Genomic DNA, 57,442 nt, shown 5'->3' with positions numbered 1-57,442 from the left:
GCGCCTCGGGAGTCATGCGAAAGCACCTGCAAGAGCGTCGTCCGGTCGAGAGAGCAGGCGCAAGCCTAACCGCTGGCCGAGTGGGATACGTATGGTGAGGCCTGGGCGTCAAGCGCTACCCTGCAACCTCCGCGTCTCTCGCGTTCGCCTATGTCCCGACTAAGCTCCACGTCTTTCGCGCTCTGCTCTCTGTGGCTTGCGGCAGTGCTGCTCTGGCTGGTGCTCGATGACGCGCACGAGACAGACTCAAGCACTTCGATTCCGCCTCAGGTCTCGCCGGCGTCCGCCGAACGCCCGCAGCACGGGGCAGTATCGACATCCGTTGTTGCGGTGCCACCTGAGCCAATGCCCGAGATCGCCGACGATTCCCGCGTTGCAACTCCGGCACTCCCGCTCGCGACCTTGCCGTTCGCCGAGCAGTACGAGGCCCTGCTCACCGCCCACCGCGCCGGAGACACCGTCGCCTCATGCCGCCTGGCCGTGGGGGTTACCGAGTGCCTGCAGTACCAGCGCAGCCTTGAGTTCACCCGCATCATGGAGCGCAATGCGCGTATGCGAATTGAGCGGGGCGCAGCGGAGAACGATGACGCTGCGTGGGTGTCAGCAGCTGCCAGCTCGCTGGAGTTTCTGGAGAGCAGGGCCGCGACCTGCGGCGCGGGCAGCGCCGGCGCGGGGCCGAGCCCGTCCGAGATCATCGAGTTCGCTGGACCACGGTTGAGCGTATCCCAGAAGACCGTTCTGGCCATGCTGCGCGCAGACGGTCAGCTGCGCCGGGTCAACCCACCGAATCGCTCCCATTCGCAGTCGCAGCAGTATGTCTATCCCCAGTATCTGGCCGACCGTGCACTCGAGTTTCTTGAAACCGGATTTCGCGCAGGACACCCGCTGGCGCTCGAAGGGCTGGCCATCGTGCATGCGCCGGGTACTGGAATCCCCTTCCAAGGCATGGGGCCGTCGTTGCCGAACCCTCGTTTGTACGCGCGCTACGCGCTGCTGCTGCGGGATCTCTATGGCCCGGAGGTGCTGGGTGCCCTCGCCCAGCAACTGATCGAACTCTCCTTGGCCTCGCTTCCGCCGTACGAAGTCCAGCAGGTGCATCAGTGGGTGGTGTCCGAACGCAAGCGCTGGGAGTCTCTCGGAGCATCCGCCACGGACAAGTCGGCCCTGACGGCTTGGGCGAAGCGTTCGGCTGAGGGCGACATGGACGGGCTCTGCAAGCGGTGACCCATGGCGACTGTGCGCGTCGCGATCTCCGGCTGACTCTGCTTCGCCCCCTTGCTCCGCACGGCGTCGGGCGCGCCTGTGGCGCACGCCGCCCATGTCCCCGCAAGACCTTGGGCACGGAGCGGTGCGCGACACGCGCACCCTACAGCCCTGCCGTGCACTTCGCCCAGGCGGCGTCAATGCCGAGGCGAGGCGGTGCCCCATAGGGTGCGCGTGCCGCGCACCATCCACCTACGCAAGGCGCTTCGAATCCAGAAGCGACCAGAATCAGGTCGTCGGTATGTGCCGGAGGCGCGGGCGGTGGCGCAGGGGAAGCCCGAGGCGGCCAGCGAATCCGCAGATGGATGTCGCTGGCTGCCCGAATCAACGGCAGCCGGTGCGCGAGGAAGTCGCGCCGCGACTCAGGATGCAGGGCATTACAAGGGCGATTCGACGCAGCGCATCACTGAACATCGTGCTGCCGCAGCCATCGCCACAGCGTACTGCGCGACACGCCCAAGGCTTCCGCTACGGCATTGCGCGCGCCGCCGTGCCGATCGAGCAGAGCGTGCAGTTCCGTGGCGGACGGTCTGGGTGAGGCCGATCCTGCTGGCAGAATGCCGGCCGCGCCTGACGCGACGTGCGATCGCTCAAACGAAGCGATTGACGCATGTCCCCCTAGCTCCGGCGCCAGCCGAATCAACACCGCCGCCTCGATCTCCACCACCGCCGGATCGACCTGCGCATGCAGCCGCTCCAGCAGGTTGCGCAGCTCGCGCACATTGCCGGGCCACGCGTAGGCGGACAGAAGGCCAATCGCTTCGGCGCTGAACTTCAGCTCGCGCTGGGCCAGGCCGCGGCGGCGCAGGCTGTCCTGCAGGCTGGTGATCAGCGCGGGCAGGTCATCTCGACGCTCCCGCAGCGGCGGCAGGCGCAGGCGCAGCACGTCGAGGCGGTAGAACAGGTCGGCGCGGAAGCGGCCTTCGGCGACGGCCGCGCGCAGGTCGACGTGGCTGGCGGCGACCACCCGCAGGTCGACGGACACTGGCGTGGACGCGCCGACGCGCAGCACCTCGCGTTCCTCCAGCACGCGCAAGAGGCGCGTCTGCAGGCCCAGCGGCATCTCGCCGATCTCGTCCAGGAACAGGCTGCCGCCGCTGGCGGCTTCGATCAGGCCGGCGCGGCCGCCTCTTCGCGCGCCGGTGAAGGCGCCTTCCTCGTGGCCGAACAGCTCGCCTTCGAGCAGGGACTCCGGCACCGCGCCGCAGTTGATCGCCACGAAGGCCCCGCGTCGCCGCGGGCTGACGCCGTGCAGGGCCTGGGCGACCAGCTCCTTGCCGCTGCCGGTCTCGCCCTGGATCAGCACGGTGGCCGGGCTCATCGCCGCGCGGCGGATCTGCTCGCGCAGTTCGACCATTGCGGCGCTGGCGCCGACCAGGTCTTCCAGCGCATGCCGCGGCGCCCCGGGCTTCTTCGCGCGCGGGCTGGGCGCGTGCTCTTCCTGTGCAATGAGCGGCCGTGCGACGTCGAGCGCGCTCTCGAAGGCCTGGCGGATCGAGTCGGCCGAGTACATCAGCACGCCGGCCACGCCGGCCTGTTCGGCCAGCTCGGTGACGAGCCCGGTGCCGACGATGGCGCGCACGCCCTGGCTGACGAGATCGCCCACCGCCGAGCGCGCTTCTTCCGCGGTGGTGAAGCTGCGCTGGGCGATGTCGAGACCGAAGTGGCGCTGGAATTCGGCGAACACCGGCAGATCGGTCTCATGGGTGATCACGCCGATGCGATCGGCGATGCGCCGCGCGCGCGACAACGCCTGCATCAGGTCGAAGCCGGAGGCGCGCACCAGCACCAGCGGACGGCTGATGCGGTTGCGCAGGTAGGCGCCATTGCTGCCGGCCGAGATCAGCACGTCGACGCGCTCGCGCGGCAGCCGGGTGCGGATGTGCCGTACGGCGTCCTCGAAGCCGAGGTTCAGATTTTCGATGCGCGCGCGGCCGTCGAATTCGGGCGTGACCTCGCGCAGCAGCTGCGAGAGGCGCGAGACCGAGGCTGTCCAGATCACGGGCAGGCGGGCGCTGGCGGGGCTGTCGCTCATGTTTCATTGCCATGTTTCGCGGTGTCGCATTGAAACACAGTGCTGCGACGTTCAGGCGCTCTTCTGTTGCCCATGCTCAAAGGAATCAGTGGTTTGCAGATCTCCACGATGCATGCCGGCACTGGCACGGGTCTTGATGCAGCAGGCTCAAGCCCCGCGCGTTGCGACGTGCGTTCTGCCCCGATCCTTCGACCAGGAGTTCCCATGAGCCACGTTTCCGCCGGTGCCAAGTTCCGCGCCGCCGTCGCCAGCGAGAAGCCGCTGCAGCTGCCGGGCGCGATCAATGCCAACCATGCCCTGCTGGCGAAGCGCGCCGGCTTCAAGGCGATCTATCTGTCGGGCGGCGGCGTGGCCGCGGGTTCGCTGGGCCTGCCCGATCTCGGCATCAGCACGCTGGATGACGTGCTCACCGACGTCCGCCGCATCACCGACGTCTGCGACCTGCCGCTGCTGGTCGACGTCGACACCGGCTTCGGGCCCTCGGCCTTCAACGTGGCGCGCACGGTGAAGTCGCTGATCAAGTTCGGCGCGGGTGCGATGCACATCGAGGACCAGGTCGGCGCCAAGCGCTGCGGCCATCGTCCGGGCAAGGAGATCGTCAGCCAGGCCGAGATGGTCGACCGCATCAAGGCCGCGGTGGATGCGCGCACCGATCCCGACTTCGTGATCATGGCGCGCACCGATGCGCTGGCGGTGGAAGGTTTGGACAAGGCCATCGAGCGCGCCGTGGCCTGCGTCGAGGCCGGCGCCGACATGATCTTTCCCGAGGCCATGACCGAGCTGGCGATGTACCGGCAGTTCGCCGCCGCGGTGAAGGTGCCGATCCTCGCCAACATCACCGAGTTCGGGTCGACCCCGCTGTTCACCGTCGACGAGCTGGCCGGCGCCGACGTCGGCATCGTGCTGTATCCGCTGTCGGCCTTCCGCGCCATGAACAAGGCCGCCGAGAACGTCTACACCGCGATCCGCCGCGACGGCACGCAGAAGAACGTGGTCGACACCATGCAGACGCGCATGGAGCTGTATGAAGCGATCGGCTACCACGCCTTCGAGCAGCGTCTGGATGCGCTGTTCGCCAAGGCCAGGCAGTAAGCCGATCCCGACGCCTGCGCGGCGAGCCTCGGCCGCAGCGCACACTCTTTCCCGTCAACGGAGCATGACCGTGACCGAATCCACCGCCCCCGCCACCCCCGGCTTCAAGCCCAAGAAGTCCGTCGCCCTGTCCGGCACCGCCGCCGGCAACACCGCGCTCTGCACCGTGGGCCGCAGCGGCAATGACCTGCACTACCGCGGCTACGACATCCTCGACGTCGCGCGCAGCTGCGAGTTCGAAGAGATCGCCCACCTGCTGGTGCACGGCAAGCTGCCGAACCGCGCCGAACTCAAGGCCTACAAGGCGAAGCTGCGGAGTCTGCGCGGCCTGCCGGCAGCGTTGAAGACGGCGCTGGAGCAGCTGCCTCCCTCGGCGCATCCGATGGACGTGATGCGCACCGGCGTGTCGGTGCTCGGCTGCCTGACGCCCGAGAAGGACGACCACAACCATCCCGACGCGCGCGGCATCGCCGACAAGCTCATGGCCTCGCTGGGTTCGATGCTGCTGTACTGGTACCACTACAGCCACAACGGCAAGCGCATCGAAGTCGAGACCGATGATGACTCGATTGGCGGCCACTTCCTGCACCTGCTGCACGGCGAGAAGCCCAAGCAGAGCTGGGTCGCCGCCATGCACACCTCGCTGGTGCTGTACGCCGAGCACGAGTTCAACGCCAGCACCTTCACCGGCCGCGTGATCGCTGGCACCGGCTCGGACATGTACAGCTGCATCGCCGGTGCGATCGGCGCGCTGCGCGGCCCCAAGCACGGCGGCGCCAACGAGGTCGCCTTCGAAGTTCAGAAGCGTTACGACACGCCGGACGAGGCCGAGGCCGACATCCGCGCCCGCGTCGAGCGCAAGGAAGTCATCATCGGCTTCGGCCACCCGGTCTACACCGTTTCCGACCCGCGCAACGTGGTAATCAAGCGCGTGGCCGAAGAGCTGTCGGAGGAGGCCGGCTCGATGAAGATGTACAACATCGCCGAGCGCCTGGAGTCGGTGATGTGGGACATCAAGAAGATGTTCCCCAACCTCGACTGGTTCAGTGCGGTGAGCTACCACATGATGGGCGTGCCCACCGCCATGTTCACCCCGCTGTTCGTGATCGCCCGCACCAGCGGCTGGAGCGCGCACGTGATCGAGCAGCGCATCGACGGCAAGATCATCCGGCCCAGCGCGAACTACGTGGGGCCTGAGGATCTGAAGTTTGTGCCGATTGATCAGCGGAGCTGAGCGAAAGCTGGGATTGGTGATTGGGGATTCGGGATTCGATTGAAGCGATCCGTTTCGTCACCACCCTTCGGCCAGTCCCATCGTCCTGTGCATTCAAGCCCCTCTCCCGGTGGAGCGATCCCAGCCGCTTATGGACTGCCGGTGGCAGTCCATGGCTGGAGGAGCCCAAGCGAAGCGAAGGTGGGGTTGGGGAGAGGGTCCGGTCGAAGCGACCAACTTCTCCAAGCCGCGGCATTCCTGCTCGGAGTGTTCCGATGAGTCCCACCTGCACTGCAGACGTGCGTCAATCCGAGCCCCTGAGTCCAGTCTTCAGGCCTGCGCACGTTGGCGATCTCGGCGCACTGCTCGCCCTGATCGCAGACGACACGCTTGGCAAGAACCGCGAGCTCGACGCTGCAAACCCCAGCTACCTCAAGGCCTTCGACGCGATCAGCGCAGACCCGAACCAGCAGCTTCTGGTGGCCGAGCTCGATGGCCGCATCATCGGCATGGCCCAGCTCAGCTTCATCCCCGGCCTGAGCCGCGGCGGTGCCTGGCGCTGCAACGTCGAAGCGGTACGTATCGCTTCCGATGTGCGTGGCCAAGGCTTCGGCGCGCAGCTGATGCGTGCCTGCGAGGCGCGTGCACGGGAGCGTGGCTGCAGCCTGCTGCAGCTGACTTCCGACGCGAGTCGCGTCGATGCGCATCGGTTCTACCGCGGCCTGGGCTATGTCGATAGCCACATTGGCTTCAAAAAGCAGGTGTCGTACTAGATGCCAAACCTGACGACCCTGCCATCTGCCTGTCCCTGCGGAGCGATCCCAGCCCGCTTTGGACGGCCGGTGGAAGTCCATGGCTGGAGAGCGCTGGCGAAGCGAAGGTGGACCCGGGGTGAGGAGCGTTACAGAGCGCACTTCCACAATCTCGCAGCCAGGTTTGCTCGGCTCCGCACAGCCCCTCACCCCCGACCCCTCTCCCGTGGGGAGAGGGGAGCAGAGCGTGAAGCTCCGGCGGCCTTGAGGCGGCATGATTTCCTCAGTTTCCCGGTCCGCCGGCTTCAACGAATCCCAAATCCCAAATCCCCAATCCCGGCTCTCAAATGAACACTCAGCACCGCAAACCGCTGCCCGGCACCGCCCTCGACTGGTTCGACGCCCGCGAGGCGGTCGATGCGATCCAGCCGGGCACCTGGGCGACCCTGTCCTACACCGCGCGCGTGCACGCCGAGAACATCGTGCGTCGCTGCGAGCCTTCGATCCTGCGCGAGTGCCTGGAGCAGATCGTCCATCGCAAGCGCGAGCGCGATTTCCCGTGGTTTCCGGCGCGGGTGGTCTGCCACGACATCCTCGGCCAGACCGCGCTGGTCGATCTTGCCGGCCTGCGCGACGCCATCGCGGATCAGGGCGGCGATCCGGCGAAAGTGAATCCGGTGGTGCCGGTGCAGCTCATCGTCGACCACTCGCTGGCGGTCGAGTGCGGCGGCTATGTGCCGGACGCCTTCGAGCGCAACCGCGCCATCGAGGACCGTCGCAACGAGGACCGCTTCCACTTCATCGACTGGACCAAGCGCGCCTTCCGAAACGTCGATGTGATTCCGCCGGGTAACGGCATCATGCACCAGATAAATCTGGAGAAGATGTCGCCGGTGATCTACGTCCAGGACGGCGTGGCCTTTCCTGACACCTGTGTCGGTACCGACAGCCACACCCCGCACGTGGATGCGCTGGGCGTGATCGCAGTCGGCGTCGGCGGGCTCGAAGCCGAGAACGTGATGCTGGGTCGCGCTTCGTGGATGCGCCTGCCGGAGATCGTCGGCGTCGAGCTGAGCGGCAAGCCGCAGCCGGGCATTACCGCCACCGACATCGTGCTGGCGCTGACCGAATTCCTGCGCAAATCGAAAGTGGTCGGCGCCTATCTTGAGTTCCGCGGTGAGGGGGCTTCGGCGCTGACGCTGGGCGACCGCGCGACGATCTCCAATATGGCGCCGGAGTACGGCGCGACCGCTGCGATGTTCTTCATCGACGGCCAGACGCTGGACTACCTGCGCCTGACCGGCCGCAGCGACGAGCAGGTCGCCCTGGTCGAGACCTATGCCAAGACCGCCGGCCTGTGGGCCGATGACCTCGCCACCGCCACCTACGAGCGCACCCTGCACTTCGATCTGTCGAGCGTGGTGCGCAACATGGCCGGGCCGTCCAACCCGCACGCGCGCGTGGCGACGGCCGATCTCGCCGCCAAGGGCATCGCGGTCAACCTGGACGCTGCGCGTGCGCAGGAAGCGCAGGGCCTGATGCCCGACGGCGCGGTGATCATCGCCGCCATCACCAGCTGCACCAACACCTCGAACCCGCGCAACGTCATCGCCGCGGCGCTGCTGGCGAAGAAGGCCAACGCGCTGGGCCTGTCGCGCAAGCCCTGGGTGAAGAGCTCGCTGGCGCCGGGCTCGAAGGCGGTGGCGCTGTACCTCGAAGAAGCCGGGCTCAAGTCCGAGCTGGAGAAGCTCGGCTTCGGCATCGTGGCGTTTGCCTGCACCACCTGTAACGGCATGAGCGGCGCGCTCGATCCGGCCATCCAGCAGGAGATCATCGAGCGCGACCTGTATGCCACCGCCGTGCTCAGCGGCAACCGCAACTTCGATGGCCGCATCCATCCCTACGCCAAGCAGGCCTTCCTTGCCTCGCCGCCGCTGGTGGTGGCCTATGCCATCGCCGGCACCATCCGCTTCGACATCGAGCGCGATGCGCTGGGCCACCGCGAGGACGGCACGCCGATCCTGCTGAAGGACCTGTGGCCGAGCGATGCCGAGATCGACGCGATCGTGAAGCAGGCGGTCAGGCCCGAGCAGTTCCGTGCCGTCTACGAGCCGATGTTCAAGCTGCAGGTCGACAGCGGCGAGAAGGTCAGCCCGCTCTACGACTGGCGGCCGATGAGCACCTACATCCGCCGTCCGCCCTACTGGGAGGGCGCCCTGGCCAAGCCGCGCACGCTCAGTGGCCTGCGCCCGCTGGCGGTGCTGGGTGACAACATCACCACCGACCACCTGTCGCCGTCCAACGCGATCCTGCTCGACAGCGCGGCCGGCGAATACCTCGCCAAGATGGGCCTGCCGGAAGAGGACTTCAATTCGTATGCGACCCACCGCGGCGACCACCTGACCGCGCAGCGCGCCACCTTCGCCAACCCGACCCTGCAGAACGAGATGGTCCGCGATGCCGAAGGCAAGGTGCGCCGCGGTTCGCTGGCCCGCGTCGAGCCCGAAGGCCAGGTCATGCGCATGTGGGAGGCGATCGAGACCTATATGGAGCGCGGCCAGCCGCTGATCATCATCGCCGGCGCCGATTACGGCCAGGGCAGCTCGCGTGACTGGGCGGCCAAGGGCGTGCGCCTGGCCGGCGTCGAGGCCATCGTCGCCGAGGGCTTCGAGCGCATCCATCGCACCAACCTGATCGGCATGGGCGTGCTGCCCTGCGAGTTCCTGCCGGGTACCACGCGGCTGACGCTGGGCTTGGACGGCACCGAAACCTACGACGTGATCGGCGAGCACACGCCCGGCGCCACGCTCACGCTGGTGGTCCACCGCCGCAACGGCGAGCGCGTCGAGGTGCCGGTCCGCTGTCGCCTGGATACGGCGGAAGAGGTGTCCATCTACGAGGCGGGTGGCGTGCTGCAGCGGTTTGCGCAGGATTTTCTGGCGGGGGTGGGGTGAGCGAGGCGGATGCAGTTGTCGCGAGTTGAGCTTAGGTAGTGCTGGGATGCTGAGTGCATCTGGTCCGAGCTTGCGCTGCATGCTCGACGCTTTCGCACTTTGCCCCCTCTTCCCCAACCCCTCTCCCTCAAGGGGAGAGGGGAGTGATGCGGCAGTTCGAAATGTTGCGGTGAATGCATGTGCGACGACTGGTCTGCTGGGGCGCGCCAAAGTTGGTTGTCGTCAAGAGCGTCGATGGGGTTTGGCGGGCGCAGTTTTTTTCGTTGTGATGCCCGTCGTTGGCAACGCGGGCCAGTTATCTGAGCCCCTCCCCCCTGGAGGGGGAGGGGTTGGGGAGAGGGGGATGGAATCTCGCGACTTTGCCAAGCGCTTGCGCAACAACATGACGGATGCGGAGCACTTTCTCTGGCGCAGGCTCCGGGCGAACCGGCTCTGTGGTCAGAAGTTCAGACGCCAGCACCCTATCGGACCCTACATCGTCGACTTCGTACATCTGGGTGCGAAGCTCGTTGTCGAAGCGGATGGAGGTCAGCACGCCGACTCCGCGCCTGACCGAGAGCGCGATGCATGGCTCGCCGATCGCGGCTATCGGGTGATGCGTTTCTGGAACGACCAGATCTTGTGGGAGCCTGAGGCAGTTCTGAAGCAGATCTTGAGCGTGCTGCAAGTGTCTTCCCCCTCTCCCCCGACCCCTCTCCCTCCAGGGGAGAGGGGCGCAACGCCTACACGAGTCGAGGATTGACCATGCCCCACCACCCCCACGCCCCCCAGCTCCGCATCCCCGCCACCTACTACCGCGGCGGCACCTCCAAAGGCGTGTTCTTCCGTCTGGAAGACCTGCCGGAATCGGCACAGGTGCCCGGCCGCGCGCGTGATCGGCTGTTCCAGCGGGTGATCGGCAGCCCCGACCCCTATGCCAAGCATACCGACGGCATGGGCGGGGCGACCTCGTCGACCAGCAAGTGCGTGATCCTGTCGAAGAGCGCCAGGCCCGAGCACGACGTCGACTACCTCTACGGCCAGGTCTCGATCGACAGCGACTTCGTCGACTGGTCCGGTAACTGCGGCAACCTCTCCACCGCCGCGGGTGCCTTCGCGCTGCAGGCGGGCTATGTCGATGCCGGTCGCGTGCCGGAGGACGGCATCTGCGTGGTGCGGATCTGGCAGGCCAATATCGGCAAGACGATTCTGGCGCATGTGCCGGTGACCAACGGGCAGGTGCAGGAGACCGGCGACTTCGAGCTGGACGGCGTGACCTTTCCGGCCGCCGAGATCGTGCTGGAGTTCATCGACCCGGCTGACGAGGGCGAAGGCGAGGGCGGCGGCGCGCTGTTCCCCACCGGCAATCTCGTGGACACCCTGGACGTGCCCGGCATCGGCCGGCTGCAGGCGACGATGATCACCGCCGGCATTCCGACCGTGTTCGTCCATGCCGCCGACATCGGCTGCAGCGGCAGTGAGCTGCAGGGCGAGATCAATGGCGATGCCGCAGCACTCGCACGCTTCGAGGCCATCCGCACGGCCGGTGCGCTGCGCATGGGTCTGATCAAGACGCCGGAAGAGGCCGCAAAGCGCCAGCACACGCCCAAGGTGGCCTTCGTCGCACCCGCCGCCGACTACCTCAGCTCCAGTGGCAAGACCGTGCGCGCCGACGAGATCGACCTGCGCGTGCGCGCGCTGTCGATGGGCAAGCTGCATCACGCGATGATGGGAACGGCCGCGGTCGCGATCGCCACTGCGGCTTCGATTCCCGGCACCGTGGTCAATGCCGCGGCCGGTGGCGGTGAGCGCAGCGTGGTGCGCTTCGGGCATCCGTCCGGCACCCTGCGCGTCGGCGCCGAGGCGCGCTGCGAGAACGGCGAGTGGAGCGTCACCAAGGCGATCATGAGCCGCAGCGCGCGCATCCTGATGGAAGGCTTTGTGCGGGTGCCTGCCGACAGCTTCTGAGTTCTCTCCCGTTCGAAACGCGACAGGCCCGGGCATGCCCGGGCCTGTCGCGTTCTGCGGCCGATCAGCGCTGCGTCAGACCTGGCGACGGATGCGGTCGGCGCGCCGCTTCGGGTCGGGATGCGTGCTCAGCCAGGACGGGTTGCCGCCCATCGCCGCCAGCTTGTCGAGCGCGCTGACCGCGGCCTTGCGGTCGTAGCGCTTGCGCGCCATGAACTCCAGGCCGTAGTCGTCGGCATCGCGCTCGTTGCCCTGCGAGTGCTGGGCGGTGATCACCGCCTCCAGCAGGCCGCCGAGCTGGCTCGACGCCAGCTGGGCGACATTGCCATTGCCGGACGAGGCCGCGGCGTCGCGGGCGGCGCTGGCCGCCAGAGCGGTCTGCATGCGCTTCTTCTGGTGATTGTGGGCGACGTGGCCGATCTCGTGGCCGATCACGAAGCGGATCTCGTCGTCGGTGAAGGCGTCCATCAGGCCGCTGTAGAAGCGCACGCTGCCGTCGGGAGTGACGAAGGCATTGATGGTGTCCTCCAGGTGCACCTTGTAGTTCAGGCGCAGGCCATTGTCTTCCTCAAGGCCGCGGGTGATGACGGCGAGGCGCTGCGCATAGGGGTTGTTGGCGGGTGCCACGCGCGCCTGGCTGTCGGCGTGGGCGGCCATCTGCGCGCCATAGGCGCGGATTTCCTCGTCGCTGAGGGTGGCGGCGGCCACGCCCTTGCGGGCGGCACCGAACAGGCCGCCGAGGTTGCGCTCGCTGGCGAGCGCAAGCCCGCTGGCGGAAACAAGGCCGATTCCCGTAATGAACTGTCTGCGATCCATGTGGCTGGCTCCATGCGGGCTCAGATCCCGCTGCGTGCTGGAAGAAAGGGTCATCCCGGAAGTCCCGGCGGCATCCGTCCGCGCGGGAGGCCGAATGATTCACGCGCACAACCAGAAACGCAAGCGCGCAGAGCAGTCCTGGAACGCGAAAGGCCCGGGCATGCCCGGGCCTTTCTTTCCTGCCGCACGAGCCCTCTGCAGGCCCGGGCGATCAGCGCTCCGGCTGCGCGCCGCGCGGCGCGCTGACGATCGACACCGTGTAGGCGCCTTCGCCGCCACCCAGGCTGGTGACCACCAGCCGGCCTTCGCCGTCGGCATCCAGGGTGATGTTCAGCTGGGCGCTGGTGCCGCCGCCGCTGTCGTCATCGCTGGCTTCTTCCAGCAGCACATCGCCCTCGATGATGCCCCACTTCAGGTAGGCGTCGAAGGCATCGGACTGCAGGCGCGCGACCACGCGCTGGCCCGGGCGACCCTCGATGCGGAACACGTCGAAGCGCACCTCTTCGTCATCGAAGGGGTCGGTGTCGTCGATGCTGCCGCGCACCGAATCGCCCACGGCAATCGTCTGCACTTCGATCGGGCGCTTGGCCGGCGGCTGGCCGACGAACACGGTGTACTCGCCTTCGCCATCGCCCGAGGGCGTGGTGACCTTGACGACGCCGCGACCGTTGTTGTCGAGGGTGACGAACAGGCGGGCATTGAGGCCGGCGCCACTGTCGTCGTCGCTGGCGCTGCTGACGAACTGGTTGTTCTGCATCTGGCCGAATTCGACATAGGGGTCGAAGGCGTCGGCATTGACACGCACCACGACTTCCTGGCCGCGGCGGCCGGAGACCGTCCACAGGTCGTGCGGACGGTCGCTGTCGTCGCGCGAGGACGACTCGCCGAGCGTGCCCTTGGTTTCGGTGTCGAGGCGCAGCGCCTGCGGGCGCGCCGGCGGCGGCGTCGGCACCGAGGTCACGGTCAGGGTGAAGGCGCCACTGGCATCGCCGCTGATGCTGTTGGCGCGGATCTGCACCTTGCCCGAGGCCGGCACGGTGTAGCTCAGCTGCGGATTGAGATCGCCGCCGCTGTCGTCGTCGAACTTGCAGTCGTCCGAACAGCCCGGCGCGGCCGTGCTGCCGACCGCGAGGAAGCCGTCGAAGGCGCCGGATTCCATTTTCACGCGGATGCGCTCGCCGGCGCGGCCGCTGTACTCGTACAGCGCGTAGGGCGTGCCGTCGTCGGCCTTGGGCGAGTCACTGCCGAGGCTGCCGCTGACGGGAGCGCCGGCGCGGATGGCGGTCTGCGCCGAGGCGGTCATGGGCAGGCTGGCGGCCAGCAGCAGCATCGGCAGCAGCTGCGCCAGGCGCTTGCGGGCCGGCGCGCGGGGGATTCGGATCATGGGTTCACCTGCGATCAGTGGGTGCAGCGGAAGGGGAGGCGCCGCATCCCCTGCATGCGGCGACGGCGCGCATCGCGCGTCGTCGCGCATTCTCGCAGAACCTTCACGCTTGGATGCAATCGTTGCGGGCGCGGCGCCGGCAGCCGGGGGCAAAGCGCGGGCAGTGGGACGGGCCGGCGATGCCTGTGCCGCGGCTGCCTGTCGTCGAGCAGGCGCCTCACATCGTGCTCGTCAGCCAAGCCCTTGGGCGTCAGCCGAATGCGTGCAGGGGCAGGCGGGGCGGCTGGGAGCGCGGCTGCCAGGGCGACCAGGCCAAGCCGGCCACGTCGCCACGGCGTGCGCGGGGCGCTGGCCCGGCGAGGTCGAGGAAGCGGCCGAACACGGCTTCGGCGCGTGCCTGCTGGGCGTGCACCAGGCGCCGCGTTTCCGCTTCGATGTGCGCGGCGCCGTGGCCCAGCCCGGCCTGCTCCAGCTCGGTGCGGTAGGCGGGCGTCTGCAGCCAGCGGCGGATCAGGCAGCTGTTGGCTTCCAGATGGAACTGCAGGCCGTAGGCGCGCTCGCCGTAGCGGAAGGCCTGCTGCTCGCAGTCGCGCGAGCGCGCCAGCTGCAGGGCGCCCGAAGGCAGCTCGAAGCTGCGGCTGTGCCACTGGAACACGGGCGCGCCGGCGCCCATCGGCGCGAACACCGGGTCGGTGCGGCCGGCCTCGGTGCTGTCGATGCGGTACCAGCCGATCTCGGGGCGGGCATGTTTCTGGACCTGCGCGCCGAGGGCATGCGCCAGCAGCTGGGCGCCGAGGCAGATGCCCAGCACCGGCAGCCCGCGCTGCAGGGCCGACTCGATGCAGCGCAGCTCGATGCGCAGATGCGGGCGCTGGGCCTGCTCCTCGACGTTCATCGCGCCGCCCAGCACGATCAGGCCGTCATAGCGCTCGACCGCGGGCGTGGCCTGGGGATCACGCTCGAAGTTGACGAAGCGCAGCCGATGGCCGCGCCGACGCAGCAGGGCGTCGAGGGTGCCGGCGGGTTCGGCGGCGACATGCTGGAAGACGAGAAAGCGCGCCACGGTGCGGAGTCCTGATTCGCGGATGGACGGGTGCCCGCATCCTCTCCGTGGCGGCGGTCGGCGACAAAGGAGCTTCCGGGATATGACATGACCGCATGCTTGCGCAACCGTGGTCATGCTTGCCCGCAACACCGGGTTCGCGGCCGCGATGCGCGGCGTGTCGTGGAAGGGCAGTTCGCCGCACGCGCCCAGGCCCTTCAAGGCTTTCAGCGCACCAGCGCGCGCAGCTGCGCCAGTCGCGGGCTGTTCGGGCCGAGCACGCCCTCCAGCGCCGCCAGCGCCGGCGGCCGTGGGCCGGCGGCGCCGCGCGCCAGCGCCAGCAGCAGCTCGGCTTCAAGGCGCTCGTAGTGACCGGCGCCGAGGCTTTGCGCATGCGCCTCACAGGCCGCGAGGTCGCCGCTGTCGAGGCTCGGCAGGCGCCTTGCGAGTGAGTCCTGCAGGCGCAGGCAGTGGCCGCCGCCGCGCAGGCGCGCAGGCATGGCCCCTGGCAGGGCGGCCAGCGCCGCCAGGCTGTCCCGATAGGCCACGGCCGCTTCGCGCGCCTGGCCGCTGCGCGAGAATGCGGGGGCGAGGGCGAGCCGCGCCCGCGCGGTGAACAGGTGCTCCGGCCCGAACCGGCCCTCGAACAGCGCCGCCGCCAGTCGGTACGAATCGAGCGCCGCTGCCGTCTCGCCGCGCGCCAGCTGCAGGTCGCCCAGGCTGAGATGGGTGAAGCCGGCATCGGCCGAGTCGGCGCCGACGAAGCGGGTCTGCAGCGCCAGCGACTCCTGCAGAAGGCGCTCGGCGCGCTGCAGGTCGCCGCGCAGGGTCAGCAGCTTGCCGAAGTTGTTGGTCAGCGCACCCAGCGCGGCGGAGTCGCCGAGCACCTCGCGCTGGATGTCGAGCGCGCGCTCGAAGTAGGCGTCCGCCGCCGGCAGCCGGCCTTCCGAGAAGGCGATGGCGGCCAGATTGTTCAGCACATTGCCTGCATGGCTGCTGCGGCCCTGGCCGTTGCGCTCGAAGCCGCTCAAGGCCAGCTCCAGGCGCTGCCGCGCCTCCGCCAGACGCCCGCTCTGGTAGTAGGCGGTCCCGAGGTTGTTGTCGGCGCCGGCGGTGAGCGGGCTGTTGGCGCCCGACACCGCATAGCGCAGCGCGGCCGCCCGCTCGTAGGCGGCCAGCGACTCCGGCACGCGTCCGAGCAGGCGCAGGCACTGGCCGTAGTTGCCGAGCACGCCGCTGAGCGCGCCGCGCTGGTCGGAGGGTTCGGCTTCCAGCAGGCGGATCGCTTCCTCGGCGCGCTCGCAGGCGCGCGCGGCCTCGCCGCGGCGTACGTCGACCAGGGCGAGGTCGCCCAGCACCTGGGCGCGCATGCGGGTCGGCGCGCTGCCGTCGTCGATTTCCAGGAAGCGCTCCAGCAGGGTGCCGGCCGCGCTGAAGTCCTGCAGGTAGATGTAGAGCTCGCCGACCGTGGCCAGCACCAGCTGGCCGGCGGCGGGGTCGCCTTCAAAGGCCTGTTCGAGCTGGCGCGTGCTGTTCACCAGCAGGTCGCGCGCCGACAGTCGCGAGACGTCGCCAGACTCCGCCGCGGCCTCGCGGAACATCAGGCCGAGATGGTCGAGCACGGCCAGGTAGCGCTGCGCCTGGGTTTCGGCGGCATCGCGCTCGGCCGCGGTGGTGCGGGCCTGCCAGACCACGCCGCCGAGACCGGCAGCCAGCGCCAGGGTCGCGGCCGCGCCGAGGCCGGCGGCAAGCCGGTGCCGGCGCAGCCACTTGCCCAGGCGGTAGCCCAGCTTGGGCGCGTGCGCGCGCACCGGCCGGCCATCGAGATAGCGGCGCAGGTCGTCGGCCAGCGCTTCGACCGAGGCATAGCGGCGCGCGGGATCGCGCTGCAGCGCCATCTGCACGATGGCATCGAGATCGCCGCGCAGCCGCGCCCGCGGGATCTCGCGGGTGTCGTGCCGGCTGGGCGGCTCGGCGTCCTCTTCGCAGACCCGGCTGATGAAGCCGGCCCAGTTGCCGTCGAAGCCCGGATGCGGCGTGCGGCCGGTCAGCAGCTGGTACAGCAGGGCACCGAGCGCGTACACGTCGGTGCGGGTGCTGACCGGCTCGCCGCGCAGCTGTTCCGGCGCGGCGTACTCGGGCGTCATCGCCAGCCCGCGGGTTTCCCCACGGGCGGCCTCGCGGTCGAGCAGCTTGGCGATGCCGAAGTCGAGCAGCTTGACCTGGCCCTCGCGGTTGATGCGCACGTTCGAGGGCTTCAAGTCGCGGTGCACGATCAGCTGTGCATGTGCTTCGCTGACCGCGCCGCAGATGTCGAGGAAGACGCGCAGGCGGGTGTCGAGATCGGGTTTCTCCTGCGCGGCCCACTTGTCGAGGTCCAGGCCTTCGGCCAGCTCCATCACCAGATAGGGCTGGCCGTCGGGCAGCACGCCGCCGTCGAGCAGGCGCGCGATCGCCGGGTGCTCCAGCCGCGCCAGCACCTGGCGCTCGCGCTCCAGCGCCTGCTTGAAGCGCAGGTCGGAGTTGCGCAGCAGCTTGATCGCCGCCCGCTTCTCGAAGGCGCCGTCGGCGCGTCGGGCGAGATAGACCGTGCCCATGCCGCCGCGGCCGATCTTCTCCAGCAGCTGCCACGGCCCCGCGTTCAGGCCGCGACGGTCGGTGGTGCGCTCTTCGGTGACGCGTGCCGCCAGCCCGCCCAGCTTCGGCAGGTCGCGGTCGTCGGCGCCGAGGCCCTTCAGCAGGTCGGCGTACAGATCGGGGTGGATCTCGGCGCAGGCGCGCAGGAAGTTGTCGCGCTCCGCGCCTTCGAGATCGAGTGCACGGTCGAGCAGGGGCTCCAGCCGGCGGAAACGCTCCGACAGCGAATCGCTCACGGCGCTGCGAGCCCGTCGGCGTCCTCGCCCATCGGCTGGTCGAGCGCGATGCTCAAGAAAGCCCGCGCCTTCTGCCAGTCGCGGTTGATGGTGCGTTCGGTGACCTCCAGCAGCTCGGCGGTTTCGGTCGCCGAGTAGCCGGCGAAGTAGCGGTACAGAACGACCTGGGCCAGGCGCGGCTGCACTTTCTCGAGTTCGCTGAGCGCGGAGTCGACCTCCAGCAGGCGCGCCAGCTCGCGCGCGTCCTCGCCGGGTTTTTCGTCGAGCTCGCGCTGCACATGCTGCATGCGCTTGGCCTCGGCCAGCCGCGAGCGCGCGTGGTCGATCAGGATCTGCCGCATCGCGCGCGCCACCAGCGAGAAGAAGTGCGCGCGGTTGGCGAGGTTCGGATAGTCGGCGCGGCGCAGTTTGAGGTAGGCCTCGTTGACCAGCGCCGTGGTCGACAGCGTCTCGCCCGGCTCCATCTGCCGGCGCTGCGCGCGCGCCAGCCGACGCAGATCGGCATGCACCAGCGGCAGCAGGCTGTCGAGCGGATTCGGATCCCCGGCCGCGGCCAGGATGGCGGTGATCTGCCCCAGCGGGCTGTCGTCTGCGATGCGCTCCATTCCACTCCCCGCGTGCGGCCGGCCCGGAGCCGGCGACCCTGGCGTCCCCACGCCGATCCTGCCGGGCTGATTGTGCCCGGGCGGCAGGCACAGCGGCAAAGGCGCACGGCAGTGACGTGAAGGCTGGGGAACGGAGCGCGGCCACGAAAGGCGACAGCCATGCGTGCGGCCGCTACTCGAAGCCGTTCGCAAAGATCGAGTCGCCGCCGCCTTCATCATCGACGATGGTCACTTGGACTTCCATGAACTGCCCGGGGGCGGCGAAGGCGCTGATTGGCGTCATGCGCACGGTGAACTGGCGGTTGCCGTCGGCGAGCGCGTTGTCGATCAGGCTGAAGCCGACGCTGCCGTCGGTGATGCCAGCATGGTCGAACTGCACCAGCTGCGGCGGTGCGAACGCGAAGTCAACGCCGGCACGTGCGCTTCCATCGACCAGTACGACCGAGTAACGAATGAAGCCTTGCGCATTCTGGTGGGCCTGGCCGGACGCGAAGATGCGCCGGACCGGCAGGCTGACGCTGCCGGCGTTCTCCGCCACCGTCAGAGTGTCGGCGTTGAACGAAGCGCGGCCGCCGTTCTGGGTGCCCAGACCGGCGAGGCCAACGGAGCGCCAGGACGGATCGATCGAAGCGAAATCGAACACGCGGTCGACGCGGTGGAAGAACGCGTTCTGCAGCGCGACCTGCCCAGGGCCCACGACCAGACCGCCGCCACTCGAACGCGACCAGCGGGTCGGCGCCAGGCCGCGCACGGTCCCGCCTCCCCAGTGCACGCTGTGGTCGGCGAAGCCGGTGGCGCGATCCAGGCCGTAGTCGGAGTCCGCGAGGACCTCCAGTGGCGCTGCCCCGCTGTTCTGCGCAAACCGGTAGAGACGCTGCGGTCGCAGCACCTGCTGGCCGATCCTGAAGGTCTGGTCGAAGGCGAGCGCGAGCTGTGAGGTGCCTCCGGACTGCGGATTGGCGAGGAAGTACTGATCGAGCCCGATCACGTTGACGTGGGTCGGTATACCCCGCGCGGCGGAATCGAAAACGCGCGTGCAGTCGTTGCCGGGACTGGAGCCACCGACCCGGCAGCGCAGCACGTCCGCTGGCCGGAAGTTGCCGATCTGGCGGTCGAAGGACACCAGCACGCTGTCGCCGTTCGGGTCGGTGCGATCCGGCGCCAGGGCGTCGATGCTGGCTCCTGCCGCAGCGGCCGCGGCCAAGGGCAGCAGGATGTCGGGTTCGGGGCAGGCGACATAGATCTCGTGCGGCTGTACCACTCCGCCCGGAACGCGCGCCGGTGCGGCGGGCGCAGCCAGCACCCAGGTGGGATCATCGCTGCCACAGGCGCCGCCGGCCCATGTCTCCGCAGGCGTGAGCCCGAGCAGCGTGGCGCTTGCCCACATCAGCGCCGGATACAAGCTGCGCCCCGCCATCTCAGTTCAACCCGCAGCGCGCGCTGCCGCACAGGTTGGAGCCGATCTCGGTGCAGCTGCCGAGGTTGAGATTGGTGCTGCGGTTGTTGGCAGCGATCACATTGCCGCGGCAGGCGGAGCCGGCGGCCACGCCAAGCAGCGGAATCTGTCGGGCCGTCACCGAGCTCGGCCGGACATCGACGAAGACGTTGTTCTCGATCAGCACGGATTGCCCGGTGTAGGAGAGGATGCCGGCGTTGTTGCTGTCGAAGCGGCTGTCGCGCACCGCGCCGAACTGCAGGCGCACGCCGTCACTGCTCATGCCGGTCAGCTGCATGTTCTCGACCGTCACCACGGCTCCGGGCTCGCCGCGAATGCCGGCGTGGAACTGGCTGATGGCGCCGTTGCGGATGGTCGCGCGGCGATCGGCTTCGACCAGCACGCCGCTGCCGCCGTTCTGGCTGCAGCCCACGCCGGGCTCGCAGAAGATCTGGTGGCCCTGCAGGTCCAGAGTCACGCTGTCGGCACTGATGCGGATGGTGGGCGTGGCGCCGTTGAAGTTCACCAGCCGCCCGCTCAGGCGGAAGCTGTGGATGCCGGCGGTGGTGGCGGCACTGGTGATCTCCACCGTCTCGGTGGCCGGATCGTCGCCCGGGAAACAACCTACCGAACGGCAGGCCTCGTTGATCTCGTAGAAGCCGCCGGCGGCCTGGGTGGCGGTGGCGAAGAGCCCGAGCAGCAGGCCCGGCAGCAGTGCGGAACGCGTGCGACGCATGGATGTGACCTCGTGGCGGAGTCGCCGCAGGGCGCGGCTTGGCTACGAGGTCGGAATCCGGCGCCAAGGACGGACAGGGTCCCATCCCTTGGGGGGGCCCTGGCCCACCGCAGCCACCCCGCTGGCCTCAATCAGCGATGCCCGTGTCCTGCTGCTGCCGTGGGCCATCGAGCCGCACTGCGCTCGCGTCCGGACTGGCCGGGCGCCATCCGCTCCTCAGGGAGACGCCTCGGTGTCGGTAGCTGCCGACTCTGGCTGGGCACGCGATATCGACGACGCTGCGGTGCCCGCGCACTCGCGGCACAGCGTCGCCAGCGGTGCCACGTGCAGCCACACCGGGTCGATGCCCTCCGGCCTCGCCATACCCTCGCGCAGGCTCGCGATATCGCGCTCGCGCGCGCTGCCTTCGCCAAGCTGTGCCAGCCACAGTCGCGCCAGCGCCAGGGCTGGATCGTCCGGACTCTTCGCCCCCAGAGCGTCCAGCCCGGCCTGTGCTTCGACAGCCTCGCCCAGCGCGAGCGCGCTGAACACAGCACCGAGCCGTGCGGACTGCGCAATCGAATCCCGCAGTCCGTTGGTGGCGAGAAGCTGGATGAAGTCCTCGCGCGCGGCCGAGGGTTCGCCCAGCGCAAGCCGCGCGCGCGCGACGCCAAGCTGCAGCTCCGGCAGCAGCGCCACCCTGAACGTTTCGGGCGTGTCGGCGATCAGCACCCGGTATTCGGACAGCGCCTCGGCATACGCGCCTTCGTGGATCCTCAGCCCCGCCAGGCTGGTGCGCAGCGACAGCAGGTTGTTGTGCTGCGGCGGCAGGCCGGACTGAAGACTGAGCGCCACGGCCGACTCGAAGGCCTCGCGGCTGCCCGCCAGATCGCCCGCGGCGCGGCGGGTGATGCCGATCTCGCGCAGAGTGCGCGCCTGCAGACGCAGATTGTCGGGCAGGTGCAGGGCGAGCAGATCGAGGCTTTCCTGCAGCGCCTGCTCGGCCAGGGCGAACTCGCCCAGCAGGCGCTGCTGCTCGGCGCGGGTTTCGAGCAGGCGGATGCGGTGCTTGCCCTGCGAGCCCTGCACGCGCAGCAGGATCGCGTCGGCGCCCTGGAGATGCGCGGACGCCGCCGCCTGCTCACCAAGCGCCAGCGCCAGTCGGGCCTGCTGCACGTCGAGATGGGCCCGCGCCAGCTGATCGGCCTCGGTCAGCGCCTCCACCGGCGCATCGCCGGCGTACAGCGCCAGCGCTTCGGCGAGCAGCGCTTCGGCGGCCTGAAGTTCGCCCGCCACGCGCCGGGTGTTGGCGGCACGTTCGATCACTGCAACGAGCTCGGCCCGCGGCACATCGCCGGGTGCCGCCATCAGCCTCGCCAGATCGCTCCACGCTTGGGCGGGCGGCTGTGCGCGCTGCAGCTGCTGCTTGAGCAGCCCGGCCAGCAGGCGCGGGTTGTCGGGCTGCAGCGCGAGGCCAGCGCGGAACTGGGCCATGGCCGCGTCAGGATCAGTCAGGCCGGCGTAGACCTCGCCGAAGGCTGCATGCAGGGGCACGCGGATCGCCGGGTCCAGCTGCGGCAGCCGCTGTTCACTGGCGAGATCGATGATCTCGCGCAGGCCAAGGCGGGTGCCCGGCGGCATGTCCTCAGCGACCAGGGCCCGCGCCTGCCAGCTGCCGGAGAGATTGCCCGAAGCGGCGCTGACGAACAGGTCGGACAGCAGTCCCACGGTCTGCTCGGCGCGGCGCTGTGAGACTTCGGCCTGCCGGCGGGCGCGCTCGGATTCAGCGGCCTGCTGCAGGGCCACGCCGGTGGTGCCGGCCAGCATCAGCACAGCCGCCGTCGAGGCGCCAACCGCCAACGTGTGCCGGCGCAGGAACTTGCCGAGCACATAGCGGCGCCCACCGCGGCGCGCGCGCACCGGGCGGCCATCCAGCCAGGCCAGCAGATCCTGCCGCAGCGCTTCCGCCGAGGCGTAGCGCTGGTCGGGCAGCGGCCGCAGGCAGGTGGAGAGGATCGCGGTGAGATCCGGGTCCAATGTGGCCGGCAGCGGAGGATCGCCGGCCAGCACGGCCTGCACCTGGGCCGAAGTCTCCAGACCCTCGAAGGGCGCGCGGCCGCAGCAGAGTTTCAGCGCCAGCGCGCCCAAGCCATAGAGGTCGGTGGCGACCGTGCCGCGTTCGCCGCGCACCTGTTCGGGCGCGGCATAGCTCAGCGTGTAGCCGGCGGCGGTGCGACTGGCCTCTTCGTCCAGCGACTGGGCGACGCCGAAGTCGAGCAGCACCACGCGGCCGCTGGCGGATTCCACCAGCACGTTGCCGGGCTTGACGTCGCGATGCAGCACAAGCTGTGCATGCGCATGGGCGAGGATCGCCGCGACTTCGGCGAGCAGGCGCACGCGCCCGCGCAGGCCGAGGCCGGCGCGCTCGCAGTGGCGGTCGATCGGCTCGCCCTCGATGCGTTCGATCACCAGCAGCGGGCTGCCGTCGTCGAGCACGCCGCCGTCGTAGACCGCCGGCAGCCCGGGATGCTTGAGTCGCGCCAGCACCTGGCGCTCGCGCAGCAGGCGGCGCGCGGCCTCGCGTTCGAAGCCGCTGCCGCGCGGCAGCTTCATCACCGCCTGCTGCTCGAAGCCGCCTTCGCTGCGATGCACCGCCAGCACCAGCGACTGCCCGCCGCTGCCCAGTCGACCCTGCACCGTCCAACGCCCCAGACGCGTGCCGGGCGCCACCTCGCGCTCCAGCGCCAGGCGGCTGACGGCGGGCGCATCCAGCAGGTCGGGCTGGGCCGCAAGACGCTGCAGCAGGCTGCGCAGATGCGCCGCCGCAGCGGCGGGCATGGCCGCGGTCAGGGTTTCGATCGCCTCCGGCCAGGCGCCTTCCGGCAGCTCGGCCAGGTGATCGAAGGCCGCGTCCAGCGCCGCCCAGTGCGCGGAGTCCAGGCGCGGCTCAGTCATCGTCGAGCGCCTCGGCGAGCAGGGCGCGCGCCTGCAGCCAGTCGCGCCGCACCGTCTTCTCGTTGACCTCCAGCAGGGCGGCGATCTCCTGATTGTCGTAGCCGGCGAAGAAGCGCATCTCGACCACCTGGACCAGCCGCGGATGGGTCGTGCGCAGGCCATCAAGGGCGGAATCCACGGCCAGCAGACGCTGCGCCTGCGCGTCCTCGATCGCCAATGGCAGCGCATGCGAAAGCGTGGTGTGCTGGCCGCGGCGCTTGTCGGCCGAGCGCGCACGCAGCTGGTCGATCAGGGTGTTGCGGACCACGCTGGCGAACAGCGCGAAGAAGCCGGCGCGATCCAGCCCGGCGTCGGTGTCGCTGCGCAGGCTGGACTCTGCCAGCCGCAGATAGGCTTCACTGACCAGTGCGGTGGTGTTGAGCGTCTCGCTCGGCAGACGCCGCCGGGCACCCGCGGCAATCGCCCGAAGGCGTGCGTAGGCGGCGGGACGCAGTGCCGTCTGGGGGTCTTCGGCCCTGATGTCCGCATCGGCGGGGGCGGTAGGGTGTCCGGTCGGTGCTGGCATGGGCGCGTGCTCGTGCACTGGGCTCTGGTGGGAGGCTACGGCCTTGCCGGCTTCGGTCGGACACCAGAGTTGTGAAGACGACAGCGAGGCGGGCCTCTCAGACCCCGCCGTCCGGGCTCTTGCCGCGCGACGGCGTGGCTGTCTCGTCCTGTGCCGTATGGCGCTCTTCCAGCCGAGCCTGGGACTCGGGCATCAGCCGCCGGCCGAGTTCGAACACCGCTGAACAGGCGCCAAGGAAGCCGAGGAAGCCCCAGACGCCAGCCTCCTGGATCGCCCGCGCCGGCCAGATCGCCGCCGTAATCAGATTGCGCAGCGACTCCGCGCTGAAGCCGATCAGCCAGTCGCGCAGCAGGCCGCGCAGCCAGTCGCCGCCGCCGTCGAACTCGCGCAGGCTTGCGACCAGGCTGCGCAGCTCCAGCGGCAGAAAGACCGAAAGCGCGATCAGGCCATAGACGCCTGCGCCCCACTGGCTCAGGTGACGGTCGAGCGCGCTGTCGACGGCCTTGCCCAACGGTGCCGGCAGCAGGCTGATGCTGGCCGCGCCGACATAGGTGAGCACGAAGGCGCACCACCAGGACAGCAGTGGGTGGTCGAGCAGGGGCAGCTCCGGCAGCCAGCGCCGCGCCAGCAGCAGGCCCACCGCGAGGGCCGCCAGGGCGGGCAGCAGGAGCAGCGCGGTGCGCTCGGATGGACGCTGGGACATGCGGCGTGGCTCCGGGGCCGGGGTTCAAGGGCAAGGCTGGGCAATTCGGCGTGGTCGCGCGCGATCGACGGTGCGACCGCGGCTCACGGCCAGGCGGGTCATGCTCCGAGTTTCTCGAACGGATGCGCGGGCGACGTCCCGCCAGACCCGAGCGTGACGCGCGGCGATGGGCGGGACGCGCCGCGGGGCCGCTGGCGCCCGCGGCGCGGGCGCGCTCACTTGACCAGGAAGTTCACCCGCATGTTGATGCGCCACTCGGTGATGCGGCCGTCGTCCTCGGTGAGGACCTTGATGTCGTTCACCCAGGCGCCCTTGATGTGCTTGACCGTCTCGGCGACCTTGAGCAGGCCGGACTGCACAGCGTCCTCCATGCTGCTGCTGGACGACGAAGAAACCTCGATGACTTTGGTGACCGTACCCATGGTCGGACTCCTTCGGATCGAATCGGGCAGAAGTGCCCGCGCCGACCATAGCACCGCCCGCGATGGAGGCTGCAGCGACCCGCGGCGAACGCACTGCTGCTGAACGTGCGCAGTCCGCGCTGCGGCGGCTTCAGTTCCGCGGCGATGCCGGCAGCCAGTGTTGCAGCAGGGTCTCCGCGGAGCGCCGGCAGCGCTGCAGATCGCTGTCGCCGCCTCCGCCGGCGAAGGCATCGCCGCAGACCGCGAGCTGCAGCGCATCGTCCAGCAGCAGCGGTTCGTGCAGCGGCTCGACGATGCGCGCATAGCGCCAGCGGTGTGCGGCGGCGTGCAGCCAGTGCGAGGGCTTGCTGCCGAGCTGCGACAGCAGGGCCTGCAGCAGGGCCTGCGGGCTGTCCTCCAGGCGCTCGCGGCTGGCGGCTTCCGAGAGCTGCAGCACCCAGCGGCGTGCGTCCTCTCCAGGCAGGGCGTCCTGCGCCTGCACCTGCGCAAGCGCGGGCGCGAGGGCTTGCCAGTCCGGCTCGGGTTGATCGGCGGGCTGGGCCAGCAGCACGCACCAGGCCGGCGCGCAGGGCAGGGCGCGCAGGCGGCTGGACCAGTCGGGCCGCACATCTTCCAGCAGCGCTGCGCTCTGCGGTGCCGGCGCGGTCAGTACCAGCCGCCGTGCCTCGGCGATTACGCCGCCGCTGGCATCGAACAGGCGCCAGCCGGAGTCGCCGCGCTCGATGCGCGCGACCTGTGCTTCATAGCGCGTGCGCAGATCGGCCAACAGATGCCGCGGCAGCGCCTGCAGGCGTGGATCGCGGATGTCCATCGCCGGCGCCAGCCCACGCGCCTGCAGTGCATCCGCCGGCAGCGTGCCGGCCCAGGTGGCGATCGCCTCCAGCGGGCAGCCGTGGGCGAAGCTGCCGCAGTCGCTGCGGCGCAGGCTCAGCCGACCGCCGGGGCCGCGGCCCTTGTCCAGCACCAGCACATCAATGCCGGCCGACCTCAGTGCCGACGCGATCCAGGCACCGGTCAGGCCGGCGCCGATGACGGCGGTGTCCGCCGAACGTTCGTGATTCTCCATGCGTGCAGCTTGGCCGCGGCGGCGTGCAGCGGCGGTGGATGGACCCTGGCCCATCCGCGCATCGCTTGATGTCTGCGGTGCTACTGCACGCGGGAACCGGCGATCGCAAAGTCCTGTGCAAGCCCGAAGTCGAGCGTCCAGACCGTGGCCGTGTTGGTGCTCGGCCGCACCTGGAAGCCGATCGGCCCGGGGCTGGCCGTGGCTCGGAAGAAGGCATGATCGGCGATACCGTCACCATCGTAGTCGCCGCCAACGCGCTGGTCGCCGGTGACGCTGAACACCACGGTCGGCGCCACCGCGCCGGTCTGGGCATCGCGCGAAATCCACTCGCGATTGCCGCCGACGGTGCGACTGACGGTGTAGTCGGCGCGCGGCGTGCCGACATAGTTGCCGGGGATCAGGAAGTCGCTGGCGTTGCCGTGGGTGAACGTGTTCTGCAGGCCGCCGGTGAGCGAGTCGTAGACGCGAAACCGACCCGTCGAAGGGGCGCCGCTATCGGGCGACTGGGTGACCACGTCGGCACGCCCGTCGCCGCTGTAGTCGAAGCCGGAGATGGAGAACTGGTCGCCCTGGGTGCCGCTGCCGGTTCCGACGCTCCGTGGGGTCTCGTTCTGAGAGGACAGGTAGATCAGCTGGATCGGACCCGCGCTGCCGCCGAAGGGCGGCAGACGGAACACAGCGGGATCGTCGATGCCATCGCCGTCGTAGTCGCCCGACTGGTTGGGCGTGTCCCCGGTCTGCCCGAATATGACTTCGCGCACCGCGCCGTCGCGCGAGGAAAGCCTGACAAGGAAGCGTGCGGTGCCGGCCGGGCCTGGCCGCCACGCCGCAGGATCAGCGATGCGGTCGCCGTCAAGGTCAAAGCTGTCGAACAGGTCGCCGTCGACGCCGTGGCTGAAGCGGATCTCCGCTGCCGAGGCCGACCCGTTGCCGGTGTTCTCGCGGATCACCCAGTCGCGAGCGCTGCCGTTGGCACGAACCAGGGCGTAGTCGGTCACGCCGTCACCCGTAAAGTCGCCGATCACCTTGTTGATGCAGTGCGCCGGGGCCTCTGCTCCGCGCATGTCTTCGAGCGGTCCGGGCGCGCCGAGCCCCGTTCCCTCGAAGCCGTTGGCGAACAGCAGGACGGTGTCGAGGGTGAGCGTGGCGGCCGACACCGTGCCCGCGTCCGGTGAAGTTGAATCCGTCAGCACCAGGGTCCAGATGCCATTGGCTTGCTGCGGCGTAAGTCCGCCGAATACGCCGCGCAGCGAGGTGGGGCAGCCGCCGGCATTCGAGCGCAGCGGCGCGCCGCGCGAGACCGTGCGGAAGCTGCCGGGAGGGAGCACTTCGGTATCGGTCAGCGCCTGCAGCAGGGGCACGAAGTCCGGAAAGCCGGTGTCGGTGAAGGTGTACACACCGCCGAAGTTCGTGCTGTCGCCGAAGCTGCTGCTGCGGCCCGTGCCCGGGCGCCCGAACAGCACCAGCCGCGCCGCGCCGCCCGGAGCGATCAGCGTCGCCGTGAGGTCACCCGCGAAGCTATGGGTGAGATTGAGCGAAACCGACACCGACCGGAGGGGGCTGCTGACGCCGGACACCGCAAAGCTGAGGGTGCGACCGGCCGGGTCACCGTCCGGAATGGGGCCGGTATTGCTCGCGCCCACCACGATCGGCGCAGCCTGCGCTGCAGCCGCCGCGAGCAGTGCCGAGGCCAAGAGAAAGGCGACGATCTTGCGCATCTGCGGGTCCTCCGGAGAGGTGGGATGGGGGCTCCAGCCGGTGCCTGTCCGATGCGCTGGCCGATGACATGCCGCAGCCCCGGCAGGACGTTGCTGCGCGCAGTCTACGCCGCGGACTGGCAGGCTGTTGATAGACAGCCTGCGAGAGCAGCCATGCATGGCCGCAGCGACGAATCGAGCGCGTAGGCGCTTGATTCGTCGTGAGGCGGTACCGACCTGCGCCTGACCGCCGACGAGAGAAACGCCCGGGAAGGGCGTCTTTCAGCAGGCTGCTGGCGCGGTCGATTGCCCTGGCGCCGGCCTGCGGTGCGCTGGACGGAGCCCTGTTTCCCCAGCATCGGATGCGCGGGAAAGGCCCCTGCCTCCGCGGCGGAGCGCCCGATGGCGAACGCCGCGCACGGCGGCCCCGCGCGCGCCATCAGCCCTCGGCGCGCAGCGACTCGGCGGGGTCGATGCGGGCACTGGCGCGCGCCGGCAGGTAGGCCGCCAGCGCCGCCAGCAGGGCCAGCAGCAGGGGCACGCCAAGGAAGGCCAGCGGATCGAACAGGGTGATGCGATCGGTCAGCTGGGCCAGCAGGCGCGTCAGCACGAAGGCCAGCGGCAGGCCGATGGCGAGGCCCAGCGCGATCTGCCGGCGCGCGTCGCGCAGCACGGTGGCGATCAGGCGACCGCGGGAGGCGCCCAGCGCCAGCCGCAGGCCGAGCTCGCGCCGGCGCTGCTGCACGCCATAGGCGACCAGCCCGTACAGCCCGAAGCAGCTGATCGCCAGCGCCACCGCGCCGAGCCCGCTGGCGATCTCGGCGGCGACGATCACCGGCAGTCGCTGGATGCGCAGCGCATCGGTGAGCGGCGTCGGTGCGCAGTCCTCATTGGGTGTCAGCGCGATGCAGGCCTGGTAGACCGCTGCCCGCGTCCGGGGTCGCGTGTCGCGCAGCCGCAGCAGCAGGCTGCCGAGCCCGGCCTCGCCGATGCGTGCCGGCAGATAGACCACCGGCCCATCGGCGCCGCTGATCAGGAATCCAGTGGCGATGTCGGGGACGACGCCAACGATCTCGACGCGCCGGCGCAGCGCGCCGCTGGCCGCGACCGGCGCGCGATCGCCGGCAAGGCGCAGCCGCGCCTGGGCGCTGTCCGGCTCTTCGACCAGATCCAGGCTGCGACCCAGTGGATCGGCGCCTGGCCACAGGCGTTCGGCAGCGCTGCGCGAGAGCACCGCGACCGGCGCCTGACTGTCTTCGTGCGCGCGCAGCAGGCGGCCGCGCAGCGGCGCCAGGCCGAGCAGCTCGAACCAGGCCGCATCCGCCGGCCGCAGCTGGGCGGCCAGACTGCGCGCGCTGCCGTCATCGAGCACGGCACGCGCGGCGACGCGCTCGGGCTCGCCCATCAGCGGCATCAGGTTGCTGGCGCCGATGCCCTCGACTTCGGCGAGCTCGCGCAGGCGCGCGACCAGGCGTTCGGGGGCGCTGCCGGCGCTCAGGCCCACCAGGCGTTCGGGCGCATAGCCGAGCGGCGTCTCCAGCGTGCGTCGCGCGTTGGCTGCGATCAGCCCGGCGACCACCAGCAGGAAGCAGCTGGCGGCGATCTGGGTGACCATCAAGGCGCCGCGCAGGCGCGGCGCGTCGCCGCCGCGCATGGCTTGGCCAAGCTGCTGGGCATTGCCGCTGGCGCGGCTGCGGCGGGTCACTACCAGCGCCGGCAGCAGGCCGAAGGCGAGGGTGCAGAGCAAGGCCAGCATCAGTACCGGCAGGACGCTGTGTCCGCTCAGCCGCACCTCGATCAGACGGATGCCCATCTCCGCGATCAGGCTGAACACCCGCGCGTGGATCGGCTCCAGCAGCAGGGCGCCGAGCGCCAGCGCCAGTGCACTGGCGGCAAGCCCGAGCAGACCGCACTCCAGCCACAGCTGCAGCAGCAGCCGCGCCCGCGATGCGCCAAGCGCGGCGCGCACGCCGAGCTCGGCCGCGCGCGACGAGAAGCGCGCCAGCACCAGGTTGGCGAGGTTTGCGGAGGCCACCAGCAGCATGAGCAGGATCGCGATCGCCGCCGGCGTCGAGGCCAGCACCATCTCCTCGCGGTCGCCCGCGTTCAAGCGGCCCTCGGCGCGGTGTACGCGGATCCCGGCCAGCGCCAGATCCGCCGGCCGGCGTGCCGCCAGTGGCTGGACCCGCGCCTGCAGCTGCTGTTCGGCCAGCCCGATATCGGCATCGGCGGCGAGGAAACCGCCGACTTCGTGGCTGAGCTCGGCGGCGTCCGACGGCTGCGGAAACACCGCGCGGTAGTCGCGTTGGCGCACGAACAGCAGCTGCGCGATCGGATGGCTGCCGTCGTAGCCGCGATCCGCTACGCCGATCACCGCGAAACGCTGGCCGCCGATGTCGAGCGGCTGGCCGACCACGTCCGGCGCGCGGTCGAACAGCTGCGCCCAGCCAGCCTCGCTCAGCACCACGCCCATTTCGTCCTCGGCATCAGGCACGAACACGCGACCCAGGCGTGCGCCGACGCCGATCTGCTGGAAGTAGTCGGCCGACACCGCCACGCCCATCCCCCGCTGCACCTGCCCGCCCAGCAGCGGCTGGCTGAAGTGAGTCTGGCTGTAGAGACCGGCCAGCGCTGGCGGCGGCGACGCCAGCAGGGTATCGGCCTCCTCGGCGGTGAAGCGCGAATAGGCGCGGTTCTCCGGGCTGTGGCCCTGCAGCTGGACCCAGCGCTCGACCCGCTCGATCGGCGGCGACTGGTAGGCATAGACGGCGTAGATCGCGTGCAGCAGCAGGGCTGCGGCGAGCGGCAGCGCCAGCACCACGGTGGCGGTGAGTGCATACAACGGGCTGCGCCGCAGCCCGCGCAGGGCGTACAGCAGGTCGCCGCGCAGATGTTCGAGGGCGCGCAGCCCGCGCGCGCCGCGCACATCGTCGCGATGCAGCTCCAGCATGCCGAGCTCGATGCGCGCGCGCCGCAGGGCCTCTGCGCGCGCGAGGCCCTCGGCCTCAAGCTGGTCGGCGCGGGTCTGCAGATGGAAATCCAGTTCGGCGTCCAGCTCGCGCTCGACGCGCCGGCGATCGAGCAGGTCGCGCAGCCAGCGCAGCAGTCGGAGCGGGCTCATGCGCGCAGGCTGCCGGCATCGGCGCCGAGCACGGCATCCATGGCCTCGACCAGCTGCCGCCACTGCCGCGTGTCCTCGCCCAGGCGCCGGCGGCCGGCGGCGGTGATCGCGTAGTACTTGGCGCGACGGTTGTTGTCCGACACGCCCCATTCGCAGCGCACCAGGCCCTGCGCCTCCAGCCGATGCAGGGCTGGATAGAGGGCGCCCTGCTCGACCAGCAATACGTCGCCGGAGCTGCGCTGGATCCGCTGCAGCAGGCCGAGGCCATGCTCCGCGCCCAGCGACACGGCTTTCAGCGCCAGCAACTCCAGGGTGCCGGGCAGGACGGGCTGGGCCATGGTCTCACCAAAGTGGTTTAGGTGAGTCCCAGCCTACTCGCCTAAATTGCTGAGGGGAAGGGGGTGAGTCAGCAGCGGCCCGGGCGCATGTGCAGGATCCCGCCCATCGGGCCCTCGACCAGGATCACGCCCTCGCGTCGGCCCACCACTGTCCACTCGGACTCGACGCCGCCGAACATGGGGTCGTCAACCACGAAGGCGGCACCCTTGCGCTGCAGTGGATACTTGGGCGGCGTCATGCCGGCGGGCTTCCAGGCGCGCGAATGCACATAGGTCAGGTAGTCGGGGCCGAAGTACCAGTGGATGCCATCGAGCGCGATCTCGCTGTCGATCGTGGTCGACACGCCGATTTCGCACCAGTCGCCGACCAGGGCACTCGCGTCCGCTGCTTCCGGTTCCGCCGCCGCGGCCGCGCGCGTCGAAACAGTGGGATCGTCGATCTGCACTTCGCCGCTGCCGGCGTTGTCGCAGGGAATCTGCCGGTACTCGTGGCCACCGCCTGGCACTGGGCACTTGTAGACCTTGGCGTGGGCGCATGGCGCCATGCAGGCAAGGACCAGGGTGAGGGCGGGCAGCAGCAGGGTGCGCATCGGTCGATCTCGGAAAAGGGGGGCGCGGAGGATACGCCTGCACAGCAGCCCGAGCGCGCCCGTCGCGCTGCGCGCCGCCAGCGAGGCCTCGCCCCTGCCAGCGCTGCACATCGGCTTGACAGGTGTGATGGAGCGCACAAAACACTTGCTGGGTGACGTGCTGCTGAGCACACTCCGTCCGCTCGTGCGCGCTGCGAATCAGCGCACGAGGTTCATCAATCCAAAGGGGGAAGGCATGAAGAATCGATCCACGTGGGGTGTGCTGTGCGGCACCGTGTGTGCGCTGGCCATGGCCCAGGCCGCGCAGGCGGAGATCACGGTGGTGCAGAGCGTGGCCGAGTTCGATGCAGTGGTCAGCGGCATCGCCGTCGACGACTACGCCGGATTCTCGGTGACCGGCTCGACGCCGAGCCCGCTGACCCGCGGCATTCCGCCCTACGCGTACACCGCGAATGCAACGACGCCGGAGGGCGCACAAACCAACTTCTTCGGCGCTGGTACCACTGCGGATCCATTCCTGTCCCTGAACACCGCCACCGACCTCATCCGGTTCGACGGTTTCGCCCCGGCCATCAATGCCATCGGCGGCCAGTTCTTCGGCTCCAACATCTCGGGTCTTTACACCGCCGGCGACATCATTATTGAAGTTGTCGACAGCCTGGGCGACACCGAAACCCTGACCCTGCTCGGGCCCCAACAGACCACCTTCCGCGGTTTCGTCAGCAACGGAACCATTACCTCTCTCACGGTGCGGTCCGTACAGCCGGCCGGCGGATTCCTCTGGCCGACGGTCGACAATCTGCGCGCCGGCGTGGTCAACCTGGCGCCGGAAATCTTCCTCGACGGCTTCGAGACTCCGCCACCGCCGACGCGCTGATTGGCACGGCAAGCAGGGTGTCTCGGGCAAGCCATGCTTCGGGCAGCGCCTCCGCGAGGCGCTGCCGTCGGACACGTGTTCGACGCTTCGCTCCGAGGGTCGCCACGCTGCCGGTCCTGGCTTGAAGCATTGGCGGATGGTCCGGGCGGCGCCACCCACCTCCACTGGCTTCCGACCTTCGCGAGGTCGGGTGCCTGACGCCCTGGCAGCGAGCGATGCTCCGCATTCATCAGCGCTGTCCGGCGCGCAGTCCGGCTACTCCCGCCGCAGCCGCTCAAGCAGCCAGTCGCCGCCATCCGATCTGATATCGAGCACGCGCCAGCCCTGCGCGGTCTGCACCAGGCGATAGTCGATGCCAACCCGCTGGCCGTTGCCCGGGTAGATGAACTCGACGCGTACTTCGGTCGGCTGCGCACCGGCCTCGACCCGCAGCTCGCTGGCCCCCGGGTCCTGCGACGCCCACATCGGCGCGTAATCCAGCACGCCGATGTCGCCGCTCTCCGCGCTGCGCTGACGGTCGGCGAGCACGCCTTCGACGAGTTCGGGCGCGAGGAAGCGCGCCATTACCTCACGCGGCTCACCGAACAGCCCGGAGCCCTGCAAGGGCTCGGCGATGACCACCTCCCAGGCATAGGCGCGGTAGAGCTCCGCGACCAGGGCCATCGCGTTGGCGCCACTCGTGCGGAGGTTGGTCGCCCGTTTGACGACAGCGCCCGGCTGAAGCCTCGGCCACAGAGCGATGTGGAATCGCCCGAGGCCCATCAACGCGCCGTCGCTCGGCCCAGGGCGGAGTGGCAACGCTGCCTTGGCCTGCAACCGGACGCTCGCCCAACGTATCCAACGGCCTTGAAGCGCTGCCGCCCGGTGGTGCATGGAGGATCAACCGATGAGCACAGGGACGAGCATTGGACGCGGCCTGCGAGCCTGGACTTCGGGAAGCCGCAGTCACCCGCGCGCAAAGGCGCTAAGGGCGAGTTGCACGGCGGGGCCGCTATGCGCCCTGCTGATGGCCCTGAGCTTCTGCGCCAGCGCCGTGTTCGCGCAGCCCGGCCCGCCCCCGGACCCCGCCGCAGTCAGCCTCAGCCCGGCCGAAACGCGCGACGTGGTGCTGTCCCTGGCGCAGGTGCTGCGCGAACGTTTCGCTTTCCGCGCGCGCGGCCGCGTGGCCGCGGCGGAGATCGAGGCGCTGGAACAGCAGGGCGCATTTCGCGAGGCCCGCACCGCAGCCGAACTGCTGGCGCTGATCGAGCAGAAGATCACCCCGATCGTTGATGACGGCCACTTCCGCGCGCGCTACTTCGGGCCCGAGGTGGTGGCCGGCTTCAGCGAGGCGCCGCCCTCGGCCGAGGACGTCGCCGCCTTCCATGAAGAGGTGCGCCTGCGCGGCGGCGAGGTGCCTGAAGTGCGCTGGCTGCCGGGCAATGTCGGCTACCTGCGCATCCGCATGTTCCTCGATGCCGCACCCAGCGCCGAGCAGCTGGCGCTGGCGATGGGCATGCTCGCGCATACCGGCGCCCTGATCGTCGACGTGCGCGGCGCACCGGGCGGTGAACCCGCCGGCGTGGCCAACGTGATCGGCCATTTCGTCAGCGCGCGCACGCCCACGGTGCGCGTGCAGGGCAGCGACGAGGCGGCACCCGACCGCACCTACTACGCCGAGCCGCGCACGCCCGCCTACACCGACCGACCCGTGTTCGTGCTGGTCGACAAGGACACCGGCTCGGGCGCTGAAGAGTTCGCCTACGACCTGCAGGCGATGCGGCGCGCCACCCTGGTCGGCGAGACCACCGCGGGTGCGGCGACACCCGGCGGCTACCGACCGCTGGCCCACGGCTTCGTCGCCTTCATCCCCATGCAGATCGTCGCCAACACCCTCACCGGCACCCACTGGGAGGGCGTCGGCGTGGTTCCGGATGTCGCCGTGCCAGCCGCCGAGGCCTTGCCCAAGGCGCACCGGCTGGCGCTGGAAGCGATCCTGCAGGACGCGCAGGGGGTGCGCCGCGCGATCGCCGAGGAAGGCCTGGCATCGCTCGAAGCCGCAGCCGCGCGGTAGGCCGAGGCTGCGCGCAGGGCTTGCGGATCTTCCGCATCTCCTTCTGCGCTGCGCGGGGCTGGCAGCAGGGGCGAAATCCGGTCCCCCACGCGAACAAACCCTCCGCGAGGTGCCATAGGGTGGGCCCTGGCCCACCATGAACTTCACCGTGGCCCCCGGTCAGCGCCGGCGAGCACCGCCCGCGCCAAGCGGCGAGCTCGAACGCGCTGCACACCGAGTGAGCCCAAGCCCTGGTGGGCCAGGGCCCACCCTATCGCTGCTGCCGGCCTGCCCGCTCACTCGAAGCCGTTGCGGAACACCAGCTCGTTGCGCCGGAAGTACAGGGTGCCGAAGAACTGGCGCCCCTGGAACAGCTGGCCCCCGGTCGTGAATGGCTGGGTGCGAGCCTCGCCAGTGGTGACCTCGACGCCGCTTGTCGAATAGGTCGCCACGGAGCCACTGCCAACGCCACGATAGTCAGGGCCTGCCCCGGTGATCACCACGCCGATGCCCCGAATCTGTCCGGCCACCAGCGGGATTTCCGGAATGATGAAGGGCTGCGACAGGCGGCCCGTGGCGCTCTGGGTGACGGTGGACGTTGAGTGCAGGGTCCAGCCGGCGCTGCTGCTGCCGGGGCCCGTGCTCGAAGTGCCACCCAGCGCAGTGCCATTGCGTGTATGGATCTGAACCTGGAACGTGCTGTTGGGGGGGGCGTCAGTCGATACGCGGAAACCGCGAATCGCTGCATCCGACGGGCCGACCACATCGAAGAACTGGCCCGTGCCGGAATTGTTGCCGTTGTCCGCAGGCCCCGGGTGGAGCCCAAGCGGCAGACCGGCCGGCTGCCAGATCAGGTTGCCGACCAGCGCACGCGAGGAGAACACCTGGGCGCCGGAGCTGAAGGGGGACGACAGCGCATCGCCGGTGGTCAAGGTCAGCGTCGGCGTGCCGTAGGTCTCGATGGGTGCTTCGGCCGTTCCAAAGTAGCGCGGCTGCACCCCGCGGTAGACGAGGCCCACGCCGACCGTCTGTCCGGCGGGTACCGCAATGCTCGGTAGCGTCATCGGTTGAGTGAGCTCGCCGGCGCCCTGGATGCCGGTCGCCGTGCCGCGGAAGGTCCAGCCGGCGGACGATGTGGCCGGGCCCGCCCCCGGCACATTGCCCAGGGCCGTCCCCTGCCGGGTGTAGACATCGATCAGGAACAGCGTGCCGGGCGGCGACGTGGTCGCCGTGGTCAGGCCCTGGAGCACAGCGCCGGTATCCGACTGCAGGTTGAAGAACATCGCCGAGTTGACCAGGCCGGAGTTGTTCGTCGGCCCTGGATTGGCGTTCAGGGTGGGGTCCGCCAGCCGGTACTCGATGCTGCCGACCAGCGTGCGCGACGAGAAGAAGTCGCCTCCGGTGGTAAACGGAGCGGAGCGCGCGTCGCCGCTGCGCAGGGTCAAGCTGCCGTCGGAGAATGCCTGGATGGGCGGTGTGCCCATGCCCACGTAGCGCACCGACAGACCCACCGGAAACACCACCGCGACGCCCAGCGTCTGCCCCGCCCCGATGGCGATCGAGGGCAGCGCGATCGGTAGCGAGACCTCGCCGCTGCCCTGGGTCACGGTGAAGCTGCCGAGATTCCGCCAGCCGTCGGGCGAGCTGCCGGGCCCCGTGCTGACCGGGCCACCCAGCGCCGTACCCGGACGCGTATGCACGGTGACCTGGTAGGTGGCACCGGGCAGGGCACTGCTGGCGGTACTGAAGCCGGTGATGACAACGCCTGTCGAGGCTTCAAGATCGAACAGCAGGGCGGCACCCGCCGAGTTTCCGTTGTCGCTGGGACCCGGGCTGGCGTTCAGAACCGCCGAGGTCTGCGCCAGCGCAGACGTTCCCAACAGCAGACAGAGCACACAGAGCAGCACACGCATGACCTTCCCCTTGGACGTGGACGAACAGTTCCCGTGGTGCCGATACGGACTGGCGTGCCCCCCTCCGACATTCCCCCATCGGCCGCGGCATCGTGCTCCGGCCACGGCGCAGGCCTCGCCAGTCTCACGGAGAGCATGCGCTTCCGCTGCGTCGTCTACCAAGCGGTGTCACGTCGGGGCTGCCGCATCCTGCGAACGCCATAGGGTGGGCACCGGCCCACCCGCAGCTTCACGCTCGCCGTGCTCTCACGGCATCGCCTGATGGCCGCGTGCTCGAGTTGCAAGTGGCTTGAAGCCAGCAGCTGGACCACCCGCCAAGCCCTCCGGGCTGCTGCGCCTCGCGTCTGCCATCGGATGGGCCCTGGTTCACCCTGGCCCGAAACCTGGCCCTGGTCATCGCTGCGCCTTCGCCACGCGCCCCCGTCGTCGGATTCACCGGAGCGCGCTTCAGCGCTGCGCGGGGCCAAGGCCCAGCAAATGCGGTGGACCGTCGCGGCGCACACGATGGTCGAACCGCGTCGCGTGCCCCGCGTCGCTCCGCAGCTGCGCGCTGCCCGGCTACGGCAGGAAGTCGGCGAACTTCAGCGAGGTCTCCTCGAAAACCAGCGGGCCCGCTGGGTCGCGGGTGGTAGCCAGCCACGTCGCCGCAGCGATGCCGGAGCGCGCGTCGTAGGCCGTGCGCAATGCGCTGATCCGCGCTTGCTCCAGGCTGCCCGGCAGCCATTGCGAGCTCAGGTTGAAACCGCTGCTGGCGGCCGTGAGCCGAAAGCCCAGCACGCCCCAGGAACGACCCGCCTGGTTCCAGGGCATGGCGGCGAAGCTCAGCTGGAAGCCACCGGGCATCGCGAATACCTGCGGGGCGCCGTCGGCGGTCGGACGCGTCAGCAGGCAGGTCCAGTTGCTGGGCGCGCAGCTGGTCTGCACGACGAAGCTGGCGCCACTGGGCACGCCCGCGCGGGTCAAGGCGCGCGCCATCACCCGTCGCGCAGTGCCCGTGCTACTCGTGTGGTCGAGCCAGGTCACAAGGAACTGGCGCAGCTCGGCCGAGTAGGCGACGTGCGGATGGCCGTCGACCAGGTCCTCGTAGCGGGCCGGCTGGGTCTTGGTGGCGACGATCAGGTCAGCGCCGATCGACTTGAAGCTGCCGCTTCCGTTAGAGGTTCGCGTTGCGTACACCGGCCGCACGCGGATATCGCGCCGGGTTTCGTAGGCGACCAGGAAGAAGCCGGCATCGGCCTGATAGGCCAACGACGGCCGGCGCACGCGCGCGTCGGTGCTGCCGTCCACCGTGAACTCATGACTGGCGACGCGCTCGCCGCGCGCATTGCGCAGTTCGAGTTGCGCCAGGTGCGCTTCGGGGTAGGTCCAGGCGACGAGACTGCAGCAGACCTCATCCGAAGCGTCGGCAAGCACGTCGATCTCGGCGGGCCTGGCCCGTGAGCCGGGGCCTGCGAAATGCATCCGCACCGGCGCCGATGGCCTGAGGCTGTTGTCCAGCACCGACGACCACAGCGTGAGGGAGGGAATCGCTGCGCGGTTGTCCTGGGCGAAGGCGAGCTGCATGCCCCGCCCCGGCATGCGGCTGAGCTGGACCGAAGCGGCGGGAAAGAGGCCCCAGCCCGTCGGCACCAGGCTCTGGCTGGGATGCAGTTCGCCGTCCACCACCGGCACCGCGTAGGCACCGGTGCGGGTGCCAAAGGCGAGCAGGAAGTCGCCCGGGGTCTCGGCGGTCACCAGTTCCGGAACCACCGCGAGATCTGCGGAGGAGGGCAGGGTCTGCACCTCCGCCTGCGCTGGCTCGGAGCTGGAAAAGGCGATCAGGAAACAGGCAGTCGACAGGCGGCTGGCGATCTGGCGCAGGGGCATCGGCGTTCTCCGCAAGGTGGGGTCGGCCGGTTTCGCACATCAACGCGCGAGTACCGGGCAGGAGAACCGGGCGCAGGAACGCGGCCGCAGGCGACAACGCGCGGCCACTCTCCGACCAGCGAGAAAATTCCGAGCATGAACGGTACTGCACCGCCTGCGGGGACGCGCAGAGGGCGGGCCGAGGCCTGTGGCCGACAACGGTCGATGAACCTGTCCGCAGGCACCCCTTGGCCCATGTTGGCAGTTGCTTGATGCCACTCACGCGCGCCGGGCGTCGCGGCCCAGGGGTGTCAGGCCTCGCTGCGACAGAGAGAGCGCACAGTGGAAAGCGCACATCGCCGAGCCTGGGGTGCACCCTGGCCGTCCTGACCTGAAACCTGGCCACGGAATCCACGGAGCATAGGCTGGGCCCCGGCCCGCCATCAGCCAAAGTCTGGACTCGGTCATCGCCTGCAGCGGACGCCGAGCTGGCGGCTGGTCTCACCCGATGCGGGCAACAAAGCGTTCGCCGAGGCGCGTCGCCCAGGAATTTCCTCAGCGCGCGGGCAAGGCGTCGTCCAGCGCGATCGGCTCGGAGGCATTCAGGCGCGGCAGCTCGATCTCCAGATGGAAACTGGTGCCACCGGACCACACACGCACGGGCTCGGCTGCCGTGGCCGCGTTCGACGCCGCAAGGCCGGAACTGCTGGGCGCAAACGCAGGCCGCGGCAGGGGGATGACTCCGCAAGGGGCGGTGGGTTTGCGGCAGGCCCACTGCTCACCTTCGACCGCGCTCAGCTTGATGCTGATCGCGCCGAGATCCTGCAGCTGTGCGGTCATCGGCAGCGGCGGTTGGATCCAGCGATCGCCGGAGCGTGCGCGTGCCGACTGATCGAGGCGCGCATGGTAGTTGCCAGTCAACACCAGCAGCTTCGCCTCCGGGTGCGCTGCCCGCGCGGCGCGCAGGGCGTCGGACATCAAGGCATCGCGGCTGCGCGTGTGATCGAAGACGCCGGTGTCATCGAACGCCAGCAGGTGGAGTTCCGGATGCGTGGCGCGCAGCCGTCGCAGCTGTTCGATCAGCGCGAACATCGCCCGGCTGCGTCGACCGTCGCTGCGTTCCGGTGCGCGCTGCCAGAACTCGCCATCAAGCAGCTCGCGCTGGGCCCGCGTCGATCCGTCGGAGGCCAGATAGGCGTCAAGCCGTGCCTGCTCCTGTGCGGGAATTTCCAGCGCCACGGTGAGCGCTCCGGAATCGAGCAGACGCGCCGCCAGCGTGGCGACCAGGGCCGGCGCTTCGACCGTACCGTGCAGCTCGCCCAGCACCAGCAGAGGCGCCTCGGCGTGACGCTCCAGAATGGCCGCAGCAGCAGCCTCAATGGGATCGCCCGCGCGCAGCGGTAGGGCAAATGCGGCCAGGAGCAGCAGGGAGAATCCGCGTGAGGCATGGATCAGCATGTCGACTTCTCGGGGATGAGGGCCCCACGGGTATGGGCACTGCAGTGCCCGGTTGCATGGCGCGCCGGTCGACCGATGGGCGCACCCGACGGCAGGTGCGCTGCCATCGCCGGTGTTCTCTCAGCGCCGCTAGTGACGCGGAAGGTGGTGCACCCTTTGGGAGACGGGGCGGTGCTGGTGGATCTGCGGTGGGGTTGAGCCGGGGCATGTGTCAAAACAAGACCTGTCCCTCGCCCAGGCTGACCCTCGCCCTCGTCGCGCCACCATGCCGCAAGGCCGCGGGGACGGAGGGCGATACGCCGTGTTAACGGTCGACCCCGCCGGCGCGTCCTGAAAGCGTGTGAATTCGCAGGGAGCCAGATCGGATGGAGTCCAGCAGCACCGCCCACTGGGTACGCCAGGCGCGTCAAGGCGACCCACATGCTTGGGCGGCGCTGTTCAGTCGTTACGCACCCGTGGTGCATGGCGTCCTGCTCGGTCGCGCCACCCCGGCCGATGCCGAAGACCTGACGCAACAGGTGTTCGAAACCGCGCTGCAGCACCTTCCTGCGTTGCGCGACGACGCTGCATTTGGCGGTTGGCTGCTCAGCATCGCGCGACGCGCGGCAGCAGACCTCGCGCGCCGGCCGTCACCACTCACTGGCGTTGAGGTCGATGGCGCATCAGGAGTCGCTGCTCACGAGGATCGTGCGGATGCCGAACGCGCGCTCCGCGCGTTGAAGGCACTTCCCGAGGCCTATCGCCTCACGCTGATGCTGAGGCTGGTTGAAGGACTGTCTGGCCCTGAAATCGCGGAGCGGACCGGACTGACGCCGGGAAGCGTTCGCGTGAACCTGCACCGCGGCATGCACCTGCTGCGCCAGGCCCTGGGCCTTCCCGAACAGGAAAACGAACAATGACCGGGCACGATGACTACCTGTGGAGCGGACGTGGAACACCCGATCGGGACGTCCAAACGCTGGAGCGCCAGCTCTCCACCTTCGCCCTGAGCCGCACCACGACTCCGCGGCGGCTGCCGAGGCGACGACGCCGACATGCGATCGGGATGGCGCTCGCCGCAACACTGGCCTTCCTTGCGGTGGGCATCACTGCGTGGTTGCAGCATCGGCTGCTTTGGCCAGACGGTGCCGCTTGGCCCGTCATTGCCGGCCATGGTGTCCGCATCGAAGGTGGCGGGTCGCCAGCCGCATTGGCGCCGGGCGACATGCTGGTCACCGGCGCGGATGGCTGGGCGCGCCTGCGCGTGGCCCGCATCGGCGAACTGAGGGTGGAGCCTTCGTCTCGGATCGAAATGCAGGCCACCTCGACGGGTCGCCATCGCGTGCGCCTGGTCCACGGCCAACTGTCGGCGCGCATCTGGGCTCCACCTCAGCAGTTTGGCGTGGTCCTCCCCAAAGGCAGGCTGTGGGACCTCGGCTGCGAATTCAGCGTGCAGAGCGACCTCGACGGCCGCGGCTGGCTGCGTGTGGACAGCGGCTGGGTGCTGCTTGAACGCGATGGGGTCGAGGTACTGGTGCCGCAGGGCGCCGAAGTCGCCATGCGTGACGGCGAGGCCGTCGGCACGCCGCACGCCCAGGATGCACCGGCGGCACTCAAGCTGGCACTCGCAGTCATCGATGCGCGAGAAGCCCCCATCACCCTGGACGACCCCGCCATCGCGACACTCGCGGCGCTGGCACGACCCGCCGATGCGATCACTCTGCTTTCGCTGATGCAGCGCCACCCGAATCTCGCCGACAGCCCCGTATTCGATCGCTTCGTGGAAGTCGTGCCCGCCGCAGGCGCCATACGTCGCGAGAGTTTGAGACAGGCGGATCGCGAAGCGCTGGATCGTGCGTGGGATGCCCTGCCGTATCCACGCACCAAGGCGTGGTGGTGGCACTGGCGCGATGCCCTGCCGAGAATCGCCGACGAGAAATCCGGATCCGGCTAACACCTTGCCGCGTGCGGGCGTCTTCGGAACTCCACCCCAAGGAGTACTCCGATGCACACGCCTATTGCACGCAATGCATTCGTCGCTCTTTCAGTCGCGCTTGCGCTGGCATCAGCGTCGGCCGCCGGCCGCGACGATCGCCCGCAGGAGCCACTCGTCGGGCTGCCTTGCGAGGGTTGCGAGGCGGCATTCGATGGCTTGCCCGCCGAGGTGCCCACCGAACTCGTTCTCTGGAAGAAGACGACGCCCGGCGTGCCGATGACGGTGGATGGCCGCATCATCGATGCGGTGGGCAACCCCCGTCCTGACGTGCTGATCTACCTTCACCAGACCGACAGCACCGGAATCTACCCGGCGGGTGCCCAAACGGAAGGCCTGGGCCGGGAGGCGCGTCGTCACGGCCGGCTTCGTGGCTGGGTGCGCAGCGACTCCGAAGGGCGCTATCGGATCGTCACCATTCGACCGGGAAGCTATCCGGGGGCGGACATTCCGGAACACATCCATATGCAGGTGATCGAGCCCGGGTGCGCCACGTACCTCGTGGACGACCTGCTGTTTCGCGACGACTCGAAACTCACGCCGGATCAGGAGCGTCAGCTGGCGCGGGGGACGGGTGGACTTGGGGTCGTCATGCCGAGGCGCAGCCCTGCGGGCTGGGAGGTTACGCGTGACGTCGTGCTTGGAGCGGGCGTACCCGGATACCCGGAATGTGGTGCAGGCCGATGAGCAGGATCGAGGGACGCTACTCGCGTTTGCATCGCAGGCTGCACTGGGCCACTGCCTTGACGCTGCCGGTGCAGGGGCTGCTCGGATGGCTTTCCGAGCGCGTGGACGACGCCCTGCTGGGCAAGGCTCTCATGGCCGCGCACCTGCAGCTCGGTGTGGTGCTGCTGGTATTGCTGGCCCTGCGGCTCACCGTGCGCTTCTGGCGACCGACGCCGCCCCCGCCCTTGGGTGATCCGCGATGGCAGCAGCGGATCGCCGCCGTTGTACACGCAGCGCTCTACGCGCTGATGCTGCTCCTGCCGCTGAGCGGGCTGGTGCTGTGGGCGTGGATGCGGACGCCCTTGGACCTCTTCGGTCTTCTGCACGTCGCTCCGGTGTTGTCCACGCGACCGGATGACGAGACGTCGCTTGTCATCGGTTGGTACCTGCACGTCTGGGGCGCGTGGGCGCTGGCCGGCGTTGCGGCGCTCCACGTCGGCGCTGCGCTCTGGCATCAGTGGATCGTGCGCGACCGCCGCATCCTCGACCGCATGTAAGGGCGGAGAGCGTGTGAAAACACCCAGATGCCGTAGCGAGGGCGTCTCTGGGCGTTCGCGGTAAAGCGCGGTACGTGAACTCAAGGGAGTTTGGTGAGCCAAATGACCGCGGAATTCGCGGAGCGTGCTGCCGCCGCGGGCGGCCAGAGGCGGCCGCAGTAGGCGCATGGCTCTTTTTTCGCATGCTCTGAGCCTTCCATGCCGCATCACCCCGCCATGGGCTCCCTGACCGCCACAATGATCGACACCCCCGATGCCCGCTGCGACCGCGTCGCACTCAACATCGACTTGAGCGGCCGGCTCGCGCCTTCGTCGACCTAATCAAACCGGGGCTGTTCAAGCGCCGGCACTGGCTCAAGGCGGCGCACTCGGAGCGCTGAGCGCGCGCTTCGTGAACCGCAGGCGCAGGGCCTGCTTCGGCTTCAGCGCGAGATCGATCAAGGGTTCCGGCAGGGCGCCGCGGTCGGTCGACGCGAGATCGAAGCGCTCGATCAGGTGCGCCGCCACCAAGGCCATCTCCACCGTCGCCATCGCCCGCGTCCACGCGGCGCCGCCGGCGACGCGGAATGTGGGACGGGCGTGGTGTTGGTGGATCCTTGGCGGGGTTGAGCGCGGGGATGTGTCAAAACAAGACCTGACCCTCGCGCCGCGGTGGTGATCGCCGAACTCGCCTTCGGCATCCGCACGATCCGCCCCGACGAACGCGCCCAGCGATTGGCCGATGGTCTGGAGGCCTGGCGCAGCCGCTTCGCCGGGCGCCTTTTTGCGCTTACCGAAGAGGCCGCGCTGAGCTACGGCGAGCGGATGGGCGAGGCGGCGCGCCGGGTCGCTCGAAGCGCGCACCCGACGGTAGGATCGCCGCCATCGCCCGCGTCCACTCGGCGCCGCTGGCGACGCGGAACGTGGCGGACATTCGCGAGACGGGCGTGGTGCTGGTGGATCCGTGGCGGGGCTGAGCGCGGGGATGTGTCAAAACAAAACCTGACCTTCGCGCTGTGACGCCAGTGGTGCCCCACTGAGCCTCACGCCGCACGTCAGTCGCAGCGCACGATCACTTTCCCGCTCATCTGGCACTGCCTGCCAGTTCTCTCGTCGCGGGCGAACCCTGAGCCGGGCGGCTGCGAGTACCAGTTGCCGTGCTGGTCCTGGAAGCGCTGCGGGCCAGACCGCTGGGGTGGCGGTGGCGGCGGTGGATCATCTCGCCATGCGTTGGGATTGCCGCAGCGCAGTGGCACGTACCCTTTGCCGCTGCTCCACCCCTGGGACGGGTCCATCGAACTCGCGTTCAGTGGCACCTTGCCAGGCGGGCACGGGCCCTGATGAGGCGTGTTGCTTTGATCCGCGTAGGCGTCGGCCTCGGGCGATCCCCGCTGCGCGCTCTCGGCCATCAGCGCATTGTCGAGGGCCTGTTCAAGGTCGGCACGCTCCTTAGCAGCCTTCTCAACTTCTGCCATGCGTAGTCTGGCCTGTGCCTCTGCGATTTGCACCCGACTGGGCCCCCGGAGGATCCGGACCTGCTCCTCGTCTTGGCCTGAGGCGCAGGGCACCTGTTGGTAGATAACCTCACCCTCAGAGGTCTTGCACTTGTACACGGCCGCGCTGACCTCTGGGCCGAAACCAAGAGCCAGCGCCAAGCACCACCATCGGGCCTTCGTCATGCCAAAGTTCCTCAAAAAAAAACGGTCGAGTTCTCGCTTCGAGATGCTCTAGATGCAACTGCGTCATTTTTTTCGTTTGCATTATCTAAGCCAGCGGGTATCAAGCCAACAAAGCCCAAGCATCCACAGCGAGCACCGGTGCGCCACCACTATCTTGCTCGCATCAATATCTCCGTGTTCTGCTGCGCGGATGCGGCTTAGGGCCTAGCCGCCAGCACTGTGAGGCGGGTCAGATTGTTGAGTGGTACGTTCGCGTAGAGGTTGCCCATCGACGGCGGTCAAGCCGAGCGCGCCGGTCTTGTTGCGCTGCGCCGAATCAGGTCGGCGCCCGAGAAGATCATGCTAGCCACCAACGCTGCGCCGGTAGCGACGTTGAGGCCGGGGATCATGAGTGCGGTGGTCAGCAGGGCAAGCTTGGCAGCCTTGAGCCCGGTGGTCTTGAGCAGCAGCCAGCGGAAGCGCGCGAAGTCGATGTCGCCGCGCTGGTAGCGCCGGTTCAGTTCCCAGGCAACGAGCCCGATCGAGGCCGTAGCCAGTCCGGGGAAGTAGTCCCAAAGCGTGTCGTCGTCGCCGGCCTCCTGCAATCGGTCGACCACATCTGAGGTCCGAGCGGTCAGCTCAGCGTTGTGCAGTCCTGAGCCTGGAAGGTCGAGCCGCGCCGCCAACTCCTCGGTCACCAAGATCTCGCCGTCGGGATACTCGTCGAGCCAGGCCTGCACGTAGGCAGCAGAGTCGGATGCCTTGAGCTGCGCCTGCCAGGCCTCTCCGGTTGCCGCATCCATGAACTGGATGTCGAACCCGGGCTGGTTGGTGGCCGCAAACAGCGCGGCATGCACGCTGTCTCCGTCCTCGTTCTCGAGGCGCACGAACTCCATCTCATGCAGGACGCCCTTGGCGTTGCTGACCACGCCGGCGATCTGACCTTCGTCCATGCCCGCGAGCCACTGGCCCAAGGCCTCTGTGTCCGTGCCGACAAAGGGATGCGCTCGCTGGATCGCCGCGATGGTCGCGAGCTCGGATTCGGAGAAGTTCGGACTCGCTTCAAAGGCCAACTTGGCGGCCACGGCCAAGATCGCCGCCTCGTCGAAGTGGCGGCGCAGGTAGTGGACGGCGGGCTTACGGGGGCGCATCACGCTTGATGTCCGCCTCGCGCCGCTTGCCCTCGGCCTCGCCTTCGGCCTTGGCCTTCTTCCAGGCCTGCTTGAGCTCGGCGGCCGAAAGGGTTCGACCTTGGGCTTTGCTGATGAAATACACGTCCATCAAATGGCCGATCCCGTAGGTAAGCGTGAACACCACAGGGATCGTCGCGATGCCTCCAAAGATCGGGAAGAAGATCTTGGCCGCCGCGATGCCAAGCTGCTGGGCGAGCATGCCCATGCCCACAACGCCCATCAGCTCCTTGATCACCTCGGTCGTCTGCTTCTCGCTCAGCGGGACACCGCGGATTGACGAGATCCGGGTCCCCATGAAGGCCTGCAAGGGCGTGAGGATGTAGATGTCGGCGAAGGGAATGGGCTGGACGGCTACGCCCGCACAGACCGTCGAGAAGATCACGACGATCTGACGGACCTTCTCGTCATCGGTCAGGTCGGTGCGCTGCTCGATAGCCAAGACCTGCCGCTGTATTTGCTCGCGGGCTTTGGACAGCAATCCATCCGACATGCGAAGGCCCTCTGCGTGTGTCTTGAAGGAGTCCGGACGAGCGCCCGGAGAGCGCGCGGCGCACTTCATTGGCGTGCGCGCGCCGGGAGTATGCAGGAGCCATGCCGCTGAGCTTGCTCAGGCGCGCAGCTCCCGCGAAATCCCCGCTCGGACCCTCGCAGTCGCAGTCCTTAGTCGGGGGCGATCACTTGCACGACGCGAAACACTGCACCCAGAGCTCGGAGATCTCATTCGTGAACCTCATGCAGACCCGGATACGCCGACAAGCCGCCTCTCGCTTGGAAGCGATTCAATACAAATCCCCCGGATCCACATCTAGGCTCCACCGCACCCCCCTTCCACTCTTCAACCCAAACAACTCCACATTCCAAGCCCGCAACACCGCCTGCAGCCCCGCCCTGAGCTTCGCCGACAAGAGCATCTGCGCGCGCATCCGTCCCGCCCGCCGCGCCATCGGTGCCGGCATCGGCGCATGCACCTCCACGCTCAAGCTCGGATCTGAAGCCACGATCGAACGCGCCGCCGCATGCGCCTCGCGCATGAACAGCTGCAGCGCATCTTCCCGATGGCTGTCGACGCGCAGCAGGGCCAGATGGGCGAAGGGCGGAAACCCCGCGGCCTCGCGTTCCGCCAGTTCGAGCTTGGCGAAGGCCGGATAGCCGCCGGCCAATAGCGTCGCCAGCAGCGGGTGCTCGGGGTGGTGGGTTTGCAGGAGCACTTCGCCCGGGGCCTGGGCGCGGCCGGCGCGGCCGCTGACCTGGATGAGGAGTTGGGCGAGCTTTTCGGCGGCGCGGAAGTCGGCGCTGAACAGGCCTTCGTCGATGGTGACGACCACCACCAGCGAGAGCTTGGCGAGGTCGTGGCCCTTGGCCAGCATCTGGGTGCCGACGATCAGGCCGGCGCCTTGCCCCAGCGTGTCGAAGTGGCGGGCCAGGTCGCCGTGGTCGCGGGTGGTCTCGCTGTCGATGCGCACCAGGGGCACGTCGGGGAAGCGTTCGGCCAGCGCCACTTCGACGCGTTCGGTGCCGGCACCCTGCGGCATCAGCGCCAGGCTGCCGCAATCGGGGCAGGCCGTGGGGGCGCGTTCGCGGTGGCCGCAGTGGTGGCAGATCAGGCGGTCGCGGCCGTGCAGGGTCAGCGCCGCATCGCAGCGGCTGCAGTTGGCGCGAAAGCCGCAGTCGTGGCAGAGCAGGGCGGGCGCGTAGCCGCGGCGGTTGCGGAACACCAGGGCTTGTTCGCCGCGCTGCAGGCACTCGGCAATCGCCTGGAAGGCCGGCTCGCTGAGGCCGTGGGTCAGGCGCTGGCGGCGCGCATCCAGCACGCGCACATGCGGGGCGCGCGCGGCGGCGGCGCGCTTCTTCAGCTGCACGTGGGCGAGGCGGCCGCTGCGCGCCAGCTGCAGGGTCTCCAGCGCCGGCGTCGCGCTGCCCAGCACCACCGGGATGTTGAGCGCCTTTCCGCGCACCAGGGCGAAGTCACGGGCGTGGTAGCGGAAGCCGTCCTGCTGCTTGTAGCTGCTGTCGTGCTCCTCGTCGATGATGATCAGGCCGGGCTGCGGCAGCGGCGCGAACACCGCCGAGCGCGTGCCGACCAGCACGCGGGCCTCGCCGCGGCGCATCGCTGTCCAGGCGCGCGCGCGGGCGCCTTCGGCCATGCCCGAATGGAAGCTGTGCACCTCCACCGGCAATCGCTGCTGGAAGCGCCGCAGGGTCTGCGGGGTGAGGCCGATCTCGGGCACCAGGATCAGGGCCTGCTCGCCGCGGCTGAGCGCGGCTTCGATAGCGTCCAGATAGACCTCGGTCTTGCCCGAGCCGGTGACGCCTTCGATCAGGATCGGGTCGAACTGGCCGAGCGCCTGTCGGATGCGTTCGGCGGCGGCGGTCTGCTCGGGGTTGAGCGCGGGTGGGGCGCGTTCGGGAGCGCGCAGGGCATGTGCACCGAGGCATTCCTCGACAAAGCCGCGGCCCATCAGGCTGCGCAGGGCCGGGCGCCAGTCGGGCAGGCGCTGGTTGAGGGCGGCGGCATCGAGCGCGCCGGCCTCGGCCAGCCAGTCGGCGAGCTGGCGCGGGCGCCCGCCGGTGCGCAGCTGGCGCAGGTTGGCGGCGCCAATAGCTGTGAGTCGCCAAGCCAGCGGGGCGGTATCGGGCAGGGGTTTGCCTTGTCGCAGGTCCACGGGCAGCGCCGCGGCCAGCACCTCGCCCAGCGGCCGCTGGTAGTAGCCGGCGGCCCAGCGCAGGCTGGCTAGCAGTTCGCCGGCGATCAGTGGCTTGGTGTCGAGGCGTTCGATCGCCGGCTTGAGCTTGCCCGGGTCGATCTCCGGCGGGCCGACCTCGGCGACCACGCCGATGGCATGGCCGCGGCCGAAAGGCACGCGCACGCGGCAGCCGACCCAGCCGGCGTCGACCGTCGCCCGTGCGGGCGGGGCGTAGTCGAACAGCTGCGGCAGGGGCAGGGGCAGGGCGACGCGCAGGGCGGTGAAGGCGAACATCCGGCCAGTGTAGCCAGCCGCTTGGCGCCGACCGGGGGCACTTGGCGGGCATTCCTCACGCGGTTCTGACGAAAACCCCCTAAGTCGCCGGTGCGCATGGAGTTTCCGGCTTATCCACACAGCCTGTGGATAAGTCGGTGGATGAAGCCCGGATGACAGCCCCGCCGGGCCGCTGGCGCGGGCTCTGCGGGGATTGTGGCGAAAATTTGACCATGACTCAGGGGCCTTTCGAATCAATGACTTGCAATTGTTCCGACTGGCAAATGTGACAGGTGTCCGCTGCGGCGGGCCGCGGCATCCGCCGCCGAAGGGGGTTTCTGCAGCCTGTGCACAAGTCAAGCCCCACGGAAGCGAGACGGCAGGCGGGAGAGCGCCAGCTGCGCATAAGTCAAGCCGCACAGCAGCGCGATTTCGGGCGCGAGGTCGGGCGCGGTATCGGCACGCCGCGGCGCGGTCTGCACGAGGGGCGCGACCGCTGCGGCTACACTCCGCGGCCACCCGCTGCCCCGATGCTGCCGATGCCCGATGCCGCCGCCGTCCGCTCCCAGGCCCTGCTGCAGGCCTGGCTGACCTGCGAGGGCCTGCCGGCTGCGCGCGTGCAGGGTTTCGAGCAGGGACATGCGCGGCTGCTGGCGCTGGGCGACAGCCGCGTGCCTCCGACCCCCGACACCGACTCGCCCTGGCTGCGCCTGTGGTCCGCCCTGCCGGCGGGCGCGCGCGACCTGATCGCCCTGCGCGTGCTGGGCGGCCTGCCGCTGCAGCGCATCGCCGAACTCCAGGGGCGCCCGCTGGCGCGCCTGGAACGCGAGTGGCTGCTGCTGGGCCGACGCTTCACGACGCGCGATCCGCACTGGCCGCAGGCCCTGCGCACGGCTTTTCTTGAGGCGCTGCCGCCGGCGCCGCCCGCGCGCGGCGCGCTGCGGCTCGCGCTGGGGGTGGCGGCCGCCGCCTGCTTCGCGGGCGCGCTGTTCGCCCCGCAGCTGCACTTCCTGCTGCTGCTGGACCCGGCCCAGCAGCGCCTGCAGGCGCCGCCGGCCGCACCGCCGCCGGTGGTCGAACAGGTGCCGCTGTCGGCGCCAGAGTTCGAGCTGTGGGCGGACGAGGTCGACTTCGCCACCCTGCAGGCGCTGGATTTCCTGCTGTGGCGGCTCAGCGAGGGCGGCGGCGAGCCGGTGCTCGATCCGGCCGCGCTCGACGAGCCCGATGCGCTGGCGGACGCAGCGCCGCTGCTGCCGATGGCCGGTGCCGACGCGACCCTGGAGCCCGCCGTGCTGCCGGCGGCGCCGGTGGATGCCGCGGTGGCCGGCCCGGCCCTGCTGGTCGATGCGCCGGCACCGCCGCCGGAGCTGCCGGCCCTGCAGCCCTGGCGCCTGCAGTGGCCGAACCTGCTGCCCTCGCAGCGCGCCGCCCTGCAGCGGCGCGCCGAGCAGTGGGAGGTGATGGACGCAGCGGCGCGGCTGCGCTTCGAGCAGCGCGCCCAGGCCTTCCGCGAGCTCGCCCCGCTGGCGCGCTCGGAGCTGCGCGACCGCCACGCACGCTGGCGCAGCTTCGATGCGGTGACGCGCTCGACCCTGCGCGCGCTGGAGGCGGGTTTCGCGCAGGCCACGCCGGAGCAGCAGGCGGCGCTGCGCGCCCAGCACCAGGGCCTGCCGGATTCGGTGCGACGCGGGCTGCTGGCCGGCAAGTCGGCCGAGCTGGCCGAGCTGGCGCGCGATGCTTTCGCCTTCGTGCCGGAGGAAGAGCGTGAGCGCACCCTCGACCTGCTGCGCGGGCTGGGTGATCCGGAACATGAGCTGCTGCGGCGGATGGCGCGCCGGCTCGACCCGCTGGCGCGTGAGGCCCTGCGCGCCGAGCTGCTGGCCGCCGACCCGGCCGAGCGCACGCGCCTGATTCGTGAGCGTGCGGCGAGTGTGGGTTTGCGGGCGCCTTAGCGACCCCTGCCGCTCCGCGGTTGGCGCATGCGCTGCGCTTATGCGCCCTACGCGAACGGCGGCTGCGGGTGTCGCTCACCGCATCGCGTCTCTCGGATCGTAGGGTGCGCGTGTCGCGCACCACGGGCCTTGCGTTCGTCGCATGGCGGATCCGCTTTGCTTATCCGCCCTACGACTCGAGAGACGCGATGCGGTGAGCGAGACCCGCAGCCGTGGTGCGCGTAAGGCGGATAAGCAAAGCGCATCCGCCAGCCCCGCACCTCACCACTGAACCTCGCACCTCACCACTGATCCCCACGCCTCACCACCGAACCTCGTACCTCATCCCCGTAAGCGCTCCACCCCTACATCGCCACCAGGCTGAGCAGCAGGGTGAAGGTCATGCCGATGCTGATCAGCACGGTATAGGCGGTGCCGAGCAGGGTGTACTTCAGGGTGGTGAGGATCCAGCCCTGGCGGTACACGCGCTTCTGCATGATCAGCAGGTACAGCGGCATCCAGAGGATCAGCGCGACCTCGACCCAGCCCAGCGTCGAGTGCAGCAGTCCGCTGCCCAGCGCGCCGCGCGCCAGCGTCGCCAGCGCCAGCAGCAGCACCGCGAGGCTGAGGAAGGCGTGGCTGTGCAGGGCGACGATCAGGTGCTCCATGTACAGCCGGCGCTTGAACACATAGGCCAGCTTCAGCATCAGCGCGAAGATCGGCAGCATCACGAACAGCGTCTGCGGCAGGAAGTCGAGGAAGGCCTCGGCCAACAGCCGCGGATTGCTGTTGACCCGTTCGCTGTTGTCGAGCGCGCGGCCGATCCAGGCATTAAGGCGGGCGTTGGCGACCTCCGGCAGCCAGCTGATCCTGACCGGGTTGCTGACCGGGTCCCAGGTGCCGCTGCCGAAGTTCAGCGAGCTGCGCAGTGCACGGTTGCCGGCGGCCTGGGCCTCGCTGGGCGTGCTGCCGGCCGCCGCGCCGCTGCGCGCTGCAGCCGCGACGCTGGCTTCTGCTGCGGCGCTGTCGGGCTCGGTATTGCCGGCTTCGTCTTCGGCGTCGCCCGGGGCCGACGCCTGCGGACTGGCAGCGCCAGGCTCGGCCGCCTGCGCCTGCTGCAGCTGACGAATGCGTCGCTGCGCCTCGGCCTCGATGCCCTGTCGCGCGGCCTGCAGGCCGATGGCGAGGCCCGGCACGTCGGGGCTTTCCTTGAGCGCCTTGTCGAACTCGGCCAGCGCGGCATCGCGCGCGGCCTCCACTTCGGCCACGGTCTGCGCGTCCAGCATCGAACTCGACGCCACTTCGATGGCCGGCCGCTCCGCCGTGATGTCGCCGGTGTCGACGCTGAAGCGCGAGGCGAGGAAGGCGATCAGGCAGGTGAACACGAACAGCCGCACCGGGCTGACATAGCGCACGCGGCGGCCGGCGAAGTATTCGAGGCTGAGGAAGCCCGGCTTGAACAGCAGCGGCCCCAGCGTGCGGAAGATGCGGCCGTCGACATTGAATACGGTGTCGGCGAAGTCGCCCATGATGCTGCTGAAGTGCCGGACCAGGCCCTTGGTCGGCTGGCCGCAGGCGTAGCAGTGCTCGCCGTGCAGCTCGGCGCCGCAGTTCTCGCAGCGGCGTGCCGTCGGCAGCGGTGGCGACGCGGAGGGCTGGTGCAGGGGCGAAGTCTCGGCGGGTCGGCTGTCCATGGCGCGGTTCGTCGGGGAAGGCAGCAGCTACCATAGCGCCCCCGCTTCACGGTCCGCCACGCATGTCAGCCCCCCAGCCTCCGTTCTTCCGCCGACTCGGCGCGGAGGTCATCGCCACCACCGTGCTGGCCCTGCCGCTGGTGATGGGCCAGCTGTCCTCGATGATGATGAACGTCATCGACACCGTGCTGGCCGGGCGCCACTCGGCCCTGACCCAGGCGGCGGTGGCGATCGGCACCGCGGTGTGGTCGGTGGCGATCCTGATCGTGATCGGCGTGCTGATGGCGATACCGCCGACCGTGGCCCAGCTCGACGGCGCCGGTCGCCGCGGCGAGATCGGCGCGGTGTTCCGCCAGGCCGTCTGGCTGGCCCTGATCATGGGCTGCGCGCTGGCGGTGTTCGTCGCCAACGCCGACTGGCTGCTGGCCCTGGCCGGTGTCGCCGAGGACGTGCGGCCGCAGGCGCGCGCCTTTCTGCGCGGCGTGGCCGCAGGCGCGCCGGCGCTGGCCCTGTTCTTCTGCTTCCGCTATCTCAGCGAGGGCGTCTCGCTGACCAAGCCGACCATGGTGATCGGCCTGGGCGGCCTGGTCCTGCTGCTGCCGCTCGGCTATGCGCTGATGTTCGGCCGCTTCGGCGCCCCCGAGCTGGGCGCGATGGGCCTCGGAATCGCCACTGCGACGACGCTGTGGGTGCAGGCCATCGCCTATGCGCTGACCCTGCGCTACGGACGCGGCTATGCCGACCTTGATCTGTTCGCCCGCTTCGACTGGCCGCGCTGGGCGCCGATCGCCGACCTGCTCAAGATCGGCCTGCCGATGGGCTTCTCGATCTTCATGGAGGGCAGCCTGTTCGTCGCCACCGCGCTGATCATCGGCAGCCTCGGCACCCTGCAGACCGCGGCGCACCAGGTCGCGATCAATCTCGCCTCGGTGACCTTCATGATCCCGCTGGGCGTGGCCATGGCGACCACCGTGCGGGTCGGCAACGCGGTCGGCCGCGGCGATCCGCGCGGCGTGGCCTGGGCCGGTGGCGCCGGCTATGCGATCACCTGCGGCACCCAGCTGGTCTCGGCCCTGGTGCTGCTGTTCGGCGCCGGCGCGATCGCCTCGGTCTGGACCAAGGACGCCGCCGTCGCCGCGCTGGCCGCGCAGCTCATGGTGCTGGCCGCGGCTTTCCAGTTCTCCGACGGCATCCAGGCGGCCTCGGCCGGCGCCCTGCGTGGCCTCAAGGACACCCGCCTGCCGGCGATCATCACCGTACTGAGCTATTGGGGCCTGGGCATGCCGCTGGGCTACTGGATGGGCATCGTCCAGGGCCAGGGGGCGCACGGCATGTGGTACGGGCTGATCCTCGGCCTGTCGGCGGCGGCGCTGATGCTGACGATCCGCTTCGTGATCCTGGCGCGGCGGCTGCGGCGCGGCGCTCCGCCGCGGCCTAACGCTCAGCCGACCGCTGCCACATGACCGCGGACGCGTAAGGCACTACCCTTGCGCGGCCCTTCGCGTCACACCCGCGAACCCCGGTGCATCCTGCCGGCCACCTCACCCCTCCGCACCCCGACCGGCCCCGGCCGCGCGTGGGCCGCACGCGGGCCCCAACCAGAGAGAACCGTCGAGACCGTCCATGAACCAGCCCAAGCGCGGCGCCTTCGTCAACTTCTTCGTCTTCGTGTGGGAAGCCCTGAACTTCAGCCGCCGCCTGGTGCTGAACGGGCTGTTCCTGCTGGTCATCGGCCTGATCCTGTTCGCCGTGCTGAAAGGCGGCCCCAAGCTGGAGGAGCGCAACGCCTTCGTGCTGGCGCCCAAGGGCCGGATCGTCGAACAGTTCAGCAGCGACCCGGCCTCGCGGGCGATCGGTCAGCTCACCGGCGACACCGTGGCCGAGGTGCAGCTGCGCGACCTGGTGCGCGCCATCGACTCGGCGGCCAGCGACAAGCGCATCGAGCGCATGGTGATCCGCACCGACCAGATGGCCGGCGGCGGCTTCGCCGCGCTGCGCGAAGTCGGCGCGGCGCTGAAGCGCTTCAAGGACAGCGGCAAGCAGATCGTCGCCTACGCCGAGAACATGGACCAGGCCGGCTACTACCTGGCCGCGCATGCCGACGAGATCTACCTGCATCCCTCGGGCGCGGCGATCCTCGAAGGCATCGGCCGCTACCGCGCCTACTACCGCGAGGCGCTGGAGGACAAGCTGGGCGTGAAGATCCACCTGTTCCGGGTCGGCGAGTACAAGAGCTTCGCCGAGCCCTATATCCGCGACAGCGCCTCGCCCGAAGCCAACGAGGCCGACCTGTACTGGATGACCGACATCTGGCAGCGCTACCTCGGCGAGATCGCCGAACTGCGCGAACTCGACGCCGCCACCCTGCAGGCGCAGATCGACGGCCTGGATACCGAAGTCGCCGCGGTGCAGGGTGACCTCGGCCAGCTGGCCCTGCGCATGGGCCTGGTCGATGAGCTGAAGACCGCCGATGAGTTCCGCGCGCTGATGATCGAGCGCGGCGTCGAGGACGAGGAGAACCACACCTTCCGCCAGGTCAATCTGGACGATTACCTCGGCTTCCTCGACCGCGAGAAGCTGCCCTTCGACAGCCGTCCCAAGGTCGCCGTGGTGGTGGCCCAGGGCGGCATCGCCGACGGCGAGCTGCCGCAGGGCCAGGTCGGCGGCGTGTCGACCTCGGCGCTGATCCGCCGCGCCCGCGAGGACGAAGACGTCAAGGCCCTGGTGCTGCGCGTCGACTCGCCCGGCGGCGGCGTGTTCCCGTCGGAGCAGATCCGCCGCGAGGTCGAGCTGACCCGCGCCGCCGGCAAGCCGGTCGTGGTGTCGATGGCCAATGTCGCCGCGTCCGGCGGCTACTGGATCTCGATGAATGCGCAGGAGATCTACGCCGACGCCAGCACGATCACCGGCTCGATCGGCATCTTCGGCCTGTTCTTCACCGCCGAGCAGCCGCTGGAGCGGATCGGCGTGCGCACCGATGGCGTCGGCACCACCCGCATCGCCGGCGCCTTCGACATCACCCGGCCGATGGATCCGATGGTCGGCAACATCCTGCAGACGGTGATCGAGGACGGCTACCGCGACTTCATCAACCGCGTCGCCGAAGCCCGCGGCAAGAGCTATGAAGACGCCGACAAGGTCGGCCGCGGCCGCGTCTGGAGCGGCGCGCAGGCGTTGGAGCTCGGCCTGGTCGACAAGCTGGGTGGCCTGCGCGACGCCATCGAGGCCGCCGCCGGCTACGCCGCGCTGGAGAAGGACGCCTACCAGGTCAGCTATGTCGAGAAGCAGCCGACGCCCTTCGAGGCCTTCCTCGCCAACATGGGCAAGAACGCCACCGCCCGCGCCGTGGCCGGCCGGCTCGGCCTGCCCGAGGGCCTGGCCCAGCAGCCGGTGGTGCGCCAGCTGCGCGAGGAGATCGAGCTGATGTCGCCGCCGGTGCGCGGCCTGCCGGCGCGGGTGCTGGCGCACTGCCTGTGCAGCGCTGAGTAGCGGTATCGCAGGCAGCGGCGCCGACGCGCGCCGCTGCCTGCCACCCCCGGCCGGACGTTTCGAGGCGCGGATTCCTCGCTGGCCGAGGCCTTCACGGATGTTCGCCTGATCCCCGGATTTGCTTGCCAGATCACGGCAGTTGCCACGCCTTCAACTTGCGAGCGCCGGCAAAGCCCGGTAGCGTTCGCAGGCTTTGCTGCTCCCAGAAACCGGATATCCCATGCTGTTCCAGCACGTTTCCATTGCCAGTGTGGCCCACATCGACGCGCCGAACGCGCTGAGTTCGGCCGAGATCAACGCCACGCTGAAGCCCACGCTCGAGCGCCTGAACATCCGCGCCGACGTCCTCCAGGACATCGCCGGCATCCGCTCGCGCCGTATGTGGGACGACGACGTGCTGGCCTCGGACGCCGCCACCCTGGCCGCCGAGAAGGCCCTGGCCGAAGCCGGCATCGAGCGCGGCCGCATCGGTCTGCTGGTGAACACCTCGGTCAGCCGTGACTTCCTCGAGCCTTCGACCGCCAGCATCGTGTCCGGCAACCTCGGCCTGCCCGAGACCTGCCAGAACTTCGACGTGGCCAACGCCTGCCTCGCCTTCCTCAACGGCATGGACATCGCCAGCCGGATGATCGAGCGCGGCGAGATCGACTACGCCCTGATCGTCGACGGCGAGACCGCCAACCTGGTCTACAAACGCACCATCGAGCGCATGCTGAGCCCGACCATCACCGACGAGGAGTTCCGCAGCGAACTCGCTTCGCTGACGCTCGGCTGCGGCGCGGCGGCGATGGTGCTGGCACGTCGCGAACTCGCCCCGGACGCGCCGCGCTACCGCGGCGGCGTCACCCGCGCGGCCACGCAGTGGAGCCACCTCTGCCGCGGCAACCTCGACCGCATGGTCACCGACACCAAGTCGCTGCTGATCGAAGGCATGAAGCTGGCGCAGGTCACCTTCGGCGCCGCCCGCCAGGCGTTGGGCTGGGTGATCGACGAGCTCGACGAGTTCGTCGTCCACCAGGTCAGCCGCGTGCACACCGAAGCCCTGCTGAAGACCTTCGGTATCGACCCCAGGAAGGTGCACACCATCTTCCAGGAGCACGGCAACATCGGTCCGGCTTCGGTGCCGATCGTGCTGTCCAAGCTCAAGGAGATGGGCCGCCTGCGCAAGGGCCAGCGCATCGCCCTGCTGGGCATCGGCTCGGGCCTCAACTGTTCGATGGCCGAAGTGGTCTGGTGATGCCTCGCACGAGGCCCTGAGCCCCGTGCATCGCCGGAGGCCCGCGTCGACGCGGGCGCCAGCGACGCGATATTGCCGACCGCTCTCCGCGGTCTCGCCAAGGCCCGCGCTCTGCGCGGGTTTTGTCGTTTCCGAGGGCGGAATAGGCTGGGCCCTGGCCCACCATGAGCCCAATGCTCGCCCCTGTCCTGTTTCGGCGCTTCGCCGCTCGAAGCGAAGAGCAAGAGCATTCCGTGAGCACTTCGGCCGGCCGCTCCCGAGACCGTCATAGGGTGGGCCCTGGCCCACCATGAGCTCCGCCCTCGCGCCGGACCTGTTATGGCGACTGCGTCGCTTCGTCGCTCGGAGCGAAGAGCAAGAGCTTTCGGTCCGTCCTTCGGCCGGCCCGACCTACTTCTCTT

46 protein-coding genes (1 of these 46 cut by a window edge) are annotated in these 57,442 nt (G+C 69.6%); 18 read left to right on the top strand and 28 right to left on the bottom strand.

The annotated features are described in order from the left end of the window. On the bottom strand, positions 1-26 hold the 5' portion of the coding sequence (locus Q0654_RS17900) for an SDR family oxidoreductase (RefSeq protein ID WP_298856352.1). Its footprint begins 1,276 nt before the window's first position; only the first 26 of its 1,302 coding nucleotides appear in the window; it begins with the start codon at positions 24-26; the stop codon falls past the left edge of the window. Positions 27-345: 319 nt separating this feature from the next. On the opposite strand from Q0654_RS17900, the gene Q0654_RS17895 reads away from it, so the two are divergent. Further along, on the top strand, positions 346-1,224 hold the full coding sequence (locus Q0654_RS17895) for a hypothetical protein (RefSeq protein WP_298856336.1): 879 nt from the start codon (positions 346-348) through the stop codon (positions 1,222-1,224). A 442-nt stretch (positions 1,225-1,666) separates the two neighbouring features. Here the strand turns inward: Q0654_RS17895 and prpR are convergent, their stop codons facing one another. Beyond that, on the bottom strand, positions 1,667-3,298 hold the full coding sequence (prpR, locus tag Q0654_RS17890) for a propionate catabolism operon regulatory protein PrpR (RefSeq protein WP_298856335.1): 1,632 nt from the start codon (positions 3,296-3,298) through the stop codon (positions 1,667-1,669). Positions 3,299-3,502: 204 nt separating this feature from the next. Here prpR and prpB point away from each other — a divergent pair, with 204 nt between their 5' ends. The 6 genes from prpB (at position 3,503) to prpF (ending at position 11,256) form a co-directional block, all read left to right on the top strand. Then, on the top strand, positions 3,503-4,390 hold the full coding sequence (gene prpB / locus Q0654_RS17885; RefSeq protein ID WP_298856334.1) for a methylisocitrate lyase: 888 nt from the start codon (positions 3,503-3,505) through the stop codon (positions 4,388-4,390). 70 nt (positions 4,391-4,460) lie between these two features. Then, positions 4,461-5,624 carry a 2-methylcitrate synthase gene (gene prpC, locus Q0654_RS17880; protein ID WP_298856333.1) on the top strand — a complete coding sequence of 388 codons (1,164 nt, stop codon included), beginning with the start codon at positions 4,461-4,463 and terminating at the stop codon, positions 5,622-5,624. Positions 5,625-5,878: 254 nt separating this feature from the next. Continuing rightward, positions 5,879-6,376 (top strand): GNAT family N-acetyltransferase, encoded by a 498-nt coding sequence (locus tag Q0654_RS17875; RefSeq protein WP_298856332.1) that lies wholly within the window; start codon positions 5,879-5,881, stop codon positions 6,374-6,376. Between the two features lie 326 nt (positions 6,377-6,702). After that, the gene (acnD, locus tag Q0654_RS17870; RefSeq protein ID WP_298856331.1) at positions 6,703-9,309 is read left to right on the top strand and encodes a Fe/S-dependent 2-methylisocitrate dehydratase AcnD; all 2,607 of its coding nucleotides are present in this window, start codon (positions 6,703-6,705) and stop codon (positions 9,307-9,309) included. Positions 9,310-9,652: 343 nt separating this feature from the next. Next, positions 9,653-10,051, top strand: a complete 399-nt coding sequence (locus tag Q0654_RS17865; protein WP_298856330.1) for a DUF559 domain-containing protein — start codon at positions 9,653-9,655, stop codon at positions 10,049-10,051. Positions 10,052-10,053: 2 nt separating this feature from the next. Next, positions 10,054-11,256, top strand: coding sequence for a 2-methylaconitate cis-trans isomerase PrpF (prpF, locus tag Q0654_RS17860; protein WP_298856329.1), 1,203 nt, complete (start codon positions 10,054-10,056; stop codon positions 11,254-11,256). Positions 11,257-11,331: 75 nt separating this feature from the next. Here prpF and Q0654_RS17855 read toward each other — a convergent pair whose 3' ends face one another. The 16 genes from Q0654_RS17855 to Q0654_RS17780 form a co-directional block, all read right to left on the bottom strand. After that, entirely contained in the window at positions 11,332-12,072 is a 741-nt protein-coding gene (locus Q0654_RS17855; RefSeq protein WP_298856328.1) for a M48 family metalloprotease, read from the bottom strand. Between the two features lie 211 nt (positions 12,073-12,283). Next, the gene (locus Q0654_RS17850) at positions 12,284-13,456 is read right to left on the bottom strand and encodes a hypothetical protein (protein WP_298856327.1); all 1,173 of its coding nucleotides are present in this window, start codon (positions 13,454-13,456) and stop codon (positions 12,284-12,286) included. Positions 13,457-13,706: 250 nt separating this feature from the next. Beyond that, on the bottom strand, positions 13,707-14,519 hold the full coding sequence (locus tag Q0654_RS17845) for a type 1 glutamine amidotransferase (protein ID WP_298856326.1): 813 nt from the start codon (positions 14,517-14,519) through the stop codon (positions 13,707-13,709). A 206-nt stretch (positions 14,520-14,725) separates the two neighbouring features. After that, entirely contained in the window at positions 14,726-17,371 is a 2,646-nt protein-coding gene (locus tag Q0654_RS17840) for a serine/threonine-protein kinase (RefSeq protein WP_298856325.1), read from the bottom strand. Then, entirely contained in the window at positions 17,368-17,976 is a 609-nt protein-coding gene (locus tag Q0654_RS17835; protein ID WP_298856324.1) for an ECF-type sigma factor, read from the bottom strand. Before Q0654_RS17835 ends, Q0654_RS17840 begins: the two co-directional genes overlap by 4 nt. 172 nt (positions 17,977-18,148) lie before the next feature. Next, positions 18,149-19,393, bottom strand: a complete 1,245-nt coding sequence (locus Q0654_RS17830; RefSeq protein ID WP_298856323.1) for a Calx-beta domain-containing protein — start codon at positions 19,391-19,393, stop codon at positions 18,149-18,151. A 1-nt stretch (position 19,394) separates the two neighbouring features. After that, a complete protein-coding gene (locus Q0654_RS17825; RefSeq protein WP_298856322.1) occupies positions 19,395-20,147 on the bottom strand; it encodes a right-handed parallel beta-helix repeat-containing protein in 753 nt (250 codons plus the stop codon). 216 nt (positions 20,148-20,363) lie between these two features. Next, positions 20,364-23,081 carry a serine/threonine-protein kinase gene (locus tag Q0654_RS17820; RefSeq protein ID WP_298856321.1) on the bottom strand — a complete coding sequence of 906 codons (2,718 nt, stop codon included), beginning with the start codon at positions 23,079-23,081 and terminating at the stop codon, positions 20,364-20,366. After that, positions 23,074-23,646 carry an ECF-type sigma factor gene (locus Q0654_RS17815; RefSeq protein WP_298856320.1) on the bottom strand — a complete coding sequence of 191 codons (573 nt, stop codon included), beginning with the start codon at positions 23,644-23,646 and terminating at the stop codon, positions 23,074-23,076. Before Q0654_RS17815 ends, Q0654_RS17820 begins: the two co-directional genes overlap by 8 nt. Before the next feature lie 97 nt (positions 23,647-23,743). Beyond that, positions 23,744-24,349 (bottom strand): hypothetical protein, encoded by a 606-nt coding sequence (locus Q0654_RS17810; RefSeq protein ID WP_298856319.1) that lies wholly within the window; start codon positions 24,347-24,349, stop codon positions 23,744-23,746. Between the two features lie 215 nt (positions 24,350-24,564). Further along, on the bottom strand, positions 24,565-24,771 hold the full coding sequence (locus Q0654_RS17805; protein ID WP_298856318.1) for a dodecin family protein: 207 nt from the start codon (positions 24,769-24,771) through the stop codon (positions 24,565-24,567). A gap of 130 nt (positions 24,772-24,901) precedes the next feature. Next, a complete protein-coding gene (locus Q0654_RS17800; protein WP_298856317.1) occupies positions 24,902-25,837 on the bottom strand; it encodes an FAD-dependent oxidoreductase in 936 nt (311 codons plus the stop codon). An 80-nt stretch (positions 25,838-25,917) separates the two neighbouring features. After that, the gene (locus tag Q0654_RS17795; protein ID WP_298856316.1) at positions 25,918-27,555 is read right to left on the bottom strand and encodes a hypothetical protein; all 1,638 of its coding nucleotides are present in this window, start codon (positions 27,553-27,555) and stop codon (positions 25,918-25,920) included. Between the two features lie 418 nt (positions 27,556-27,973). Next, entirely contained in the window at positions 27,974-30,655 is a 2,682-nt protein-coding gene (locus Q0654_RS17790) for an FtsX-like permease family protein (protein WP_298856315.1), read from the bottom strand. Continuing rightward, positions 30,652-30,993, bottom strand: coding sequence for a PadR family transcriptional regulator (locus tag Q0654_RS17785; RefSeq protein ID WP_298856314.1), 342 nt, complete (start codon positions 30,991-30,993; stop codon positions 30,652-30,654). Before Q0654_RS17785 ends, Q0654_RS17790 begins: the two co-directional genes overlap by 4 nt. 68 nt (positions 30,994-31,061) lie before the next feature. After that, entirely contained in the window at positions 31,062-31,583 is a 522-nt protein-coding gene (locus Q0654_RS17780) for a hypothetical protein (RefSeq protein ID WP_298856313.1), read from the bottom strand. A gap of 127 nt (positions 31,584-31,710) precedes the next feature. Here Q0654_RS17780 and Q0654_RS17775 point away from each other — a divergent pair, with 127 nt between their 5' ends. Further along, a complete protein-coding gene (locus Q0654_RS17775; RefSeq protein ID WP_298856312.1) occupies positions 31,711-32,460 on the top strand; it encodes a hypothetical protein in 750 nt (249 codons plus the stop codon). A gap of 255 nt (positions 32,461-32,715) precedes the next feature. Here the strand turns inward: Q0654_RS17775 and Q0654_RS17770 are convergent, their stop codons facing one another. Continuing rightward, positions 32,716-33,123 carry a hypothetical protein gene (locus tag Q0654_RS17770; protein WP_298856311.1) on the bottom strand — a complete coding sequence of 136 codons (408 nt, stop codon included), beginning with the start codon at positions 33,121-33,123 and terminating at the stop codon, positions 32,716-32,718. 343 nt (positions 33,124-33,466) lie between these two features. Between Q0654_RS17770 and Q0654_RS17765 the strand changes: the two genes are divergently transcribed. After that, positions 33,467-34,513, top strand: a complete 1,047-nt coding sequence (locus tag Q0654_RS17765; RefSeq protein ID WP_298856310.1) for a S41 family peptidase — start codon at positions 33,467-33,469, stop codon at positions 34,511-34,513. 275 nt (positions 34,514-34,788) lie between these two features. Here Q0654_RS17765 and Q0654_RS17760 read toward each other — a convergent pair whose 3' ends face one another. From Q0654_RS17760 to Q0654_RS17750, 3 genes are all read right to left on the bottom strand, one after another. Next, positions 34,789-36,405 (bottom strand): hypothetical protein, encoded by a 1,617-nt coding sequence (locus Q0654_RS17760; protein WP_298856309.1) that lies wholly within the window; start codon positions 36,403-36,405, stop codon positions 34,789-34,791. A gap of 558 nt (positions 36,406-36,963) precedes the next feature. Further along, a complete protein-coding gene (locus tag Q0654_RS17755; protein ID WP_298856308.1) occupies positions 36,964-38,271 on the bottom strand; it encodes a hypothetical protein in 1,308 nt (435 codons plus the stop codon). Positions 38,272-38,805: 534 nt separating this feature from the next. Then, positions 38,806-39,708 (bottom strand): hypothetical protein, encoded by a 903-nt coding sequence (locus Q0654_RS17750; protein ID WP_298856307.1) that lies wholly within the window; start codon positions 39,706-39,708, stop codon positions 38,806-38,808. A gap of 365 nt (positions 39,709-40,073) precedes the next feature. Here Q0654_RS17750 and Q0654_RS17745 point away from each other — a divergent pair, with 365 nt between their 5' ends. The 4 genes from Q0654_RS17745 to Q0654_RS17730 are packed head-to-tail and all read left to right on the top strand — an operon-like array spanning position 40,074 to position 42,903. Next, positions 40,074-40,607, top strand: a complete 534-nt coding sequence (locus tag Q0654_RS17745) for a sigma-70 family RNA polymerase sigma factor (RefSeq protein WP_298856306.1) — start codon at positions 40,074-40,076, stop codon at positions 40,605-40,607. Then, positions 40,604-41,641, top strand: coding sequence for a hypothetical protein (locus tag Q0654_RS17740; RefSeq protein ID WP_298856305.1), 1,038 nt, complete (start codon positions 40,604-40,606; stop codon positions 41,639-41,641). Before Q0654_RS17745 ends, Q0654_RS17740 begins: the two co-directional genes overlap by 4 nt. Before the next feature lie 51 nt (positions 41,642-41,692). Continuing rightward, complete coding sequence (locus tag Q0654_RS17735; protein ID WP_298856304.1) at positions 41,693-42,367, top strand: hypothetical protein; 675 nt, start codon at positions 41,693-41,695, stop codon at positions 42,365-42,367. After that, positions 42,349-42,903, top strand: a complete 555-nt coding sequence (locus Q0654_RS17730; RefSeq protein ID WP_343230151.1) for a cytochrome b/b6 domain-containing protein — start codon at positions 42,349-42,351, stop codon at positions 42,901-42,903. Before Q0654_RS17735 ends, Q0654_RS17730 begins: the two co-directional genes overlap by 19 nt. 354 nt (positions 42,904-43,257) lie before the next feature. Here the strand turns inward: Q0654_RS17730 and Q0654_RS17725 are convergent, their stop codons facing one another. Continuing rightward, positions 43,258-43,434, bottom strand: a complete 177-nt coding sequence (locus Q0654_RS17725; RefSeq protein ID WP_298856302.1) for a hypothetical protein — start codon at positions 43,432-43,434, stop codon at positions 43,258-43,260. 123 nt (positions 43,435-43,557) lie between these two features. On the opposite strand from Q0654_RS17725, the gene Q0654_RS17720 reads away from it, so the two are divergent. Further along, on the top strand, positions 43,558-43,902 hold the full coding sequence (locus tag Q0654_RS17720; protein WP_298856301.1) for a hypothetical protein: 345 nt from the start codon (positions 43,558-43,560) through the stop codon (positions 43,900-43,902). A 35-nt stretch (positions 43,903-43,937) separates the two neighbouring features. On the opposite strand, the gene Q0654_RS17715 is transcribed toward Q0654_RS17720, so the two are convergent. The 4 genes from Q0654_RS17715 to Q0654_RS17700 all read right to left on the bottom strand — a co-directional run bounded on the left by Q0654_RS17715 (position 43,938) and on the right by Q0654_RS17700 (position 48,711). Beyond that, positions 43,938-44,561 (bottom strand): DUF4124 domain-containing protein, encoded by a 624-nt coding sequence (locus Q0654_RS17715; protein WP_298856300.1) that lies wholly within the window; start codon positions 44,559-44,561, stop codon positions 43,938-43,940. A 278-nt stretch (positions 44,562-44,839) separates the two neighbouring features. Beyond that, a complete protein-coding gene (locus Q0654_RS17710; RefSeq protein WP_298856299.1) occupies positions 44,840-45,631 on the bottom strand; it encodes a hypothetical protein in 792 nt (263 codons plus the stop codon). Between the two features lie 46 nt (positions 45,632-45,677). Next, on the bottom strand, positions 45,678-46,223 hold the full coding sequence (locus Q0654_RS17705; RefSeq protein WP_298856298.1) for a hypothetical protein: 546 nt from the start codon (positions 46,221-46,223) through the stop codon (positions 45,678-45,680). A 289-nt stretch (positions 46,224-46,512) separates the two neighbouring features. Then, a complete protein-coding gene (locus Q0654_RS17700; RefSeq protein WP_298856297.1) occupies positions 46,513-48,711 on the bottom strand; it encodes a primosomal protein N' in 2,199 nt (732 codons plus the stop codon). 518 nt (positions 48,712-49,229) lie between these two features. Here Q0654_RS17700 and Q0654_RS17695 point away from each other — a divergent pair. Further along, complete coding sequence (locus Q0654_RS17695) at positions 49,230-50,642, top strand: DUF3106 domain-containing protein (protein WP_298856296.1); 1,413 nt, start codon at positions 49,230-49,232, stop codon at positions 50,640-50,642. Between the two features lie 344 nt (positions 50,643-50,986). On the opposite strand, the gene Q0654_RS17690 is transcribed toward Q0654_RS17695, so the two are convergent. Further along, entirely contained in the window at positions 50,987-52,315 is a 1,329-nt protein-coding gene (locus Q0654_RS17690; protein ID WP_298856295.1) for a DUF3667 domain-containing protein, read from the bottom strand. A gap of 62 nt (positions 52,316-52,377) precedes the next feature. Here Q0654_RS17690 and Q0654_RS17685 point away from each other — a divergent pair, with 62 nt between their 5' ends. The 3 genes from Q0654_RS17685 to Q0654_RS17675 all read left to right on the top strand — a co-directional run bounded on the left by Q0654_RS17685 (position 52,378) and on the right by Q0654_RS17675 (position 57,041). Then, positions 52,378-53,778, top strand: coding sequence for an MATE family efflux transporter (locus Q0654_RS17685; RefSeq protein ID WP_298856294.1), 1,401 nt, complete (start codon positions 52,378-52,380; stop codon positions 53,776-53,778). A gap of 160 nt (positions 53,779-53,938) precedes the next feature. Then, on the top strand, positions 53,939-55,804 hold the full coding sequence (sppA, locus tag Q0654_RS17680; protein WP_298856293.1) for a signal peptide peptidase SppA: 1,866 nt from the start codon (positions 53,939-53,941) through the stop codon (positions 55,802-55,804). Between the two features lie 220 nt (positions 55,805-56,024). Then, on the top strand, positions 56,025-57,041 hold the full coding sequence (locus Q0654_RS17675) for a 3-oxoacyl-ACP synthase III (protein WP_298856292.1): 1,017 nt from the start codon (positions 56,025-56,027) through the stop codon (positions 57,039-57,041). Positions 57,042-57,442 lie beyond the last annotated feature (401 nt).

Source organism: uncultured Aquimonas sp., assembly GCF_937888285.1.
Taxonomy (GTDB): Bacteria; Pseudomonadota; Gammaproteobacteria; order Xanthomonadales; family Xanthomonadaceae; genus Aquimonas.
The sequence above is the reverse complement of the archived record's forward strand: the minus strand, read 5'-3'. Positions and strand labels throughout refer to the sequence as shown.

Excerpts from the sequence above, each read along its gene's own strand:
- Q0654_RS17800 (WP_298856317.1), bottom strand. The coding sequence starts at position 25,837 with ATGGAGAATCACGAACGTTCGGCGGACACCGCCGTCATCGGCGCCGGC.
- Q0654_RS17850 (WP_298856327.1), bottom strand. The coding sequence starts at position 13,456 with ATGATCCGAATCCCCCGCGCGCCGGCCCGCAAGCGCCTGGCGCAGCTG.
- Q0654_RS17730 (WP_343230151.1), top strand. The coding sequence starts at position 42,349 with ATGTGGTGCAGGCCGATGAGCAGGATCGAGGGACGCTACTCGCGTTTG.
- Q0654_RS17725 (WP_298856302.1), bottom strand. The coding sequence starts at position 43,434 with ATGGCGACGGTGGAGATGGCCTTGGTGGCGGCGCACCTGATCGAGCGC.
- Q0654_RS17825 (WP_298856322.1), bottom strand. The coding sequence starts at position 20,147 with ATGCGTCGCACGCGTTCCGCACTGCTGCCGGGCCTGCTGCTCGGGCTC.
- Q0654_RS17865 (WP_298856330.1), top strand. The coding sequence starts at position 9,653 with ATGGAATCTCGCGACTTTGCCAAGCGCTTGCGCAACAACATGACGGAT.
- Q0654_RS17690 (WP_298856295.1), bottom strand. The coding sequence starts at position 52,315 with ATGGACAGCCGACCCGCCGAGACTTCGCCCCTGCACCAGCCCTCCGCG.
- Q0654_RS17795 (WP_298856316.1), bottom strand. The coding sequence starts at position 27,555 with ATGCGCAAGATCGTCGCCTTTCTCTTGGCCTCGGCACTGCTCGCGGCG.
- prpF (WP_298856329.1), top strand. The coding sequence starts at position 10,054 with ATGCCCCACCACCCCCACGCCCCCCAGCTCCGCATCCCCGCCACCTAC.
- Q0654_RS17765 (WP_298856310.1), top strand. The coding sequence starts at position 33,467 with ATGGCCCTGAGCTTCTGCGCCAGCGCCGTGTTCGCGCAGCCCGGCCCG.
- Q0654_RS17875 (WP_298856332.1), top strand. The coding sequence starts at position 5,879 with ATGAGTCCCACCTGCACTGCAGACGTGCGTCAATCCGAGCCCCTGAGT.
- Q0654_RS17745 (WP_298856306.1), top strand. The coding sequence starts at position 40,074 with ATGGAGTCCAGCAGCACCGCCCACTGGGTACGCCAGGCGCGTCAAGGC.
- Q0654_RS17755 (WP_298856308.1), bottom strand. The coding sequence starts at position 38,271 with ATGCCCCTGCGCCAGATCGCCAGCCGCCTGTCGACTGCCTGTTTCCTG.
- Q0654_RS17815 (WP_298856320.1), bottom strand. The coding sequence starts at position 23,646 with ATGCCAGCACCGACCGGACACCCTACCGCCCCCGCCGATGCGGACATC.
- Q0654_RS17790 (WP_298856315.1), bottom strand. The coding sequence starts at position 30,655 with ATGAGCCCGCTCCGACTGCTGCGCTGGCTGCGCGACCTGCTCGATCGC.
- Q0654_RS17675 (WP_298856292.1), top strand. The coding sequence starts at position 56,025 with ATGCTGTTCCAGCACGTTTCCATTGCCAGTGTGGCCCACATCGACGCG.
- prpB (WP_298856334.1), top strand. The coding sequence starts at position 3,503 with ATGAGCCACGTTTCCGCCGGTGCCAAGTTCCGCGCCGCCGTCGCCAGC.
- Q0654_RS17770 (WP_298856311.1), bottom strand. The coding sequence starts at position 33,123 with ATGGCCCTGGTCGCGGAGCTCTACCGCGCCTATGCCTGGGAGGTGGTC.
- Q0654_RS17750 (WP_298856307.1), bottom strand. The coding sequence starts at position 39,708 with ATGCTGATCCATGCCTCACGCGGATTCTCCCTGCTGCTCCTGGCCGCA.
- Q0654_RS17785 (WP_298856314.1), bottom strand. The coding sequence starts at position 30,993 with ATGGCCCAGCCCGTCCTGCCCGGCACCCTGGAGTTGCTGGCGCTGAAA.
- Q0654_RS17685 (WP_298856294.1), top strand. The coding sequence starts at position 52,378 with ATGTCAGCCCCCCAGCCTCCGTTCTTCCGCCGACTCGGCGCGGAGGTC.
- sppA (WP_298856293.1), top strand. The coding sequence starts at position 53,939 with ATGAACCAGCCCAAGCGCGGCGCCTTCGTCAACTTCTTCGTCTTCGTG.
- acnD (WP_298856331.1), top strand. The coding sequence starts at position 6,703 with ATGAACACTCAGCACCGCAAACCGCTGCCCGGCACCGCCCTCGACTGG.
- Q0654_RS17740 (WP_298856305.1), top strand. The coding sequence starts at position 40,604 with ATGACCGGGCACGATGACTACCTGTGGAGCGGACGTGGAACACCCGAT.
- prpR (WP_298856335.1), bottom strand. The coding sequence starts at position 3,298 with ATGAGCGACAGCCCCGCCAGCGCCCGCCTGCCCGTGATCTGGACAGCC.
- Q0654_RS17830 (WP_298856323.1), bottom strand. The coding sequence starts at position 19,393 with ATGGCGGGGCGCAGCTTGTATCCGGCGCTGATGTGGGCAAGCGCCACG.
- Q0654_RS17855 (WP_298856328.1), bottom strand. The coding sequence starts at position 12,072 with ATGGATCGCAGACAGTTCATTACGGGAATCGGCCTTGTTTCCGCCAGC.
- Q0654_RS17780 (WP_298856313.1), bottom strand. The coding sequence starts at position 31,583 with ATGCGCACCCTGCTGCTGCCCGCCCTCACCCTGGTCCTTGCCTGCATG.
- Q0654_RS17705 (WP_298856298.1), bottom strand. The coding sequence starts at position 46,223 with ATGTCGGATGGATTGCTGTCCAAAGCCCGCGAGCAAATACAGCGGCAG.
- Q0654_RS17695 (WP_298856296.1), top strand. The coding sequence starts at position 49,230 with ATGCCCGATGCCGCCGCCGTCCGCTCCCAGGCCCTGCTGCAGGCCTGG.
- Q0654_RS17835 (WP_298856324.1), bottom strand. The coding sequence starts at position 17,976 with ATGGAGCGCATCGCAGACGACAGCCCGCTGGGGCAGATCACCGCCATC.
- Q0654_RS17735 (WP_298856304.1), top strand. The coding sequence starts at position 41,693 with ATGCACACGCCTATTGCACGCAATGCATTCGTCGCTCTTTCAGTCGCG.
- Q0654_RS17775 (WP_298856312.1), top strand. The coding sequence starts at position 31,711 with ATGGAGCGCACAAAACACTTGCTGGGTGACGTGCTGCTGAGCACACTC.
- Q0654_RS17715 (WP_298856300.1), bottom strand. The coding sequence starts at position 44,561 with ATGACGAAGGCCCGATGGTGGTGCTTGGCGCTGGCTCTTGGTTTCGGC.
- Q0654_RS17700 (WP_298856297.1), bottom strand. The coding sequence starts at position 48,711 with ATGTTCGCCTTCACCGCCCTGCGCGTCGCCCTGCCCCTGCCCCTGCCG.
- Q0654_RS17760 (WP_298856309.1), bottom strand. The coding sequence starts at position 36,405 with ATGCGTGTGCTGCTCTGTGTGCTCTGTCTGCTGTTGGGAACGTCTGCG.
- Q0654_RS17810 (WP_298856319.1), bottom strand. The coding sequence starts at position 24,349 with ATGTCCCAGCGTCCATCCGAGCGCACCGCGCTGCTCCTGCTGCCCGCC.
- Q0654_RS17895 (WP_298856336.1), top strand. The coding sequence starts at position 346 with ATGCCCGAGATCGCCGACGATTCCCGCGTTGCAACTCCGGCACTCCCG.
- Q0654_RS17805 (WP_298856318.1), bottom strand. The coding sequence starts at position 24,771 with ATGGGTACGGTCACCAAAGTCATCGAGGTTTCTTCGTCGTCCAGCAGC.
- Q0654_RS17820 (WP_298856321.1), bottom strand. The coding sequence starts at position 23,081 with ATGACTGAGCCGCGCCTGGACTCCGCGCACTGGGCGGCGCTGGACGCG.